We start from the raw sequence: 53,202 nt of genomic DNA on the forward strand, positions 1-53,202 counted from the left end.
TGACCGGATGATGGCATCGAAGGACAAGGTCTCCCAGCGGCTGGCGTCGCTCCCGAAAGTGCAGAAGCCGGGAACCGCGCCGGGGCGGGGCGAGCGGGCGAAAGAGCGGCGCGCTGCCATGTTGAAACGCCTCAAGAGCACCGGCCGGACGGAGGATGCCGCCCGGCTTATCGAAGACATGCTTTAGCGGTTCGATGCCAACGAATGATTCACATTCGTTGGCTGAATCGAACCGCCAATTTCCGATTTAGCGGGCTGATTCACGCACCGCTTGATCCTCAAGCGCTGCGATCAGACCGCGAGGAGAGAGTTATGGGACAACCGACGCACACGTTCGACAGCTACGATTCGATCGGCGATCGCGAGGACCTGAGCGAGGTGATCTACAACCTCAGCCCGACGCAGACGCCGTTCCTTGCCATGGCGCAGAAGCTGAAGGCAAAGAACACGCTGCATGAATGGCAGACCGACAGCCTCGCCAGCCCCGACGAGAGCAACGCGGTGATCGAGGGCGACGATGCGAGCCTCGACGACGTGATGCCGACGGCGCGGGTCGGCAACTACACGCAGATCTCCGACAAGACCGTGGTGGTCAGCGGCACGCAGGAGGCGACCGACAAGGCCGGCCGCAAGTCAGAGCTGAGCTACCAAATCGCCAAGAAGGGGAAGGAGCTGAAGCGGGACATGGAGGCCATTCTGACCCGCAACCAGGCGTCCGTCGGAGGCTCTTCCTCGGTGGCCCGTACCACGGGGTCGGTCGAGGCGTGGCTGACCTCGAACGTCAGCCGCGGAACCGGCGGGCTGTCCGGCGGTTTTTCCGCCGGCACGGTGTCCGTTGCGACCGACGGTACCGAGCGACCCTACACGGAAGACCTGCTGAAGGAGGTCATCCAGTCCTGCTGGAGCAATGGCGGCGATCCGTCGACTATTCTCGTCGGGCCGAAGAACAAGGCCGTCGGCTCCAGCTTCGCCGGCATCGCGACGCAGTACCGCGAGAACAGCGGCATGAAGCAGGCGACGATCATCGCCGGGGCGGACGTCTATGTCTCCGATTTCGGCGAGCACAAGATCGTGGCTAGCCGCTTCAGCCGCGACCGCTCGGCGCTCGTGCTCGACATGGAGTATTGGGGCGTCGCCTATTTGCGGCCGTTCCAGCAGCACACTCTTTCGAAGACCGGCGACAGCGAGAAGCGGCAGCTCCTCGCCGAATACGCGCTGGTCGCCAAGCAGGAAGCGGCCTCGGGCGTGGTCGCCGATTTGACGACGCCGTAGGCGGCAAGGAAGACGGGCACTTGGGGCGGCTCGGACGGGCCGCCCCTGATTTTGTTGACGAGCTGGCTGTGCCGCGCGGTCCTGGCCAAGGCTCTGGCGCACCCGGTGAGCGGCAATTTGAAGGGCTACTGGCAGGGCAACAAGCCGCCGGAGACGCTGGGCTGAAAGCCGATGGCGACGTAGGCGTCTATCATGCGATCTCCCAGTGGACGGTGTGTCCGTCGCCGTTGTGCAACCGACGCACTCGATCCCGCTTCACGAGGGTCGTCAACGTGGCCGCGACGTTCGCCTTGACGCGGCCGAGCGTGTCGTCGGGCAGCGCCTTCGCCCTGACGATCGCCGCGGCGCAGTCGGCCACCGTCAGAGGTTCCTTGGCATCGCGCGGGATGGCCAGCGTGGCGTCCGACAGCTCGCCGCGGCCGAAGTACCGCTCGATCGTCTTCGTCCGCCGCTTCGCTGGCGCGCTGGGCCGATAGCTCGGGTCCAGCAGGACCAGAACACGGTCGAGCGCGATGAGGTTCTCGTCGATCTCGACGATCTCGAGCTTGATTTCCTCCTGGCGCGCGGCCAGGGCGGCGCGCCTTTCCAGCAACTCGGCAATGGCTTTCAACATTGATGACACCCCAGATCGGTTGTCGATCCAGGATGCCTTAGTCACGCCCTAAGCGCTGGTCGCCTTTGCGCCATAATGGCGCGTCTATCTCAAGCCCAGCTTGCCCCATCGCCGCCTTGGTTGGGTTCGCCTCAGGCTTGATCGGGACTGCAATGCTTGAGAACGCCCGCACTGATGGTGTGTTCCTCGCGTCCTGACAGACGACGCAAGGCGAGGAAGGAGCCAATTCCCAGAAGGCCGAAAGCGAGGAGAGAAGCGGCGGATGGCTCTGGAACTGCCGTCGCCTCTCCCAACTCGATGTTCATCGCCTCAAACACGATCTGGGTCGCTAAAGTTGTGTAACGGAACGTAGAAGGACGGATTGTACCATCGGTATTGATGATTATACGCAGCAGAAAGTCATCACTTCCCCGGCCTATGCCGTTTGCATCTAGGTCTAGTCCTCCAAGAACAATGTTATAATAAGGAAGATTGCCGACATAGGTGTAGTTTACGGAGACCTGAGACGACACGTCGTCTAGGCCGTAAGAAACGCCAGCAATTTCCACGTTCACGAAGTTTGGCGTGATGTTCCTTTGGTAGAGTGGCCAAGTGTCATCATAGGTAATCCCGAAGCTCCCACGGACGATTGGGTCCGGGGCCGTGACAGGCTCGCGAGTGTGGTAGTTTCGAAAGTCCGTTGCCGAAAACGAGAACGATTGCGTGATGGGAGCGGCACTGGCCGTCGAAACAGCCATTGCCGCAAGAACACCTGCCATCAAAACCAAACGCCACTTCATGCTCCAGCCTCCCCTGGGTAGTGCGAAAAAACAAGTACGGCCATCGAACGCAAGACCTATGCCAATCTCGCTTTCTGTATCGGTTCAGCGCACTAGGGATGCGCAGGAAACGCCTGTGTAAATTTTCCCGACAGGCCTAGCGAGGCGCTTCAATGGGTTTCCTCGATGCACCGCCTGCTAAGTATATGACGTGCAACACAACGTCGCCGAGATGTTCATCATGTGGGGCTCCGTCATCCTCACCGACCTGGTGACGCCCTTGGCGATCATGGGCCTAATGCGGCTCGCACGATAATGGGTTGGACTGGCGAGGCGGTTGGGGCGGTCTGATCGAGTTGCCCGATCCATCTCTTCGGAAGCATCAAGGCGAGTTGGCAACAGGTCGCCAGCCCAACTCTTTGCCGCATTCCTGGTTGCGGTGGTTCTCACCGGGCCCCTGATTGTCGTGCTGCTTTCCTTCCTTTTTAATTTTCCGTTCTTTTGGCCTTATGGCACAGGGTGGCCCTATATTGCTTCTACGCTAATATCGTTCATCGCCCTTCTTTTTGGCGTCTGCGTCGCTGGCAGATATCTTCTGACATGGCTGTTTCGACGATATGTCCTGAGGCGACAGGCATTGCAGCACTGAATCGATCGCTGCGTCCTTTCCGCTTGACAGGATCAGGAATATAAACCTATAATCTAGATATTCTTGGATGGGGTCGTGCGCCGATGGGCCGCGGTCCCTTTTTCTTTGCCGGCCTTCGCTGCGCCGCCCGGCCGATCCGCCATTTCGGAGACAGTCTCGATGCGCAAACGGGTTCTGGGCTTCGACCCTCTGACAGGTCTGCTCGAGTATCACAGCTACGATCCCCTTACCGGCCGGACGACCATCGAGAGCGTGCAGGACGTGGCGCCGGTTCTGGAGCGTAACAAGGCGCTGCAGACTGCTGACGACCAGGGCTGGTCCCGCACGCGGGAGGTGCGTCGCGCCGCGGCCATTCCGGACATCATCATTCTGAAATGGCGCAGCGAGGACGGCATCGACCTGTTCGATCGCAATCACTGGCCGGCGGTGAGGCGGAAGCTGAACAGCAGCGAATATCGCTATCTGCGCACCGCGCCCGGCCGACTCTAGGAGAAATCGATCATGGCGCTTGCCACCTATGCGGACCTGAAGAGTGCGATCGCGAACTGGCTCGCGCGGCCGGACGACCCGACCCTGACGCCGTTCATTCCCGACTTCATCGCGCTGGCCGAGACGCGGATAAACCGCGACCTGCGGCTGCGCGCGATGGAGACGCGGGCGACCGCGAGCCTGACGGGCGGCTATGTCGCGCTGCCGCCGGGCTTTCTGGAGATGCGGAACTTTCAGCTGAACACGAATCCGGTGACGGCGCTGTCCTATGTGACGCCGCAGCAGCTCGACGCGAGCTGGGCCGGATCGAGCGCCGGCCGCCCGGTCGTCTACACCATCATCGGCGACGCGATCCAGGTCGGGCCGGCGCCGGATGCCGCCTATGACGCCGAGATGGCCTATTACAAGAAGATCGACGCCCTCTCGCCCAGCCGGCCGGCGAACCGGCTGCTGACCGGCGCACCGGACATCTATCTCTATGCCAGTCTCCTCGAGGCGACGCCGTTTCTGATGAACGACGAGCGGCTGCCGGTCTGGAGCGCAGCCTATGAGAATGCCGTGCGCGCCGCAATGACGGCGGAGGATCGGGCCCGCTGGGGCGGCTCCGTGCTCCAGGTCCGCGGGGATCGGCCGGCGCTCTAGAAGCGCGCGATCGCTCGTTCCCGATTGCAAGGAGACAAGACGATGGCCATCACCCAGGCGATGTGTGACAGCTTCAAGCGCGAACTGCTTCAGGGCATCCACCGTTTCAACGCGGCGGACGGGCACGATTTCAAGGTTGCCCTCTATAGCAGCGCGGCAAACCTTGGCGCCGCGACGACCGTCTATACGACCAGCGGCGAGATCTCCGGGGCGGGATATGCGGCCGGCGGCAAGTCGCTGAGTCGCGTCGATCCGACAGCCGCCGGCGGTACCGCCTATACCGACTTCGCGGATATCTCGTGGGACGGCGCCAGCTTCACCGCGCGCGCTGCCCTGATCTACAACGCCAGCGACGGCAACCGGGCCGTGGCGGTGCTGGATTTCGGTGCGGACAAGACCGTCTCGTCGGGCACTTTCACGATCCAGTTCCCGGCGGCGGATCCGGCCAGCGCGATTATCCGGATCGGCTGATATGGATGTCCATATGGCCGCAATCATCTTCATCGGCGGATAACGGGCCATGGCGACGATCCTCGCCTTCGGCGTCTCGCCGGCCGCCAATTACACGGCGGAATCTTCGCGGAACACGGAAACAATCGCCGGCTTCACGATGCCGGCCGGCGCCAATGCGCTGTATTTCGGTGTGTCCTACCGCAGCACTGGCGATGCGGCGATTTCCAGCATCGACTGGAACGGCGACACCAGCGCCGTTGCGGTCAATTCGGTTAAGACGGGCGGCGGCAGTTACTACGCGAAGCTCTGGAAGCTCCCCGGCGCAACGCCGGGCACCGGCGATGTAACCGTTACCGTCGCAGCCAACGTTCAGGCACTGCGGCTGTTCGTCTGGGCCGTCGGTGGCGTCGATACTCTCGACGACATTGGCGTTTCGCCGACCTTCACGGGCGTGGGCTTCAACACTAGCGGCGGCGATAACTTCTACACGCCGGAGGCGGACGGCAGCCTGTTGCTCGCCGTGGTCGCCGGCATCGACGACGACAGCGAGCCCAGCGGCAGCTATGCCAGCGGATGGGAATTGGACGAAGAAGCGGGGGCCTTTCACGGAAACGACGCCGCGTCGGGCTATAGCGGGTTCTTCCATAAGCAAGGCTCCGCGGCGGGCATTCAAGAGAGCTTCACTATTACTTTCTCGGATGGAGGCGCCAAGGCATTGGCGTTGATGGAGATCCGCGCCGCTGAGAACACAGGCGGCTCCGACGTCGTCGTGTTTCCGTCGGGCATCGCCGTCATGGGAGCTGTCGGGAGTGTCGGGGTCGGGATCGACTGCGCCGTGGCGGTCGTGGGCGTTTCGGGGATCGGGGCGGCTGGAAGCGCCACGGTCGACACGGCCGGTGATGCGATGATCGCGGTGTCCGGCATCTCGGGAATCGGAAGCGTCGGAGCGGCGACGATCTTCGGCTGGGCGCAGGCGGCGGATGCGTCAGGCAGCTGGTCCGGCGAGGGCGAGGCGAACGATATCTGGGCAGCAATTCCTGTAGCGCCGGGAGGGTGGTCATGATTCCAGTAGGGGACTATCGTCCGGATCTGCCGGACTTCCAGAATCCGGGAGCGACCCGGGCGCTGAACGTGCTTCCGTCGGCGACGAGCTATCGGCCGCTCAGCGGACTCGTCGCCTATAGCGACGCGCTGGCAGGGCGTTGCCAGGGCGCATTCGCGACGCGCGATTCTTCCGCGAATGTCTTCAACTTCGCCGGCGATGCCGGCCATCTCTATCACCTCGACGGCGCCGCTTGGACGGGCGTCACGCGGGCCAGCGGCGGCCCCTATGGCACGGCATCCGATGGCGGCTGGAGCTTCACCCAGTTCGGCGATCTCGTGATCGCGGTCAACGGCGTCGACGCGCCGCAGAGCTGGGCGCTTGGGAGCGCCACCCGTTTCGCTGCGCTGGCCGGCGATCCGCCATTCGGGCGCTTCGTCTCGACAGTGCGCGATTTCGTGGTGATCGGTCGCATCAGCGGCTTTCCCAACCGGGTCCAATGGAGCGGGATCAACAATCCGGAAACCTGGTCCCCCTCGGCTGCGACGCAGGCCGACTTCCAGACGCTTCCGGACGGCGGATGGGTGCAGGGGCTGGTCGGCGGCGAGTACGGCATCGTCTTCCAAGAGCGGTCGATCAAGCGGATGACCTATATCGGTGCTCCGCTGATCTTCCAGTTCGACGAGATCGCGCGCAATCGCGGCGTTGTCGCCGAAGGATCGATCGCCAACTTCGAGACGACGGCGTTCTTTCTCGACAATGACGGCTTCCATGCCTTGATCGGCGGTCAGCAACTGCAGCCGATCGGCGACCAGAAGGTGGACAAGTCCTTCTGGCGGACGGTCGATCAGAATCACCTGCATCGCATCAGCGCGGCAATCGATCCGATCAACAAGTTGTACATCGTTTCCTATCCGGGGAACGGCAGTGTCAACGGCACGCCGAACCGTCTGCTGATCTACAACTGGACCGCCGGGCGGTGGTCCGAAGCCGAAGTCGAGATGGACCTGGTCTACCCGTCGCTGTCGGAATCCTCCTATACGCTGGACAGTCTCGACAGCGTTTCGAGCAGCCTCGACGCACTCGGCTTCTCCCTCGACTCGCGCAACTGGACCGGCGGCCTGATTCTGCTTTCGGCCTTCGATCCGGCACGCCGGCTCAGCCTGTTCACCGGTCCCACGCTTCCGGCGACCGTGGACACCGGCGAGGCGCAGCTGTTTCCCGGCCGGCGGGCGGTGATCTCGTCGGTGCGGCCGATCGTCGAGGGCGGTCTTTCGACAGGGACGGAGCCGTCCATCCAACTCGGCGTACGGAACCGGACGATGGACGAGGTAGCTTGGGGACCGGCGACCCGCACCAACATTCATGGCGAATGCCCTGCGCGGTCGGCGGGACGGTATCATCGGGCGCGGATCAGCCTGCCGGCCGGCGCGGAGTGGCGGCACATTCAGGGCGTCGATCTCGTCGCCAAACCGGAGGGGCGGCGATGATGAGCTTCCCCGGGACGAGTTTCCCCAGCCTGCCGCCCGGCGGCGGCGACCCGCGACAGGTCGCCACCGTGGTCAATCGGATGAACCAGGGCAAGCTCAACTGTACGGGGGAGCTGACCCTCTCGGCCGCCCAATCCAGCACAACCGTCAGCGACCCGCGCGCAGGAGTCGGAAGCACCATTCTTCTCATCCCGCTGACCCCGAGCGCCGCGGCGGAGCAGGCCGCCGGTGGCTTGTATCTGTCCGCGCGCGCCAACGGCAGCTTCGTCGTCGGTCATGCGGACACGGCGCAAGCCGATCGCCGGTTCGGCTACGCGATCATCGGTTAGGGCTCCACGTCGTCATCGATCGTCGAAACCCTCAGAAGGCGAGGCGTCTCGCCAGGAGTTGCCCATGCTGCTTGGCCAGCTACCCAGTCAGATCACCGCCGGTTCGACCGGCATGTATTCGGGCGCCGGATACGCACCGGCCCTGATGCAGGCCTTCCTCAACCGCTTCGGTCCGTACCGGCTTCAGCCTTACGAGGTGCCGCAGATCCCGGCGCAGTTCATGGCGCCGACCTTCCAGCCCAGGGGATTGCGCGAATCGGGTCTGCTCACCCCGGCAGTTCCGCGGCAGTGGGAGAGTCGGTTCGGCGGCAATGGCCGGACTGGCGGTGGGCCGCGGAGTGCCGACCGCAACGGCGCGAACAGGTCCGGCGGCAAGGCAAGCGGTCCCGGCGGGCCTGCCGGCGGACGGTCCGGTCCCGTCTCGCGGTGACGGTCCGTATCAAGGCCGTGGCTCCGCCGGAATTGCCAGCGGTCTGGCCGTCCGTTGCCCCGCTTCTGGAGCGCGCCATTGCCAGGGAGCCGCTTTGGACCTTACGGGCCTTGAAGCAAATGTTGATCGCCGGACATAGCCGGCTCTGGATCGCCGCTGATGGCGATGGGATCAGGGCCGCTCTGGTAACACGCATCGTGACATATCCGGCGGGACGACTCTGTGACCTGACATGGTGCGCCGGAACGGACCCCGGAGATTGGGCCGATGCGCTGGAGCCCATCGAGGCATGGGCCAGGGAGCAGGGATGCGGCGGCATGGAGATCACGGGAAGGCCAGGATGGGAGCGGCGGCTGCGCGGCTTCCATCGTTCATCAGTGATATTGCGGAAGGATTTTTGAGCGATGGCCAAAGGCGGTAGCAACACCACCACACAGACCTCGGAGCCGTGGTCCGAGCAGATCCCCTATCTCAAGAACATCTTCAGCGAGGCTGAACGGCTCTACACCGCGCCGGGGCCGAACCACTTCCCCGGCACGACGGTTGCGCCCTTCGCGCCCGAGACGGAGCTGGCGCTTAACGCCCAGGCCGCACGGGCGATGGCGGGATCTCCCCTCACCAGGGTGGCCGGCGAGGCGCTGGGCGACACGCTGTCGGGCGGGTATCTCGGGGCGAACCCCTATTTGCAGGGCGCCATCGACAGCGCCGGGCGCGGAGTCGTCCGGAACTATCGGAATGCGGTGACGTCGGGGATCGACAGCAGCTTTGCGCAGGCCGGCCGCTATGGTTCCGGCGCGCATGTCGCGGCGCATTCGAACGCGCAGCAGAATCTGGCCCAGCAGCTCGCCGATATCTCGTCCGGCATGTCCTATCAGAACTATGGTGACGAACGGGCGCGCATGCAGCAAGCGGCGACGGCCGCGCCGGGCCTGGCGCAGCAGGATTATTTGGATATCGCGCAGCTCGCGGCGGTCGGTCGGGCGCGAGAGGGGATGGCCCAGAACCTCATCGACGATCAGGTCGCACGGTTCAACTTCGCCCAGCAGCTTCCCTACAACAAGCTGGCGCAATATGCGGGCCTCATTCAGGGGAACTATGGCGGCACCAGCACAACAACGCAGTCTTCTGGCGGTGCGGGTCCGCTCGGCGGTGCCGCGACCGGATTCACGCTCGGGGGACAAGTGGGTGGACCCTGGGGAGCGGCAATCGGCGCCGGTCTGGGCGGGCTGCTGAGCCTCTGGTGACGGCGGAGGGATTGGCGTCAAGCCGACTTCCGCGCTGTCCATTCAATGCATAACGGGAGCATGCCATGGCAGGCATCAAAGACTACTCGCCGGTCCCGGCGAGCAATACCGCCCTCTTTCCCGAGGGTATGGCGCCCTCGGCCGTCAATGACGGCATGCGCCAGGTGCAGGCGGACATCCGTACCGAGGTTGCAAGCAAGGGGGCGGATATCGCCTCCGCCGAGACCGTGGACCTCGGTGCGGCGACGGGCGATTTCGTGGACATCACCGGGACGACGACGATTGTTTCTCTCGGTACCGTCTCTGCGGGAATCCGGCGAACGGTCCGGTTCCGTGGCGCGCTTACGCTCACCCACAACGCAACCTCGCTCATTCTCCCCGGTGGGGCGAACATTACGACGGCGGACGGGGATATTGCGCGATTCCGGTCGCTGGAGTCGGGGAATTGGGTGTGCGAGGGGTATAGCAGGGCAGATGGAACGGCGGTCAACGACGGGAACTATGCGAAGCTGGATACCGCTAATATCTTCGCGGAAGACCTGACAATCCGGTCGGACGACGCTGGGACATCCCTTGAGCCAACTCTCACGTTTAACCGAAACAACACCTCACCGGCCGCGTCGGATAGTGTCGGGTCGCTCGTACTATCGGGTCGTAACGCGGCCGATGAAGCCATGATCTACGGGCGGCTGCGATCTCAGATCGACGATCCGACGGATGGGAGCGAAGACGGCCGGTTGATCTTCGACACGGCCCAAGCCGGAGACACGTCCGTTCGGATGCAGTTGGCCGCCGGGCTGTTCATGACGGGTGCGACCGGCGATGATCCAGGGGCAGGAAAGATAAACGCGACCGCGTATGAGGCCAACGGTGCGGCACTCCCGTTCCAAAAGGCCTATGAGAGTGGGCAGCAGGGGATTACCTCTGGGGGCACATTAACGCTGGCGCATTCACTAGGGTCCCAGCCGAAACTGTATATGGTCTTCCTCAAGTGCGTGTCGGCAGAACACGGCTACCACGTCGGTGACGAAGTAAATGTCCTGAATCTTCAAGGCACCCACCAAGGCGTGACGATCGTGCCGGATGCGACGAACCTAAACATCCAGTACGGCCAAGCCGCAGCGCCTTTCAACGTCATCAATACGAGCGGCCAAGCCGTCAGTGCTACGAGCAGCCGATGGCGGGCCATCTTTCGGGCATGGGCGTAGACGTGGGCACTTGCCCATTGTAGCGTGTACAGCGCGAAGGGGGCGAGATTGCTTAACACACTCATCAAGGCTGCTCTAAAGAGAGCCGGATACGGGGTTTACAACCTTGCAGTGTACAAGGTGGTTCCACAAGATTCGCTTGTCGTTCCCCAAGGTAAGCTGCTGTACGACCCCAACGCCGAAGGGGTCTATGACCTGAAGACGAAAACGGTTGTGTCGAGGGTTCAGGCCCCGCACGAGCAGTCGCTCAACCTTGAGCGGGAGCATGAAAGGCTTCGGGCCTACGTCTTCAAGAACCCGGACAAGAGACTGTCGAAGGACCGCTACGCCAACGCACTGGCATGGCTTGACCCGGGTTCTGGGCTTCTGCTGGACGCTTGCACCCCAAGACCAAGGGCTGATGTGCGGGAGAGGGTCGAGGGCCTTGGCTACACCTATCAGGCAATCGACCTGAACGACAGCAACCCAGAGGTATGCAAGGAAGACCTAACGAAACTGTCGTTCGAGACGGGTAGCGTCGCGCGGGTGCTGTCCTGTGACACGCTTGAGCATATCGAGGACTTCCCCGCAGCAATGCGAGAGATCTACCGAGTCCTTCAGGAAGACGGAATGGCGCTCATTCACGTGCCGTGCCGCTGGTGGGATCGGCCGGAAGGTGAGCCGATCAAGCCTGGTATCGACCAGTTCGGGCATGTTTACTACCACTCGGCGCGCGAGTTGTTACGCCTTGCCTCGGATACGGGCTTCGTGATTGCCCGGGCTGGTCTCCTGCTCGATCCCGGCGCCGTTCTGATGGCGCTAGTTAAGAGTAAGCCTCTGCCGATCTAGCGTCTCGCTTCATACCCTATCTCACAGCCGCCGTCATGGCGGCTTTTTTCATGGTCCGGTGCGTCGCGATGACCGTCGCCGGCCAAGCCTGATTCGATCTGCAGCAAGACATTGCGAGGAGGTGATGCGCATGACTTCACCGGCGCAGAAATTCGTGCTCGACGTCGTCGGTATCGGCGGGGCGGTGGCGTTCTCGCCGGTTTGGCTTCAATGGCTAGAGTCCGGCGGGAAGGTGATCGCGATCGTCGGCGGATCGCTCATCATCCTCGGCCGGCTGTGGCTGGTATATCGCGAAATCCGGGCGAAGCGGCGGGGCGACTGAAGCGCTGCGCCGGCTTTCTCGACGATGTGACGAACGGGTCGGGATGCCCCGGCCGTGGATCCGGAACTACTGAAAGGACTCGATCATGCCTTCGACGACCGCGCACAAGGCGTGGGTCTCGGGCGCGCTCACGGCGCTCGTGACCCTGTTGCTGATCTATCTCTACGGCGAGTCGCCGGACGGGCCGACCCTGGAGGAGGGGCTGAAGGCGCTCGCCACGTCGCTCGCCACCGGTGCGGCGTCGTGGCTCGCCACCTGGGCCATTCCGAATCGGGCAAAGGACTCCGGCGGCGCTACGTTCCAGGCACCGCCGCTGGCGGTATGCGCGGCCGTCGCGCTGGCCGTTCTCACCATCCTCAGCCTGGCCGGATGCGCCTCCACGGCCCGCGACCCGGCGCTGGTCGCGACCGCGACCTGCCGGGCCTATGCCGCGACCCTCTCCAGCCTTGCCGGCTTCCGCGCGGCCGGAGAGATCGACGACGCTATGGCGGGTCGGATCAACGATGTCCGCGCCGTCGCCACGCCGCTCTGCACCGGCGCGCCGCCGACCGATGCCGCCACCCTGGCACAGCTGGAGGACCGGCTCTTCGATTTGCTCATCATCGAACAGGAGGCCAGCAATGCCGGCTAACCCGATTCTCCAAATCGCCCCGTACCTCCTGGCGGCCTCCCAGATCAGCCGGGCGGTGGCCGATATCGTCGAGGGCCTGCAGCTCGGCAAGATGACGCCGGAACAGGTTCAGGCCCGCTGGCAGGCCGCCGCCGATGCAGTGCTGCTCGCCGATGCCCAGTGGAGCCGAGCGGACGGGAGCCAAGCGGACGCGGCGGCGGGATCGGGCTGACGCTAATGGAGCGGGAGGGGCGGATCATGCAGAGGCATTCCGCCCGACCGCGGTTTCGACGTTTTCTGTATTATCTTGGAATAACAAAGCATTAGATGGTGCCGCCGGACAGGATTGAACTGTCGACCTCACCCTTACCAAGGGTGCGCTCTACCACTGAGCTACGGCGGCCCTGCTGAACGGCGCGAACCATGCCACAGCGCGCCCGGTCGGCGCAAGCGTCGGAAATTCCCTCGCTCACCAGAGCTGTTGGAAGCGCAACGTTCCGTCGGACTCCTGAGGCGCTTGGGTATATGATGTAAGCCTCTCCGATCAACAGCGGAGGAGGGTGGTCTTATGTCCGAGCGTTTGGAATTCGGGTCGATCGAGCCGCTGGATGTCGAGGGCGGCGTCTGGTTCAAAGTGACCTTCCGTTACGTCGCGCATCGGCTGAGCCTGAAGATGCGGGACGGCAGCCGGCGCAATGAGGAGCAGCAGGCCTTGCTGGATGTCTTCGTCAGCGCCAACGAGGTCGTTCCCGAAAACGAGGAGCCGCCAGGGGTCGACGACGAGATTCGACGGATCGCGCTGCGGCGCGCCGAAGCCGTGATGGCGAACGCGCGGCTGGCCATGGAACGGGAGCTTCGCTGACGTTTCGGAAGTCGCGGTGGCGGTCGGCCTCGGGCCGACGTCCGAGCCCCTTAAGCCACGGTGTCGAGCAGCCTCTTGGTCATGTCGTTCGCCGTTTCGACCGTGCGCAGGTTCGCCTCGAAGGCGCGCTGCGCGATGATCTGCTCGACGATCTCCCCCGCCAGGGCGACGTTCGGCCGCTCCGTCACCGCGCCACCTTCACCCCTCGCGCCGTCGAAGTCGAAAAACGGCACCGACGCCGGCTTGACCGGAACGGTGACCGCGCGGGTTCCGCCATCCGCATTTGCGATGTTCTGGACGCGGTGCGGCAGGTAGCCTTCCGACCGGCTGTTCACGACATTGCCGGCCGATACCGAAAACCGCCTTTGGGCGGCCTGCAGGCCGGATAGCGCGTTGAGCACGGACAGATCCATGAGCCTATTATCGTCGAGGAACGCGATGTCCCAAAGCAGTATCGAGTCCGATCTGCCCGAAATTAAGGTAAAGTTCGTGCTGTCTTGAGCGGACGGCGGTTGGCGGCGCGTCCAGCCGGATGCTCGCCTTGACGCTATGCCCGACAGGTCGCACCATGGGCCGCATCGAAGGAAACAGCGCCGACCCACCGAGTTCGGAAGACGCCACCGATGCCAAACGACCGGAAACGACCTCCTACCCGCTCCGAGGCGGGAACGCTGGGGGCACGCGAACGGGAAGCGCGCCTTTCCGGTGCGTTGCGCGACAATCTCTTGAAGCGGAAAATGCAGCAGCGGGCCCGGGCGGATGCGCCGGAACAGGGCGGGGCCCCGGAATGCCCGGAAGCTGCGCAGCCGTCGACCTCAACCGCAAAGCCCGGGAAAGCACCCGCGCGGAAGCCGTAGGCCGCAAGACCCCGACGGTCATTCTCGCCTCCCTGAAGTCCTCATGATTGCCGTGCTTGAGGCGCTCGGCCTGTTACAGTACAAACCGTTGCACTGCAACAGGACATCGACGGCTGCCCGAGGCGCGACGCCGCGGATCATCGTCGTGGAGGACGTTTTCGATGGCAATCCTGCCCGATACCTGGATCCGTGACATGGCGGTCACGCACGGCATGATCGAACCGTTCGTCGAGGCGCAGAGGCGCGACGGCGCGATCTCCTATGGCCTGTCCTCCTACGGTTACGACGCCCGGGTCGCCGAAGATTTCAAGATCTTCACCAATGTCGACAGCGCGATCGTCGATCCCAAGGCGTTCTCGACCGCCAGTTTCGTCGACCGAAAGACCGATGTCTGCATCATTCCGCCGAACAGCTTCGCGCTTGCCCGCACGGTGGAGTATTTCCGGGTGCCGCGCGACGTGCTGGTCATCTGCCTCGGCAAATCGACCTATGCGCGCTGCGGCATTATCGTGAACGTGACGCCGCTCGAGCCGGAGTGGGAGGGGCATGTCACGCTCGAGTTCTCCAACACCACGCCGCTGCCGGCGAAGATCTACGCCAACGAGGGCGCGTGCCAGTTCCTGTTCCTGAAGGGGGAGGGGCCGTGCGAGGTGTCTTATGCCGAGCGGGCGGGAAAATACATGAAGCAGCAGGGCGTCACGCTGCCGCGGCTGTAGCCATGCCGGCCGCCATTCGTCGCGCTGAAGCAGGGGGTTTTTGATGGACAAGATCCGCATTCGCGGCGGACAGCAGCTCACCGGCACGATTCCGATCAGCGGCGCCAAGAACGCCGCGCTTCCATTGATGGCCGCGTCGCTGCTGACCGACGAAACCCTCACGCTGAATAATCTGCCGCATCTCGCCGACATCGTCACGATGGCGAATCTGCTGGCGCAGCTCGGCGTCAAGATGCACCTCAACGGGCATGCGACAGAGGGGGGGCATGCCGGTCGCGTGTTCGAGCTGACTGCGGGTGACGTTGGCGAGACGACGGCGCCCTATGACCTGGTCCGCAAGATGCGCGCGTCGATTCTCGTCCTGGGCCCGCTGGTCGCGCGCCACGGTCGCGCGCAGGTGTCCCTGCCGGGCGGCTGCGCGATCGGGACGCGACCCGTGGATCTTCATCTCAAGGGGCTGGCCCAACTCGGCGCGGAGATCGAGCTTCGCGAAGGCTATGTCCACGCCACGGCGCCGCGCGGACTGACGGGCGCGAAGATCGTGTTCCCAATGGTATCGGTCGGCGCGACCGAGAATCTGATGATGGCTGCCTGCTTGGCCGAAGGCGAGACGCAGCTGGTCAACGCGGCCCGCGAACCCGAGATCGTCGATCTTGCGACATGTCTCGTTGCCATGGGGGCGAACATCGACGGGATCGGCACCGACAGGCTCCGCATCGTCGGTTGCCGGAAGCTGCACGGCACGACGCATATGGTGGTGCCGGACCGTATCGAGATCGGCACCTTCGCCATGGCGGCGGCGATCACCCGCGGCGATCTGGAGCTTGTCGGCGCCCGGCTCGACCTGATCGGCGCCGTTGTGGAGGCGCTGACGCAGGCCGGCGTCAGAGTGCAGGAAACCGAGCGCGGCCTGAGGGTGTCGCGCGCCGCGGACGATCTGGTCGGCGTCGACGTGATGACCGAGCCCTATCCGGGCTTTCCAACCGATATGCAGGCGCAGATGATGGCGCTGATGACAACGGCCAGCGGCGCGGCCATGATTACGGAGACGATCTTCGAGAACAGGTTCATGCATGTGCCGGAGCTGGCCCGCATGGGCGCAAGCATCAATGTCCACGGCGCCTCGGCGATGGTGCGGGGCGTGCCGCGACTGACCGGGGCGCCGGTGATGGCGACGGACCTGCGCGCCTCGGTGTCGCTGGTTCTGGCGGGTCTCGCCGCGGAAGGCGACACCATCCTCAACCGCGTCTACCACCTGGATCGCGGCTATGAGCAGCTGGTGGAGAAGCTCGCGGCCTGCGGCGCCGAGATCGAGCGGTTGAAAGCCTGAGATGTCTGACGTCCTAAAGCTGCGCGCTCGCGACAAGGAGGATTTCGGCGTCATAGCCGCGCTGCTTCAGGACGCCCTCCTGCCGATCTCGGAAATGGCTTACCTGCCGGACGAGAAGCGGTTCGTCATGGTCCTCAACCGCTATCGCTGGGAGGCGGAGAATCCGGCGGCTCGCGGTGCGGTGCCCAGCGAGCCGGCCGAGTCGCCGTCCGCTGAGGACGCATCATTCGAGGACGAGGCGGCGCCAAGCCCTTACTTCGAGCGCGTTCATTGCGGCGTGTGTTTCGATCGCGTGCTGGCCGTGCGGACCCGGGGGATCGAACAGCGGGCACGGGATCAGATCCTCGAGCTTCTGACGGCTCAGGCGGAGGACCGGTCGGTCCTTCTGGTCTTCGCTGGCAATGCGGCGGTCCGGCTCGAGGTCGAGGCGTTGCATTGCCATCTCGAGGATCTCGGCGAGGCCTGGCCGACACGGTGGCGGCCGCAGCATTCCTTGGAAGACGGCGGCGAGGATCGATGAGCAGCGTCCGCGAGCGGGACGACCGGTCGACTCCGTCGTCCCAGACATCCGAATCATTGGTTCTGGCCCTGCCGAAGGGCCGCATCCTGTCCGAGGTCATGCCGCTGCTGCGGCGTGCCGGAATCGAGCCGGAAGATGCCTTCTCCGACCCGGAGTCGCGCGCGCTGTCCTTCGCCACGAACCATCCGAACATCCGGATCATCCGCGTGCGGAGCTTCGACGTCGCTACCTTCGTCGCATTCGGTGCCGCGCAGCTCGGCATCGTCGGGAACGACGTTCTGCTGGAGTTCGATTATCCGGAGGTCTATGCGCCCGTCGATCTTGGGGTCGGCCGCTGCCGCCTTGCTGTCGCCGAGCCGGCGGAGATGGTTGCGTCCGACGATCCGGCGCGCTGGAGCCATGTCCGGATCGCGACGAAATATCCCGAGATCACCCGGCGCCATTTTGCCGCGCGCGGCGTCCAGGCCGAATGCATCAAGTTGAGCGGCGCGATGGAACTGGCGCCGCAGCTCGGGCTGTGTAGACGGATCGTTGACCTCGTTTCCAGCGGTGCGACGCTGCGGGCCAACGCCCTGGTTGAAGTCGAGCATATCGCGGACATCACGTCGCGACTGGCGGTCAATCGGGCCGCCTTGAAAACGTTCCCCGACGAGATCGGTTGGTGGATCGAACGGATCCGGGAGGCTGCCGATGCCGCTTAGACTGAACAGCCGGGATCCCGGCTTCGACTCAGCTTTCACCGCCTTTCTGTCGGCCAATCGCGAGGCGCAGCAGGATGTCGAGGCGGCGGTCGCCGCGATTCTTGCCGACGTCCGTGCCCGCGGCGACGATGCGGTCATCGAGTACACGCGGCGGTTTGATCGGATCGATCCGGCGCCCGCCGATCTGCCGATCTCGGTGGCCGAGCGCAAGGCGGCCGAGGCGCGCTGCTCGGCGGATGATCTGGCGGCGCTGCGCTTGGCGGCCGGGCGGATCGAGGATTACCACCGCCGTCAGCTGCCGACCGATTTCGACTATGAGGATGCCGCCGGTGTCCGCCTGGGGTCCCGCTGGCGGTCGATCGCGGCGGCCGGGCTCTATGTCCCGGGCGGCACCGCGGCCTATCCCAGCTCGGTGCTGATGAATGCGATTCCCGCCCGCGTCGCCGGTGTCGAACGGTTGGTGATGGTCGTGCCGGCGCCGGGCGGCGTGCTGAATCCGCTGGTTCTGGCCGCGGCCGAGATCGCGGGTATCGACGAGATCTATCGGATCGGCGGGGCGCAGGCGGTCGGTGCGCTGGCTTTCGGCACGGCGACGATCGCGCCGGTCGACAAGATCTGCGGTCCAGGCAATGCCTACGTCGCCGCGGCGAAGCGGCAGGTGTTCGGAACCGTCGGCATCGACATGATCGCCGGGCCTTCGGAGATCCTTGTCGTCGCCGACCGGGACAATGATCCCGACTGGATCGCCGCCGACCTTCTCTCGCAGGCGGAGCACGACACGGCCGCCCAGGCCGTGCTGATTACCGACGATGCGGAATTCGCCGATGCCGTCGCCCAGGCGGTGGAACGGCATTTGGGTCGGCTGCCACGGCAGGCGATCGCCAGCCAGAGCTGGACCGATCACGGCGCGATCATCCTCGTGGATGATCTTGAAACAGCCCCGTCCTTGATCGACCGGATCGCGCCCGAGCATCTGGAGTTGGCCGTCGGGGCGCCTGACCGTCTTGCTGCGGGCGTGCGTAATGCGGGTTCCATTTTTCTCGGCCGCTACACGCCCGAGGCGGTGGGTGATTACGTCGCCGGACCGAATCACGTGCTGCCGACGGCGCGCAGCGCGCGGTTCTCCTCCGGGCTCGGCGTTCTCGATTTCATGAAGCGTAGCTCGTTGATCGCCTGCAGTCCGCAGGGCCTCGCCGCTATCGGCCCGGCCGCCGTCACGCTGGCCGAGGCCGAAGGCCTCCATGCCCACGCGCTGTCGGTGGCGTTGCGGCTGCGCTCACCGCACCGCGGTTGAGTGGCTGCTTTGACGTCGAGCTGCGACAGGTCGAAATCGATCATCAAGATCACGCTCGATGAACATTCGGTCGTTCGGCGCAGCCCCGAGGTGGAACATGAGCGGGCGGTCGCGATCTTCGACTTGATCGAGGAGAACGTCTTCGCGCCGGTCGGCGACTTCAGCGGCCCTTTCTGTCTGCATCTCGCGATCGAAGAGAACAGGCTGATCATCGACATCCGCGGTACGGACGAGCAGCCGCTGGTCAAGGTCGGCTTGGCGCTGACGCCGTTCCGCCGGGTCATCAAGGACTACTTCACCGTCTGCGAAAGCTATTACGCGGCGATCCGGCGCGCATCGCCGTCGCAGATCGAAGCCATCGACATGGGACGGCGCGGCCTTCACAACGAGGGGTCGGAGCTCCTGCGGGAAAGGCTGAACGGAAAGATCGAGCTCGACACCAACACGGCGCGTCGCCTGTTCACGCTGATCTGCGTCCTGCATATTCGCGGCTAGCGGATTTTCGCCTATCGCCATGGCCGATCTACCGGGAAGCGTCTTGTTTTGCTGCACGAGGAATTCCATCCGCTCGCCGATGGCGGAAGGCCTCCTCAAGCATCTGCATGGCCGTCGCGTCTATGTCGATTCGGTGGGCGTGCATGGCGATAGGGAGATCGATGCCTTCGCCGTCGCCGTGATGGACGAGCTCGGGATCGACCTCCGACGGCATCGGTCCAAAACGTTCGACGACCTCGAGGACGGCCTGTTCGATCTGGTGATCTCCCTCTCGCCGGAGGCACAGCACCGTGCCGTGGAAATGACGCGGACGGCCGCCTGCGAGGTGGAATTCTGGCATACGATGGACCCCAGCATCATCGAAGGAAACCGGGAAGCGCGGCTCAACGCCTATCGCGAGGTCCGCGATACTCTGATGCGCCGTATCAAGGACCGTTTCCCGGGTCCGCTGACCCCGGTGCTTTAGGCTTCTTGCCGTAGGTCCGGATCCGCCTATTTGCGGTATTGGCGCGAATTTCACCCATATGTACTGGACGTTTGTCCGGGAAAGAAGATGGCGCTATCATCCCGCGCCGATTCGCGATGCCCGGAACTTGGCCTTGGCAGGGAGCCGCCTGCCGTCGAGTGCCCTTTTCCGAAAGCAGCCAGTGGAGAGTTGATGGCCAAAGAGGATCTGATCGAGTTTTCCGGAACGGTGACGGAACTGCTTCCGAACGCCATGTTCCGGGTAAAGCTGGATAATAACCACGAAGTGCTCGCACACACCTCTGGCAAGATGCGCAAGAACCGCATTCGGGTCCTGGCGGGGGACCGGGTGAACGTGGAGATGACGCCGTACGACCTCACCAAGGGTCGAATTACGTTCCGCTTCAAGTAATCGTCCATCAGGCGCTTGGTGGCATGATCGCGCGATCGCCGGAACGGCCATCCCTCGTCCTGGCATCGGCATCGCCGCGGCGGCTGGACCTGCTACAGCAGATCGGCATTCAGCCGGATCTCATCGACCCACCTGAAATCGACGAAACACCTTTGCGGCGCGAACTTCCCGCGGCCTATGCGCGGCGCATCGCCGCCTGCAAGGCCGAGGTGGTCGCCAGTCGCCATCCCCAATCCTTCGTCCTCGCGGCCGACACGGTGGTTGCCTGCGGTCGCCGCATTCTCCCCAAGCCGGAAGACGCCGCGACGGCGCGCGACTGTCTGGTGCAATTGTCCGGCCGACGGCATCGGGTGCTGGGCGGAATATTCCTCAGGGCGCCCGGTGGAAAGCAGGTTGGCCGCCTCGTGACCACGATCGTCGTCTTCAAGCGCCTGAGCGCCGACGAGATCGACACCTACCTCGCCGGCGGCGAGTGGCATGGCAAGGCCGGTGGCTATGCGATCCAGGGTCGCGCTGCCGCCTTCATATCCTGGATCAGCGGCTCCTACTCGAATGTGGTGGGACTGCCGCTGTTCGAGACGAACGGGCTCCTGACCGGCTTGGGCTATCACGGATCGGTACAGGGCCGGAAGCGGCGATGACGAGTCGCCTGCTGGTTTCCGTCCGGCCCCGGGAGACGCAGATCGCGCTCTGGTCCGATGATCGGCTGACCGAGTTTCGGATCGAGCGCGAGGGCGCGGAGAGCCTAATCGGCAATATTTATCTCGGGCGTGTGACGCAGGTCGAAAGGGGGCTCGACGCGGCTTTCGTCGACATTGGCGAGTCGCGGCCGGGTTTCCTGCCGCTCGGCGAGTTCGAGCGGGCACCGACGGAGGGGGCTGCCGTCCTGGTCCAGGTCGTCCGCGAGGCGCGGGAGGGGAAGGGGGCCAAGCTGACGGCCCGGCCGCTGCTCCCGGGCCGGCTGCTTCTGTTCGACCCTCATGGTGGCGGGCCGCAGGGCTCGGGGTTGTCGTTCTCCGCTCGGCTCCAAGATAAGGGGGAGCGGAAGAGGCTGACCGGGCTGATGGCAGAGATCCAACCCGACGGAGATGGCTTCGTTTTGCGTCGCGCGGCGGCCAGCGCCGCGGCGGCGGCGCTCAGGGCCGAGGCAGTCGGGCTGCGCACGATCTGGCAGCAGGTTCTGCAAGCCCAAGCCACGGCGCGCCCACCGCAGCGGCTCCACCGCGACGATCCCGTGATCGGGATGTTGCGGGATCATGGCACCGATCTGCAGGCGGTGATCGTCGATGGCCGCCGTGCGGCCGAGCTGCTGCAACAGCGCTGCGCCGGGACGATGCCGGATCTGGCCGACCGCATCATTTTTGAGCCGCAGCGCGACTGGGTGCCCGAGCCTGATGAGATCTGGGAGCAGGTGGAGGCAGCGTTGGAGCCCGCCGTGCCGCTTCCCTCCGGCGGCTCGTTGCTTTTCGAGTCGGGGACGACCTTGACGGCGGTCGATGTCAACAGCGGGCGCCAAGTCGGCGATCCCTACGGGCAATCCGGCGCGGAGCGAGCCCTGCTGCGGACCAACCTCGAGGCCGTGGCAGAAATCGCCCGCCAACTGCGCCTGCGCAATCTGGGCGGGGTGATCATCGTCGATTTTATCGATCTTAAGTCGCGGGATCATCGTCGTCAGGTGGTTGAGGCGCTGCGTCGGGCGCTGTCGACGGACCCGGCACCCTGCCGGGTGGAGGCAATGTCCCCGCTGGGCTTGGTCGAGATGACGCGCCGCCGTCGCGGGCCATCGCTCGAGGAGCTGCTGTCCCGCCCCTGTGCTGCCTGCGCCGGCAGCGGTCGCGTTCGACACCGCGGCCCGACGGGAGAGGCGAAGGAAGGAGAGGATGACTGATGGCGAAGATCGAGGATCTTGCGGCGCGGCGGGCGGCCGTTCGCGGAAATGCCGGCACGACTGGTCGAGCGCGTAAGGCGCGGGGCTGCCCCATCTGCGGTGAGCCGATGATGGAGAAATACCGACCGTTCTGCTCCCGCCGCTGTGCCGATATCGACCTCGGCCGATGGCTGAAGGAGGGCTATCACATTCCGGCGGAGGAGACGCCCGATTCTGATGGCGACGCGACGGAACGGGATGACTGATTCTCGACCGCCAAAAGGGTCACATCCGCTGGACAGGCCGGGCGATTTTCTCTATAAGCCGGGTCTCCCGGGTCCGTGGCCCGCGGATGCCCAGGTAGCTCAGTTGGTAGAGCACGTGACTGAAAATCACGGTGTCGGTGGTTCGATTCCGCCCCTGGGCACCATATTTCAAAGACTTAGCTGACATTCTGGGGCAACAAATTAACTGGTTCTGCTTCGGGGCAACGCCGGGGCAACAGCAAGAAAAAGCCCCGCCTACATGGCAGGGCTAGGTTCGTCAGGCCGCTTCCGGCTCGCCGTCGTCGTCATCCTCCAACGGCTCTTCCTCGCCGTCGCTGTCCGGTTCGTCGTCCTCGCCTTCCGACAGGAACGCTAAGAGGTCGTCCATCATCAGGGGCGAGATTTCCACTAGGAGCTGCATCGTCTCGGTCTTGCGGTTGAACGCGACGATTTCCGACCGCTCCATCATGGCGCGTAGCATCTCGGGCGCGCTCATGCCACGCCCCGGCACTTTGCCCGCCGCTCAATACCGAGAACGCGGGTCGCATGAGACGCCGCGTACAGGGCGAACAGGTCGCTCTTGTAGAGGTCGCCAACGTCCTTCGGTGAGCCTTCGCACCAGTCGGGCGCGTAGTCCTGCCACGTCTCTTCCCATGCCATCCGGACGAACACCCAAACGCCAGCCATCGTCTTCGGCTGCATCGCGAGGATAGCGTCCTCTATCTGCTTCATGCGGTCATAGCGCGCGCCGGCCTCATCGCTGTCATAGTCCACGCCCTCGCGGGCAAAGCGACGTTGCAGGTCATCGCTCTCTTGCTTCAGCGCCGTCCACTCGAAGAACAGCAGCGATATTTCCCGGTCGTCATCGGACGGCGGAATGAGAAACTTCAGCCACTCAAACGGTGAGGTCATGATTTGGCTTCCCCTCGGTTTGGCTTTCCACAGCCATTGCCGGAAGCGGCCCGGCAGCCGGGGGGTGGAAACCTGCCGAGAGACAGGTCAGCGGCTTTTAAGCTTTCGCTCTGGACATGGCGCACCGCCCCCGGCCATAATGGTCGGGTCGGGCGCCACCGCTAAGCGGCGCTCCTAGCGCCAAACCCCGGCAAGGGTTCGCGCTAATCAGCAGTCACCGGCGGCAACCGGCTGTCTGCCTATCTCGGTCAGGGTTTCCACACCCATATTCACGCTAACGCCCCGCTTGGTTAACTTCAAGCGGCAAGGCGTTTGCGTGTGTGCATCGTGCCCGGCATTCGTCAATGAAGCGTGAAGCCCGCCAGAAGCCCCAGGACGCGCGTTGACGGGTGCGGGGATCACCGGGCCTACCTCGGAACGGCCTAAGCGACTCAGCGGCCTTCCTATGGCTATGCGGGGCGCTCCAGGCGACGGCGGGAGGGGTGTCGGATCGCTCCAGGGCGATTACCCGCAGGACCGCGCCGGGCCGCTCTGTTCATAATCGTTCCGAAAAAAAGTTTCATGCAGGGAAATCCTCCCGGATTAGCGACGGAAGGAACCGGCGTGGTCCCGTCTGTAGCTGCCGCCGGGATCGCCCATGCCCCTCCCCAACTTTCGCTTTTTAATTCGCGACGTTGCGTGCAAACGCCCGGCGCGGTCGCGGGAAGTGATCGCGGCCAGGATCGCCTAGGCCCTCCCGGTCACCGCTTCCGCCACGCATGGTTAGGATCGAGCGGCCAGCCGTCGACGGTGCAGCCGGGCACGCGCAACGCCCCGTTGCCGCTCGCGGTGCGCCGGTTATGGCAGCTCTGGCATAGCCCGCGAAGATTGCCCAGGTGATCGGGTCCGCCCTTCGATCTCGGAATGATGTGATCGGCATGGCTGGACGGCCGGTCGCATCCGGGCGCGCGGCAGAACGGATCGCGGGCTATGCAGTCCGCCCGAAGCTGCTTCCATTCCGGAGTGCGGTAAAAGGGATCGCTCATGAGGCCATGACGGCGGCTGTAGGATGCGGTATGAAGCGAGCGGGCCTCAAGGGGGAACAGGGGGAGCTATGGCAATCGACTACATCACCGACAGGCGCCAGGAAGCGCTGTATCAATGCTTCCTGCGCTACCGGCCGACGAAGCAGGGGCACAACTACCTGCCGATCTATGACCGCTATTTCTCGCCCATCAGACAAGATGTGCGGAAGGTTCTCGAAATCGGCGTGCAGAGCGGAAAGTCCCTGCGGATGTGGCGCGACTACTTCCCCAACGCGGAAATCTACGGCCTTGACCTGGACCCCGCGTGCAAGGCCGTCGAGGAAGATCGAATCCGTATCGCGATCGGCGACCAGTCCAATCCGTCCGATCTCGCCAAGCTCCCGACCGACTTCGACATCATCATTGACGACGGCAGCCATATCCCGGCTCATCAGATCAACACGTTCCGGTATCTGTTCCGGCACAACATGAACGAGCGGGGCGTCTATGCGGTCGAGGACTGCGTCAGCCGGCCGACGACGATCAAATGGTTCAAGAAGCTGGCCGACCATGTGAACTATTGGCCGCGCGGGCTGTCGACGAGGGAATGGCCCAAGTTCAACAGTTTTGACCGGATATGGGCGACGGCCGAGCGTGAGCATCTGATACGAAATGTCCTCGGCGTGTCGTTCTACCGCTTCCTCGTGATGATCGACAAAGGCCGCAATCCAGAGGACGGGACAGCAGCCCATCGGCTTCACGGACGCTCCGGCCAGACGACCAAAGCGGCATCGTCATAGGTCTGCGGAACGTCGCGAAGGGCCTGCCGATAGGTGGCCCACGCTTCCTTATCGACAGGCGCATCCGGCACTTGCGTCCAGTCGGATTGACGGAGCAGATGGTCACGCTTGGCCCGGATCTGTTCCCAGGTCGGCACATGGACGGGCGGGTCGCAGACCTCCAGCCGGCCCGCATTCCAGCGGCGGGTTTCCTGGTTCTGCACCCACTCGCTATGGGTTGCCTTGTCCACCTCGATAGCGCCGTCGGGGATCGACTTGTTGGCGTCGGAATAGGCCCCGGTCAGCCGGCCGTCCGCATCGACGGTCATGAAGTATTTCGGCATTAGATTTTCCCCCACGACCAAAAGTAGATGACCTGAGACGAGCCCACGCTGTTAATGAGCCGGACCTGTGTCGTGCCAAGCGGCGTCGCGAACGCGCCTCCCGCCTCTGCCGTGGATTGGTTCGCCCCGGAGGCGATGGCGCCATATTCCGTCGTGTACGATTGCGACAGGGTTGCGTTGTGAATCGAGTTCGCGCTTACCGTCGGCCGGCCCCAGTTAATGACAAAGCCGTTGCTGAACCGAACGAACCCGGTCGAAGCAAACAGGCCATCGACGATCGACCACGCATCATCGCCGTCGATCTGAAACCCAAGCGCGTTGATGATGTCCGGGCCGGGATCGCCGCCGGTCGCGTTCGGCGTCCAGATGCCTTGCGCGAGGTGCAGAACCGCCGCCAGCGTGCCGGCCGTCATTGCATCGATGGAAAGCCGGCCGTCCTCCGCGCCGTCAGTCGCATCGGCCAGCACGGCGCGAAGCCGCGCGTAGATCGTCTCCTCGGCCGCGTCGTTGTTGCCCTTGAAGGGGATCAAGCCGACCGTATCGTCCGCTGCGGGCGAATCGCTGTCATGGTAGAGGCTGAGGGTCGGCCCGGTCGTACCGGCGTCGGTGGATTTGACGGTCGTGTCTCCAGGAAAGGAGATAGCCCCGGTCGACATATCGATCGCGTAAATCAGGGTATCGTCCGTCCCGTCGAAGAGATAGACCTCCCAAGGCGTTCCTGAGTTGTCGATCCACTGCCCGCCCGCTTCAAGCCATGCCGGGCGGGATGTTCCGATGTTCCCCTTCAGCAGCGCGGAGAGAATGACGGCATTCGGGATCGAGGAGAGGTACTTGGTCCCGGCGCCCCAATTGATCTTCGCCCCGCTGTTGCTGGATGCGAGGATGGTATCGCGCGTCAGCGTGTCCGGTGTCGCATCGGTTACGGTGCCAATCCCGGCTTCCCAGATCGAGCCGTCCGCAACCTGAGCATAGTACGCACATAGCGCTCCGGTCCCGAAGCCGGTAACGAACGTACGCCATCCGCTCGGCGCTCCGTCCAAGCCATAAGTCCCCGTCCCGGTCGTGGTCGTGGATTCAAGGGTCTTGTCTGCGAACATCGTCATCGTGTTTCCCCCTCGATCGCGCGGCGAATCCGTCCCTCAAGATCCGCCGATCGGAGCGTCGCGGGCGTCGTCGCCAGCAAGCCCCAGAACCGGCGCTCGGCGTCCTCGTCGCCGCTGTCCGCGACCTGTGCCGCTGCGGCCTGCAGCGCGCCGTCGAGTCCGATACCGCCCTTCAGCATCTCGGCAACCGCAGCGAACTTCACGCGGCGCTGTGTCGTCAGATCAATTTGCATCGTCTCATCCACCGTTCGGGTTTGAGAGACGGGACCGGCCCCATAAAGCCGGCCCCGCCGTTATCAAAGTCCCTGCCGCGCCGGCCATAGGAACAATCCGGCCGCAGGGTGTCGGGGTTGTCGCGGACACTCGCCGACTTGTCCGGGCGCTTCGGCCAATGAGCGAACCAGGGCGCGCCAGCCCCTGTCAGGCTTAGTGCGTGACGCCCGTGATCTGTACGAAGGCGTTCTCGTGCTCCGCCGCCACGTCGGCCCGCAGATGCGCGAGGAAGCCGTATTGCAGCGTGTCGGCGTACCGCTCCCGAAGAACCTCGATGCGGATTTCCTGCCGCATGCCGATCATCAGGGACGGCCACCAACCGGCCAGGATCTCGGTATCGGGCGGCGGGCTTGACGACGCGAAGTCGGCATCAACGGATGTCGATGTCAGGATCGGCACGTCACGAATGGCGGGCGGAACCATAAGCGGCTGATTGTCGGTCGCCGTCAGGCCCGCAAGCGTGCCCTCATCCTCCGGGTGCATGACATAGGCCGTGACGCCCGGCATATTCGCCGTCATCAGCTTTGTCCGCGCCTGGAGCAACGGGGCGTAGGACGTGAGCGCCGCCGAATGCGCCACCGTCTGAATGCCGGTGAAGGTGGTAACGCCGCCCGGCTCGGAGCCGGTGCCGCTGCCGAACAGGGCGACGCGATCGAGTTCCACCGCCATTGCACTGGCAATGATGCGCGGAAGCATCTGCTCCATGTTGAGCGAGTCCGCGAGAAGCTCGCGCGATGCCTTCACCAGCACCGCCAGCGAGCGGGGGTTGAACGTCACGCGGGTGAAGGTCGGATCAGACTCCGCAACCGCGCCCGCCTCGGCACGCCAGCCCGGAACCGGGTCGGTCAGCACCTTGGCGATATGGTTCACGTCGCTGGTCAACGGCACCGTCCGTGCGCCCGCCCGGATCGCAACCGACGCGGCCCGCATCAGGTCGATAAGCCGGCTCGACAGAACATCGGGAACCGAGTAGCCGCCGGCGCTGTCGGTGCCCTCGGAAAGCGCCCGCTTCTCAACGTCGTCTTTCGCCCCCACAACCATGGCGCGGAGATACCGGCCGAGAGACAGGCCGTCGTGACGCTCCCCGCCGCGCGCGCTCTGCCAGTCGGCGAAACGCTGCTCGGGCGCCAGGGCATAGGTGATCTCGCCGTCATCGGCCCCGCCGTTGATAACGCGGTCCTCGCCGATCGGCCGGCGGTTGTCGCCGCCATGCTTGCGCGGCTCACGGCTGCCGAGTTCCTTCCGGGCGTCCATCTCGCCATCGATGCCGTCGAGAAGAATCATCAGGGCGTCATTTGCCGCTTCCGCCTCTGCAAGCCGGTCCTGCGGCGCGTCGTCGCCGATGCCGTCGAGAACGTTGCGTGCCTCGCGGATTACCGCCTTGCGGGTGTCGTGCAGGGCGTTCCAGTCGAGGGAATGGACGGTGGAAAGAAGCTCGTCCGGATTGCCGATGCCGGCCTTGCGGAGTCGCGGGCCGCACAGCTTCCGAACGGCCAACTTTTGCGTGTCAGTGAGAAACATTTTTCGTCTCCATAGCGACGGCCAAACGCAAACACGCGCCGGCTCGCCGCGATCAATCGTTATCGCGGTTTGCCCGGCGCGCGGTCGTCATCGACAATCGCCGCTCGGAGAGGCTGAAGTTCTGCGGCGCCATCAGCAGCCGGCAGAACAATCAACGATCTGAGTTTAGTTGAATCGGGCATTGGTTTCAAGAACTTCCGCCTCGGCTTCCAAGATATCGGCCAGATGCCGAAGCGTTTTCACCGCCTCCACTTTGCCGATGCCCATGTAGAGAAGCCCCGCGCCTTCATGCACAAGGCCAAGGCCGACTTGCTCGGGCGCCGTGCCCTTCTGCATCAGGTCGGCTGCAAGATTGCGGATCGCCTGTCGCTCCATCGTGTAATCAGTCGTCATGTCATGCTCCTTTGCGGTTCTCTGCCGCCGTGTAACCTGTAACTTTTGTAACCTGTAACTTCGGCAGTTTTCCTAGGGTTACAGAAGTTACAAAGGTTACAGAGGTTTCGGGGTTACAGAAGTTACGGGGTTTAGCGTCAATCAAGGGCAAGGTAAGACCCTCCTAAGTTCTTCAACTTCCCTTCCTTCGTCATTCGGTAGACGGTGCCTTTGACGGTTCCGAGTTTCAGGTTTGTGGCCTCGGCAATCTCTTTGACCGACGGGGCGTTGTCGGCGTCCCGCACCGCTCGCCAAATCTTCTGTTGCGCTTCGGACTGGCGGTATTCGTCGGCGGGGCCTAGGCGGGTCCAGCGGCCCGTATCGCTATCGAAGGCGAGGGCGGTTTCCGATTCCTCGATATCGCGCCCCGTCGCCCATAGCGCCGCGTCATGCGCGCCCCGGTCCCGCTTGAGCAGCAGCAGCGTATCGGCGGAACCGGTCAGCCCGGTTGAACCGCTGATCTCTTCAAACGGATCATCGGAATCGCCCTTGCGGACGTGATGGACAAGGAGGACGCAAAGCGAGCGCGCGTCCGCCAACTCCTTCAGCGGAGAGAGGGCGGCATAGTCCTCATCGTAGATGTTGGCGTTGCGCCCGCCCTTCTGGCGCGGCTTCACCTTCGCCCAAGTGTCGATGATGATAAGTCGGGCATCGGGTCGGCCATCCAGCCAATAATTCAGGGCATCGATCCCGCCGTCATCCAGCCTCGGCCAGGACGTGACAAGCTCCAGGCGGGGCGTTGGCGGCAACTCTTGTCGAACCGCCCTCAGGCGGCCTTGCAAGCGCCGCTCGGTGTCCTCTAGCGCCAGATAGAGAACGTCGCCCGCTGCAACGTCGATCCCGCCTAGAGCCTGCCCGCCGCGCCCCACGGCATCGCCGACGCCAAGCGCCAGCCAGGACTTGCCCTGCTTCGGCTTGCCCGCCAGGAATGCCAGCCCTTCGGTGAGAATGCCGGGAATGACGAATCTCGGTTCCGGAAACTCTTTCGTGTCGAGTGTCGCCGCGTCAATGATCCCCGTTCCCTCACTCGGCCGGAAGCTCTGCGCGGGATTATGCGGCGGCGGGGTGCCTTCGTTCCGGTCGCGCGGTTTCATGCCGCCCTCGCAATCCGGAACGCTGGCGCAACATGGCGCGCGATCTCGTCTTTAAGCTTCTGTTGAAGTGCGGTCGAAGTGCAGACAACTTCCGAGGCAAGCCCCAATGTGGCGCGCGGGTCGGCGCTCCAATCGAGAACGCAAACCCATAGCTTGTTAGGCCATAGATAGCGTTGCTCTAGCCATTCGGCGGGCGTTGCGGCGAGCATCACCGGCCGCTCTTCCCACCAAGCGCCGTTCAAGTCGTCTTCGCCGAGAACGGTAGCCAGGCCGTGCCGAAGCCACCAGCGCGACGGGTCGGCGGAAGCCCACGCCACAAGGTCAACCGGCTCGCCGAGGCGATCATAAACCGGCATCGTCTTGGCGTAGATCGCGCCCGGCATCGGTTCGCAGGGATCGAAGGTGCCGTCGCGATAGGTGGCGATATGGGCCATTCCCAGGGCGCTAAGGTCGATCATGGGCGCACCCCCAGGCCAGCCAAGCCGGCGACAACCGAAGCAAGATGAATCGGAAGGTCGGCGCGGCGCGACACGTAACGCGCGGCCATCTTCGCAACGATTCGCGCCGCTATATCGTCAAGTCGGCGGAACTGTTGCGGAGTGTCGGGCGCGGGGTTATCTTCGGATCGTCCCGCTAGGACATTGCTTTCCAAAGCCCGGTTGCCCGCCAGCGGCGCCGGGCTTCTCTTTGCGGTGTCCATTGTTCAAGCGGCCTTCCCACGGGAAGCCGCAACGCGGGCCGCGATCCAGTCGTCTACCTCTGACTCGATCCACGCGCTAAACCCGTCCGTCACTTTCACGCGCTTGGGGAATTTGCCGCTCTCTTCCAAGCGGCCAAGATGAACCCGGCTGTAGTGAATGCCCTTCAGCGGGCCGAGGTCTTTATAGCGAATGAGTTTCATCGTCTGCTCCGGTTGTTGGTGAACGCCCGTGTGCGTTCCCGGAGCAAAGATGAAGCGCGGCCTTATACTCGGTCAGTTACAATCGAAATTGTAACCGTGAGAATCGTTTCTAAGCGCGCTTGTAATCGTCAGGTACAACGCCTTGTCGCCATTTCAGCGTGACTTCAGGCAAGGGAATGCTCGGCGGCACGGCCAAGGCCACACCGGGCGGTAGTAGCGCGCCGCCGCTTTTCACAGACTGTCTATGGGGTGCGGTTCCCTCTGCCTTGACGCGGATCGCCTCGGCGAGCGCGAGAAAGTCCGGCAGATCGGGAAGCGGGCAGGGGAAGATGTATTCCGTTGTTGATGGGTCGAGGCGTGCGACATGGGCCGCCCAAAGATGCTGAACGGGCCGGTATCTCGGGAGTATCGTGGTATTGATCGTGAAAACCGATATGCCCCGCTGCATGTTTAGGCGCTGCTTTAGATAACCAACGATTTCATCCTTTAGGTCCTCCAGCTTGACATAGCTGCCTTCGACTTCCGAACGGATCAAATATTGGACGGGAATCCAGCCGGCGATCATTCCGTGCAGGTGGGGCGTTTCCGCATCCTCCCGCACTTGCGCTAATGGCGGCTTCGCCAACGCCTCTTGGAAAAGGTCGGCTACAATTGGAAGCTTCAGGGCGTCGGCTTGGGCGGGCCACGCCTTGATATTGTCGAGCATGAATTGCCCCTTCCCCGCCTCGATTGCCCGCGCCCGCTTCTGCTCATCGTCGGGCCACAACATCAGGTTTTCGAGGTAGCTCAGCACAAGCGGCGTTCTCTGCGGTCCAACCATTTCCGGTGTTAGATCGAGATATGGCATAGCGCGCCCTCCGTTGACGCTCCGCAGAATGGCGGCATGGAAGGCCGGGCGGAAACCGGCTTTTCGGGAGCTACCCTATCCATGCCGAAGGGCATCATAGCACGTCAGCGGGCAAGTCGGACGACGTTGCTCGGGGCCGGAATCGCCTTCTCGGCCGCAGCAAGGATTTCCCGCAACCGCGTCTCCCATGCCTCGAATGCCCGCCGCTTCTCTTCGCGGTAAGCGTGCCTGTCGTAGACGCGACGAACGCCGCCGTCGATATGGTTCACGCACCGCTCGGCAATGTGCGGGTCAACGCCACACTCGGAAAGCCGGGTCCGGAACGTCCGCCGCAGATCGTGAACGATCCAGTCCTCCGACCACTCCGATGCACGGCAGAACTTATCCAGCCGCTCTTTCGCCTTGCCGAATCCGGAAACCGGACGGTCGCCCGCATAGCCTGACGTGAACGCGCTATCCACGTCGGCGAAGGAGGGCAGGGCGGCAAGCTCGGCTTGCGCCAGCGGGGCAAGCGGAACCTCATGGGCCAACTTGTTCTTTGTGCGCGCTCCGGGGATCGTCCAGAGGGTCGGCGTCTCCCCGTCATCCCATTCCGGCCGCTGCATTCCGGAAACCTCGCTTCGCCGTTGCCCGGTCAAGAGCAGGGTCCGGAACATCGGGCCGAACGGATAACCCATGAGGAACGTCGCGCGCCAGAAGTCGCGAATCTCCGAATCCGTCAGAACGCGCTCCCGCGACTCTTCGGGCGAAGGGGCCTCGATGCCCGCGACGGGCGATGCCTCGATGATGTCTTGTGCAACCGCCCAATTGAACAGCTTGCGCGTATGGGCGAGGGCGCGGTTTGCCAGAATCGGATGCTTGCGGGCGATCCCGTTCAGGGCGATCACGACTTCGCGCTTCCGGATCTCGGCAATCGGCCGATCGCCGATCGCGGGAAGAACGTGCTGCTTCAAGACGCGCTCGGTCTGGTCCCAACTCCGTTGATGCTTCTTCGCGTAAGTCTCGATGAACTCCGCCGCCACCTTCCGGACGGTGCAAACGTCTACCGTGGCAACCTCCGCCTGCTGCCGTGCCTGCTGCCGCTCCGCCGCCGGATCGCCGCCAAGGGAAACCTCCCGCTTGAGCCTGTTCGCTTCCTTCCGCGCGTCCTTCAGCCCCAGGGACTTGCTGTAATCGCCTATCCTGTGTCGGCACCATTTCCCGCTGCTGCGATAGACGAAGTTCCACACCTTGCGCGTGCGGTCCTTGCTGTCGCGCCAGACGCGAAGCGATAGCCCCTTCGGGTCGTCATCCCAATGGTCCTTCCGCCCTTTCTCGGGCGGTTGAACCGTCTCCACGAACCGCGCTGTCAGTCCTGCCATTTTCTCCTCCGGGGCAACAAATCCGCTCTAAGCCCATCTGGGGCAACGCTGGGGCAACAAATCGACACGGCATCAGTTGTTGCCCCAAGTAACGCCATGTTACAGGAACAACGCTGGATAGCAAGCAATACTGCGGATTTCAGAGGATCAATGTATCACGGTGTATCTCGGTGTAGAGTGTCCGGGCGTGACTGAAAATCACGGTGTCGGTGGTTCGATTCCGCCCCTGGGCACCATCTCAACTTCTCGAACTTGGTTTCTAACGATTTTTGTCCCTTTTTGGCCTACCGGGCGGCGCCGGGGCTAAAAGTAGGTCACTTTTGTCCGCCGTTCGGAAGCTGGCGGCCGTGAACGGTTTCCTGAATTTGGTGACCAGATAGGCCAGATGCCCACTGGGGCAGGCGTCGAGCGCCTCGCGGAGCTCGGGCGGAATCGGGATCTCGCGCTGCTTCACCTTCCGGCCCTGGCCCTCCGTCTCCAGAAATGCAGCCGGCCGTCCCGCTCCATCTGCGGGCCGAGCCGGATCGCATCGGAGCGTTGGACGCCGGTGAACAGCTCGATCGCGAGCGCCAAGCGGGTCCGGCTGCCGAGCGGATGCTGCCTGCCATTCAGCCGGGCGTGCTTAGTCCAATGGAGGATTGTTTAAGGAACTCAGTGAACCGGACGAGGCCTGGCGACGCTTCCGTTGCGTTCCAAGCGGCGAATACCGGGATTGTCTCTCGCACGTCTTCGAGGGGGCGGATGACGAGCCCGCGCCGCTGAATGTTGCGCGCACAGCTGGCATAAACCGTGACGCCGGTTCCGGCCGCGACGAGACCGAAGATGCCCTCGCTGCTGGACGCCTCCTGCACGATCTCGGGAAAAAATCCGGCTTGGTGGCAGAGGACGAAGAGCCGATCGCGGTAAGCGCTCCAGTTTTCACCATTGCCGAGCACGAAGGGCTCCTTCGCAAGATCGGCGAGCCGCAAGTCCTTGACGTTGGCCAGCCGATGCGTGGCCGGCAGGAGAGCCACATATCCCTCCTGGTCGAACGGATAGTTGCAGATCCGCGGATTGTCGAGCGTGCCGATCAGGAAGCCGAGGTCGATCTTGTGTTCCATTAATGCGACCTTTTGATGCGACGTCGCCAAGAAGCTGAGATTGAGACGGATGCCCGGGTGCGTCTCGCGGAACGCGCGCAGCAGCTCGGGCACACGCCCGTTGATGGCGAAGTCCATATAGGCGATTCGCAACTCGCCGGTTTCCCCATCCGCCGTTCGGCGCGCAACCGTGACGGCATGCTCAAGGTGTCCCAATCCCAGTCGGCATTGAACGAGGAAAGCGCGGCCCGCCGCGGTCAGCTCGACGCTGCGCGTGCTCCGCTTCAGCAGCACGACGCCGACGCTCTCTTCGAGCGCCTGGATCGTTCGGCTCAGCGCCGGTTGGGCGATGTGCAGACGCTCCGCCGCCCGGTTGAAATGCAGTTCCTCCGACAGTGCGCAGAAAGCCCGAAGATGCCGCAGGTCGAATCGCATGTGCGTTCCACTTATGCCGAGAGCGCATCAATCTTGGCCGATTTAATATTTCTTGGCAATTCCAGAATGCCGCAGAGTGTCGTGACGGACCAATGATCCCGCCACTCGATCGACATTCTTCTGTGGAGAAGACGACGTCATGCAAACAGACCTGAACAGCGTCCTCAACCAAGCCTTTGAGGCGGCTGCCGAGCTTTACCGTGAGCGCGGCTTCCAGCGCCGGATCGGATTCGGCGCGAGGCCGGCACTCATCAATGTCGACCTCGCCAACGCCTGGACGCGGCCTGGAAATCCTTTCACCTGCGAGGAGATCGACGACCGCATCATTCCGGGCGTACAGCAACTGCTGACGGCATGCCGCCGCAACGGTCATCCGATTATCCATGTCACCACCTGCTATCAGGTCGCCGACCGCGCCAACCCGAACACCGACATGGGGCTGTGGCACCACAAGATCCCGATCGAGGCGGTGCCGGAGGATCGTCCGGATCTGTGGGCGATCGATTCCCGGATCGAGCCGATGCCGGGCGAACAGGTCCTGATCAAGAAACGGGCGAGCGCCTTCCATGGCACCTATCTCGCCGGTTACCTCCGGGCGGCAGGTGTCGACACGATCCTGGTGACCGGCGTCACGGCATCGGCTTGCGTCCGCGAAACGCTCTGCGACGGCCTGGCCGACGGCTTTCGCACGATTGCAGTGAAGGAATGCATTGGCGACCGCGTCGCGGGAGCCGTTGCGTGGAATTTGTTCGATATCGATGCGAAGTTCGCCGACGTCGAGTCTGTGAGCCGCTGCGTCGCGTATCTGGATGAGGTGGGAACGGTCCGGAAAGCCTCTGCCGCGCAATAACAAGGCGTCGGCAAAGGACGCCGACGATGCTTGGCGGCAGCCACACTGCCGCCAAGCGAGCCGGGAGCAACACGACAAGAGGAGGAGACGACAAATGCGCGTGATATCGAGAAAGACGTTCCTGGCCGCCATGGGTGGCGGTCTGCTGCTCGCGAGCGCGGCCGCGACGACACCCGCCTGGGCGCAGGACGTGATTGAGCTCAAGATGCACAGCCAGATCGTCGAGTCGCGGCCCGAAGCCGAGTGGCTCAACGCGTTCGCTGATCTGGTCGCGGAGAAGTCTGGCGGCAAGCTGAAGATCAATGTCTATCACGCCGGCTCGCTCGGTCTGAAGGATGCCGATCTGCTGCGCATTCTGCAGAGCGGCGCGGTCGACATGGCGATGATGTATGGCGAGTACTACACGCGCGATGCGCCGGAGCTGGCAGCGGTCTACGTCCAGGGCGCGATCCGCGAGCCGGAGGAGCATCTCGCTCTCCTGCCCACCATGCGCGCCATCTATGAGGAGGCCTACGCCGAGTGGGGCATTAGGACCGTAGGCGGCGTCGTCAGTCCCGTGTTTGACGTCGGCATCCACTGCAAGCAGCCGGTGAACACGCTGGAACAGCTTCAGAGCAAGAAGCTGCGCGTCTGGGCGGCTCACCTCGTCGACACCTTCAACGGCCTCGACGTGGCTGCCCAGGTGATCCCGCAGAATGACATGTATCTTGCGCTGCAGACCGGCGTGGTGGACTGCGCCTACTACCTCTCCACCGTAGCCCCGACGGTGTCGCTGCAGGAGGTGACTAAATACGAGTCCTACCTCCATCCCTGGGCCGCGGTGCCCTGGATCTTCGGCATCAGCGAGCAGGGCTGGGCCAAGCTGACGCCGGAGCTTCAGGCTGTCCTGGTCGAGGCAGGGGAGGAGATCTGGAGCAAGACCCGAGAGGCGGCCGTCGATCCCGAGCGCGAAGCTGCGGCCCGCGCCGAACGGGAAAAGCTTGGGGTTACGATACTGGAGCCGTTCTCCGAGGCGGACGTGAACATGTTCATGCAGGCTGCCGACGAGGCCTGGGCAGCCATGGCCAAGGCCGCAGGTCCCGAAGGTCAGGAATATTACGAGCGGATGCAGGCGGAGATCTCGAAGTTGCGTTAAGACCGCCCTTTGACAGGCCTCCCCGTTGCCTCCCGGCGGCGGAAGGAGCGGGGAGGCCGAGATCCCGCGTTCGATAGCCGAGGAAATGGAGGCTTATGGAACTCCTTGCGCGCAACCTGCACCGTCTGGTGTCCGCCATGAACGTACTGGGCGCGATCGCCGCCATTCTCATGACGACACTCGTCTTCTCCGGCGCCGTAATGCGCTACATGTTTGGTGCGCCGCTCCGATTCTCCGATGAGCTGGTCGGTCTGCTCTTCGTCTCGATGGCCTTCCTCGCGCTTCCGCTTGGCCTGCTTCAACGGCAGCACATTACCATAAACATCGTCACTCGGACCCTGAGCGGCCCTTGGCGTCGGCTTGCCGATCTGGTGGCCGTCCTGATCCTGATAACCTTCTCCACGGCCTTCATCGTCGTATCCTACAAGTTCGCGTCCTTCTCCTTCCTCATTGATTCCCGCTCGGAGATCGGCGCGCTTCTGCTGTGGCCGTGGATGGCGGTCATGCCTCTCTGCATGACGATCGCCCTGCTCGTCGCCCTCGTTCAGCTCTATGACATCGTGCGTCAGATCCTGGGGAAACCACCCCTGCTCGAAACGCACGCGGCGGATCCCGTGCCATGACCTGGGGCATACTCGCGGCCAGTCTTCTGACGCTGCTTGCGACTGGTGCCGTGCTGGGAGCCGGCCTTGGTCTGACGGGCCTTATCCTGCTGCATTTCCAGGCGGGCGGAGCGACGGGGCTCGCCGTCATGTCGGTCTGGAACGTCTTTACCGATTTTACCCTGAGCGCGGTGCCGATCTTCATCTTCCTCGGCGACATCCTGCTCGCGAGCGGCATCAGCGACCGCATCTACAGCGGCCTAACGCCGCTCTTCCACCGGATTCCGGGAAAGCTCCTGCACACCAACATCGCTGTCTGTACGGTCTTCGGCGCGGTGAGCGGCTCGAGCAGTTCCACGGCCGCCGCGGTCGGATCCGTCGGCTATCCGGAGTTGGCCAAGCGCGGCTATCATGGGCCAACCATCGTCGGCAGCTTGGCGGCCGGCGGCACGCTGGGGCTTCTTGTGCCGCCCAGCTTGGCGCTGTTGATCTATGGCGCGACCCAGAACGTCTCCATCGGCAAGCTGTTTCTTGCCGGGATTCTGCCGGGCTTAATGCTCGCCTGCTTTTTCAGCCTCTTCATCGCCGCACTCTGCACGCTGCGCCCCGGCCTCGTGCCGGAGGAGACGACACGGCCGGGGCTCAGGCAAATTCTCCTCGGACTGCGCAGCATCTGGCCGCTGCCGATTCTGATCTTTTTCGTGCTAGGGACCATCTATCTCGGTTTCGCGACGGCGACCGAGGCCGCCGCCCTGGGTGTCGCGGCCGCCATCGTGCTGGGCTTCGTCTGGGGCAACCTGACGCTCGCCAAGCTCTGGCAGTCATTCCTCGGCTCGACCCTGGTCTTCGGCGCGATCGCGCTGATCATGGTGGGCACCCTTATCCTTGCTCAGGCGATCAGCATCCTCGGTCTGCCACAGGCCCTCGTCGACTGGGCCGCCGGTCTCGGGCTGTCGCCGCATGCCGTGTTGCTAGTGATCATCCTCGTCTATCTCGTTCTCGGCTGCTTCTTCGACGGCATCTCGCTCCTGCTGATGACGCTGCCGATCACGTTCCCGGTCGTTACCGCCGTCGGGTTCGACCCTGTCTGGTTCGGTGTGATCGTGACCATCCTGATGGAGGTCGGCATGATCACGCCGCCGGTCGGCCTCAATCTCTTCGTGCTCGTCACCATGACAGGCCAGAAGGTCAGCCTGATGGAGGCCGCCCTGGCGACCGTGCCCTACTGGTTCATCATGATGGGCGCGATCGGCCTCTTCACCGCCTGGCCCCAGATCGTCCTCTTTCTGCCGAGCTTCTACTGATTTCACCTTTCGCGGAGTGTGGCATGACTGCTGATTTGCATAGCAGGCTCACCGTTATCGACGGGCTTATCGTCTCCCATTGGGCCAGACCGGTCTTCGAAGCGATGCATCGCGGCGGCCTGGCGGCGGCCAACTGCACCTGCTCGGTCTGGGAAGACTTCCCGACGACGATGAAGGCAGTCGCCGACTGGAAGCGGTGGATCCGGGAGAACGACGACATCCTGACCCAGGTCTACAGCACGGCCGATATCCGCCGGGCCAAAGAGGAGGGAAGGGTCGGCATCATCCTGGGCTGGCAGAATTCGACCGGCTTCGGCGACTATCTCCCTCTGGTAGCCGTCTACAAGGAGCTGGGGCTTGGCATCGTGCAGCTCACCTACAACACCGCCAACACGGTGGGTTGCGGCTGTTATGAAGGCAAGGACGGCGGTCTGACGGATTTCGGGCGCGAGCTGGTGGAGGAACTCAACCGCGTCGGCATCCTCATCGATTTGAGCCATGTCGGTTCCAGTACCTCGCGCGACGCGATCGTCCATTCTCGCCAGCCTGTCGCCTATTCCCACTGTCTGCCGGCGGCCCTGAAAGCGCATCCCCGAAACAAGAGCGACGAGGATCTTCGCTTCATTGCCGAGCGTGGTGGCTTCGCCGGCATCACGATGTTCCCGCCCTTCCTGGCCCGGGGCGTGGATTCGACGGTGGACGACTACGTCGATGCGATCGCGCATGTTCTCAACATCGTCGGGGAGGATCAGGTCGGGATCGGCACCGACTTCACGCAGGATCACGGCGAGGATTTCTTCCGGTACATCACCGAAGACAAGGGCTATGCCCGCTCGCTGACCAAGTTCGGCGAGATCGTCATGCCCGAGGGCTTCCGCCGCATCGAGGACTTCCCGAATCTGACGCGCGCGATGGAGCGCCGCGGCTGGTCAGAGGGCCGGATCGCCAAGATCATGGGCGAGAACTGGATCGCGCTGCTCAAGTCGGTATGGGGCGCGTGAAGGCTCGGACGGCTCGGCCAATTTACCGTCGACCAGCAAGAGTATTGCCATGCCTGCTGCTGATGAACTCACACGATTGACGGCCACGGAGGCCGTGACGCTGCTCAAGAGGCGCGAGATTTCGCCGGTGGAGCTCGTCGATGCAGCCGCGGCGCGGATCGAAGCGGTTGATGGGCAGGTGAACGCCCTGCCGATCCGCTTTTTCGAGCAGGCGCGAACGGCGGCGAAGCGCTTGTCAGCAACAACAGCTAAGGACAGTGCGCGACCGGGCTGGCTGGCCGGTCTGCCGATCGCGGTCAAGGATTACAATGATGTTGCCGGCCAGATCACGACCTATGGGTCGCCGATCTTCGCGAACAGCGTTGCGGAGACATCAGATTTGACCGTGCAAACGCTTGTGGCCCATGGGGCGATCCCGATCGCGAAATCCAATGTGCCCGAGTTTGCAGGCTCCAACACCTTCAACAAGGTGTTCGGGGCGACCAGAACGCCTTGGGACACGCGACTGACATCCGGCGGCTCTTCAGGAGGATCCGCGGCGGCATTGGCGTCCGGGCAGGTTTGGCTGGCCACCGGGAATGATCTCGGCGGAAGCCTGAGAATACCCGCCAGCTATTGCGGGATTGTCGGAATGCGGCCGAGCGTCGGCAGGGTGCCCCGCCCGATATCGAGCCTGCCTTTCGATCCGCTGTGGGTCGAAGGCCCCATGGGCCGCACCGTCGCCGATGTGGCACTGATGCTCGATGCGCAGGCTTGGCCGAGCCGTCACGATCCACTATCCCTGCCAAGGCCGGAGACGCCTTTCGCGGCAGCCATAACAGAGCCGAAATTTCCACGACGGGTTGGCTTCACTCCGGATCTCGGGCTGTCGAGGGCTGTCGATCCCGAGGTGGTCGAGATCTGCCGGGCGGGAGCCCGCAAGCTCGAAGAGGTGGGTGTTCAGGTCGAGGAAGGCGGCCCCGATTTGTCTGGCGGGATCGAAACCTTCCAGACTCTCCGTGCCCTGCTTTTCTCCGCCCTCCGGGGCGACCTCCTGGAAACGCACCGCGATCAGATCGCTCCAGAAATCGTCTGGAATCTTGAGAAAGGCCTGGCCCTCGAAACCGACGAGATCCTGCGCGCAGAACGACAGCGAGCCATCCTGTGCCGCAAGGTCTCGGCGTACTTCGACGGTTTCGACATGTTGGCCTGCCCGACCGTTGCGCTGCCGCCTTTTCCGGTAGAGCAGCGTTATCCGACCGAGATCGACGGTGAAAAGCTCACGACCTACATCGACTGGATGTTTCTGACGTTCGTGATCACGCTCACCGGCTGCCCCGCCATATCGGTTCCGTGCGGAGTTACGCGGACTGGGCTTCCCGTCGGATTGCAGCTGATCGGTCGGCCGCGCGGTGATTTCGAACTGATTTCCGCCGCGCGGCTGCTGGAACAGGGTTGCGGGATCGCCCGGCAAGTCCCTTTGACTCCACGAGCGCCGTAGCGCGTGTTCCGGACAATCAGGCCATGATCGGCTCGGCCAGCGCGGGCTTGGCCCTCTGGCTGTCCCGCCAAGTCTCGGGCGTCATGCCTTCGCTGGCCTTGAAGAGCCGTACGAAGTGGGAGGCGTCGCAGAAACCCGCTTCGGCGGCCACCGTTGTCACCGTCTTTCCCGTCCGCAGCATCAGATGCTTGGCGTGGGACAGCCGGATATGCCGGAAGGCGCGCATCGGCGTCATGCCGAGGCTTGCGGTAAAGCGGCGCTCGATCCGGCGCGTGCTCGTTCCCAGGCGGCGCGCGAGATCAGCCGTGGTGAAAGGCACGTCGATATTCTGCAGCATGATATGCAGGCTCTGAAGCACCAGCGGGTCGTCGCACTCCAGGTCCAGTGAGGAGGCCGGCTGCGGTGCATCGGCGAACTGCGGCCGGTCGATGATCATGATGTGCAGGCTCTTCGTCGCCTCGGCGCGGCCGACATGGCGGTCGACGAGGAAGGCTGCGAGATGCGCGGCGCTCGCGCCGCCTGAACAGGTGAGGCGATCGCGATCGACCACGAAGATCTGGCCGGACACCGGGTGGAGCCCGTCGAACTGCTCAAGAAAATCGTTGTGGTGGAACCAGCTCACGCAACAGCGATAGCCCTGCATCAGGCCGGCCCGGTGAAGCAGGAAGGCGCCGGTGCACAGGCCGACGAGCGGCACCTTCTTGTCTGCGGCCTCCCTCAGATAGCCGAGATAGGCCGCATCCATATGCTCCAGCTCTTCCAGCAAGCCGCCGACCACGACGATGTAGTCGAAGGCCTCCGGGTTGATCAGCCGGGCCTGCGGCTGTACCGCAACGCCGCAACTCGACGTCACCGGTTTCATGGAGGTCGATAGCACCGTCCATTCGCAGAGGATTGGCCGGCTTCGGTCTCCTTCGTCGGCGGCCAGCCGCAGCACGTCGACGAAATTGGCGAAGGCCGACAAGGTGAAGCGCCGGGCGAGGATGAAACCGATCGACAGGCGCGGCGCCACGGCGCCGGCCGCCGCCTTCCGAAGATCGCCTTTAGCCATGATCGTCACCTTTCCGCTATCTGTTGCGGCCGTTCCATGCCGTCGGAATCCTACCATATGATTGCCGGTTTCATTCTATATGGATTATGGGAATTTCGGAAACATACAGGCTGGAAATTCTCATGGCGGCGAAATTGACGAAATTCTCCTTTGCGACGCTCGCAAGAAAGGCTCTCGAAGGCCATAAGTCATGGCCGCAGCAATGGCCGCAGGCTGAACCGAAGGCCCAGTACGACGTCGTCATCGTCGGGGCCGGCGGCCACGGTCTGGGTGCGGCTCATTATCTGGCGAAAGAGCATGGAATCACCAATGTCGCGGTGATCGAAAAGGGCTGGCTCGGCGGCGGCAACACCGGCCGTAACACCACGATCATCCGCTCGAATTATCTCTATGACGAGAGTGCCCGGCTCTATGACCACGCGCTCGATCTGTGGGAGGGGCTGAGTCAGGATCTCGACTACAACGTCATGTTCTCGCAGCGCGGCGTGATGATGCTGGCGCACAGTGTCCATGACGTGCAGAGCTTCAAGCGCCATATCCACGCCAACCGGCTGAACGGCGTGATGAACGAGTGGCTGACGCCGCAGGAGGCCAAGGCCTTCTGTCCGCCGCTCGACATTTCGTCGACCGCCCGCTACCCGGTGATGGGGGCGGCGCTGCAGCGGCGCGGGGGCGTGGCGCGGCACGACGCAGTCGCCTGGGGCTATGCCCGCTCGGCTGCGGCACGCGGCGTCGATATCATCCAGAACTGCCCGGTGCTCGCTATCCGTCGGGACACTGCCGGTGGGGTCACCGGCGTGGAAACCGCCAAGGGCTTCATCGCGGCCAAGAAGGTGGCGGTGTCAGCCGCCGGCTATACCTCGGTCGTGATGGATACCGCAGGCGTTCGTCTGCCGCTGGAAAGTTTCCCGCTGCAGGCGCTCGTCTCCGAGCCGGTCAAGCCGGTCTTTCCTTGCGTCGTCATGTCGAACACGGTGCACGCCTATATCAGCCAGTCCGACAAAGGCGAGCTGGTCATTGGCTCGGGCACCGACCAGTATGTGTCCTATAGCCAGCGCGGCGGGCTGCACCTGATCGAGCATACGCTGGCCGCGATCTGCGAAATCTTCCCGCTCTTCTCGCGCATGCGGATGCTGCGGAAATGGGGCGGCGTTGTTGATGTGACGCCGGATCGCTCGCCGATTCTCGGCAAGACGCCGGTTTCCGGTCTCTACGTCAATTGCGGCTGGGGTACCGGCGGCTTCAAGGCGACGCCGGGGGCTGCGCATGTCTTCGCGCACACTATCGCACGTGACGAGCCGCACCCGATCAACGCGCCCTATACCCTCGACCGTTTCCGCACCGGCCGGCTGATCGATGAAGCCGCCGCGGCTGCCGTTGCGCACTAAGGAAGACGTCATGCTCCTGATCCATTGCCCCTATTGCCGGGAAGCGCGGCCCGAGATCGAATTCAGCTATGCGGGCGAGGCACATATCGCGCGGCCGGCCGACCCGTCGGTGCTCAGCGACGAGGCGTGGCGGGATTTTCTCTTCATCCGCTCCAACCCGCGCGGCACCCACTACGAGCGCTGGCGCCACACTCATGGCTGCGCGCGCTTCTTCAACGCCGTCCGGGACACCGTATCCGACAAGTTCCTGATGACCTATGAGGCCGGTCGGCCCCGTCCGAGCGAGGCCGAAATCGAAGAGCACCGGTCATGACCGGCTATCGCGTTGCCGGGCGCGGCCGGGTCGATCCCGATGCGCGCCTCCGTTTCATCTTCGACGGACGGTCCTATGAGGGGCTGCATGGTGACACGCTCGCCTCCGCGCTGCTCGCCAACGGCGTCCATTTCGTCGGCCGCTCCTTCAAGTACCACCGGCCGCGCGGCATCATGTCGGCCGGTGTGGAAGAGGCGAACGCGCTGGTCGGCGTCGATCGGGGCAGGGGGCGCTACACCCCGAACACCCGCGCCACCGTTCTCGAACTCTATGACGGCCTCACGGCGGAAAGCCAGAATTACTGGCCCTCGCTGCGGTACGACATCGGTGCGGTCAACGACATCGCCGCGCCCCTGATTCCGGCTGGCTTCTACTACAAGACCTTCAAGTGGCCTGCCTCGTTCTGGAACAAGGTTTACGAGCCGGTCATCCGCCGCTCCGCGGGCCTTGGCCGCGCGCCGACGGCACCGGATGCGGACCGCTATGCCAGCCGCTTCGCACATTGCGACGTGCTGATCGTCGGTGCCGGGCCCGCCGGCCTTGCCGCGGCGCTCACCGCCTCGGAAAGCGGGGCGCGGGTGATCCTGGCCGATGAGAACCCGGAAATCGGCGGTTCGCTGCTGTCCGACCCGGCGGTGCAGATCGACGGGAAGGACGCGTGGAACTGGCTGGAGGAGGCGCGGGCCACGCTGGCGGGGCGCGCCAATGTCACCCTGCTGACCCGGACGACGGCGATCGGCTATTATCACCAGAATTTCCTCGGCCTCGTGCAGCGGCTGACCGATCACCTGCCGGCCGCCGCATCATCGTTGCCGCGCGAGCGGATGTGGAAGGTGCGCGCGGCGCAGGTCGTCCTGGCGCAGGGGGCGATCGAGCGGCCGCTGGTCTTCGACGGCAATGATCGGCCGGGCGTCATGCTGGCGGGGGCGGGACGGAGCTTTCTCAACCGTTACGGTGTCAAGGTCGGCAACCGCGTGGCCGTCGTGACGGTCCATGATTCGGCCTATCTCGCCGCCTTCGATCTGGCGCGCGCCGGTGCCGGTGTCGCGACGATCGTCGATCTGCGGCGCAACCCGCGGGCGGCGCTGCTGGCGGAGGCTCGGTCGCTGGGCATCGAGGTGCTGAGCGGCTGGACGGTGACCGCGACCAAGGGTCGGGCACGGATTGCGGAGATCCGCGTCAACCCGGTCGACCAGAACGGGAAGGTCGGGGCCGCGCGGATGATCGGCTGCGATGCCCTGCTGATGAGCGGCGGGTGGACACCGAGCGTCCATCTCTTCTCGCATAGCAAGGGCGCGCTGGACTGGCGCGAGGATCTACAGGCTTTCGTGCCGGGAGCACCGAATGAAGCCGTCCGCTGCGCTGGCGCCGGCAACGGGACCTTCGGCCTTGCCGCGGCGCTCGCCGAAGGCGCTGCGGCCGGTGCGGCGACTGCGGGCAGCGCCGGCACCCCGACCGTCTTCAGCGTGGACGGCGAAGCGCCGTTCAGCGGCGTCTATTTCCGCGAACTGCCGACGGATCGCGACCCGACACGCGCCAAGGCCTTCATCGATTTCCAGAACGATGTGACCGCCAAGGACATCCGGCTTGCCGTGCGCGAGGGGTTCCGCTCCATCGAGCATGTGAAGCGCTATACGACGAACGGCATGGCGACCGACCAGGGCAAGACCTCGAACATCAACGGCCTGATGATCGCTGCCGATGCGGTCGGCAAGCCGGCGCCGGAAGTCGGCCTGACGACGTTCCGGCCGCCCTATACGCCGACGACCTTCGGGGCGTTCGTCGGCTACAGCCGCGATGCCCATTTCGAGGTGGAGCGCAAGACGTCGATCGATTCTTGGGCCGAAGCCAATGGCGCGGTCTTCGAGCCGGTCAGCCTGTGGCGGCGCGCTTGGTATTTCCCGCGGTCGGGCGAATCCATGCACGAGGCGGTGGCGCGGGAATGCCGCGCGACGCGCCGGTCGCTCGGCATCTTCGATGCCTCCACCCTTGGCAAGATCGAGGTGGTTGGGCCGGATGCCGCGGAGTTCATGAACCGCATGTACACCAATGCCTGGACGAAGCTCGCGCCGGGGCGCTGCCGCTATGGCCTGCTGCTGGGCGAGGACGGCTTCATCCGCGACGACGGCGTGATCGGCCGGCTGTCGGATGAGCGCTTCCATGTCACGACGACGACCGGCGGCGCCGCGCGTGTGCTCGCGACGATGGAGGACTATCTCCAGACCGAGTGGCCGGACCTCAAGGTTTGGCTGACCTCGACGAGCGAGCAGTGGGCCGTCATCGCCCTCAACGGTCCCAATGCGCGCAAGGTCCTAGAGCCGCTCGTGCAGGGCATCGATCTCAATGGCGAGGCCTTTCCGCACATGGCGGTGCGCGAGGGCAAGATCTGTGGCGTTCCCACCCGCCTTTTCCGGGTGAGTTTCACTGGCGAGCTCGGCTTCGAGGTCAATGTCCCTGCGCGCTTTGGCCTGTCGGTTTGGAAGGCGCTGATCGAGCAGGGACGACCATACGATATCACGCCCTATGGCACGGAAACCATGCATGCGCTGCGCGCCGAGAAGGGTTTCATCATCGTCGGCCAGGATACCGACGGCACCGTGACGCCGCATGACGCCGGGATGAGCTGGGCGATCGGCAAGACGAAGCCGGATTTCGTCGGCAAGCGCTCGCTGGCGCGGCCGGACATGCAGGATCCGAAGCGTAAGCAGCTGGTCGGCCTCCTGACGGAAAAGCCGGAAACGGTGCTGGAGGAGGGGGCGCAGATCGTCGACGGCCCGTACGCAGCCGTGCCGATGCCGATGATCGGCCACGTCACCTCCAGCTACCACAGTGAAACGCTCGGCCGCTCGATCGCCTTGGCCCTGATTCAGGGCGGGCATGGCCGGAAGGGCGAGACCGTCTACGTGCCGATGCCGGGTGCCATGCATAAGGCGACGATCACCGACACCGTCTTCGTCGATAAGGAGGGAGCGAAGCTCAATGTCTGATCCTGGACTGATGGTAGCGAGCCAATACCGCCCGCTACCTGAGCGACCTTCTGAGATCGACGGAGGAGGGGTGCTGCGGCTCGCGATGCTTCCCGACTGCGCCCGTTTCGTCCTGCGGATCGCACCGGCCGATATGGCGGCGGCCGGCCAGGTCTTCGGCCTCGCGTTGCCGGAAGCAATCGGTGCGGTGGCTGAGGCCGATGGCCGGCTGGCCTTGAAGCTCGGCCCCGATGAATGGCGGCTCCATGCCGCCGAGAGCGACGGCGCGGAAATCGCCGCCCGGTTCGCGGCAGAGCTCGGCACCACGCCGCATAGCCTCGTCGATATCAGTCACCGCGAGATCGGCATCGAGGTGAGCGGGACGGCGGCGCTCGACGTGCTTACGGCGCTCTGTCCGCTCGATCTCGCCGCGCGGCCCGTCGGTTCGGGGACACGCACCGTCTTTGATCGCGTGGAAGCCGTGGTCCTGCGGCAGGCCGAGAACCAGTTCCGGCTGGAGGTCTGGCAGTCCTTCGCACCATTCCTATACTCGCTTCTCGAGATCGTCGGGCAGGAGGTCGAGGCCGGTCTCTGAGTGCCGCAAGGGCGCTCACGGCTTTGCCGCTTGCATCCGATCGACGCCGACCGTTCCATAGCAGGCGGCGCAGCTTGATAGGGCCAACCCATGTTCCTGAGCGTTCTCGACATCTTCAAGATCGGCATCGGGCCGTCCAGTTCCCATACGATGGGGCCGATGGTCGCCGCGGAGCGCTTCCTGACCGATCTGGCCACGCTTGACGGGCCGCCGGCGCGTATCCGCGTCAGTCTGCACGGCTCATTGGCATTCACCGGCAAGGGGCATGCCTCCGACCAAGCCGTGATGCTCGGGCTCTGCGGCGAGACGCCGGACCGGATCGACCCCGATGCCGCGCCGGCGATCTTGGCCGAACTGGCAGAGAAGAAGCGGCTTCTCGCGCCCGGGCACGAGGAGGTTGCCTTCGACCCGGAAGCCGACCTGGTCTTCGACTACGGCCCGCCCTTGCCGGGGCACGCCAACGGCATGATCTTCCAGGCGCTTGACGAGAACGGAGCCTGCCTGCTGCGGCGCGTCTACTATTCCATCGGCGGCGGTTTCGTGGCGGACGAGGGGGAGCTTTCAAACCTGACTGCTGGGCCGGCGCGCAGCGATCCGGTTCCCTATCCCTTCGCCAGCGCACGGGAAATGCTCGAGATGGGCCGGCAGTCCGGCCTTTCGATCGCCGAGATGAAGCGGGCGAACGAGCAGGCGCGCCATCCCGGCCTCGATCTGGATGCTGCGCTCGATCACATCTGGGATGCGATGAGTCGCTGCATGGAACGGGGCCTCGGCCAAGCCGGGACCCTGCCGGGCGGGCTATCTGTCAAGCGGCGGGCCAGCAGCATCTATGAAAAGCTGCGGTCCGAGCAGGGGCAGAATGCGCTGCAACCGCATCGCCTGATGGACTGGCTCAGCGTCTATGCCATGGCGGTTAATGAGGAGAATGCCGCCGGCGGGCGAATCGTTACGGCCCCGACCAATGGTGCGGCCGGTGTGGTGCCGGCGGTGATCCGCTACTATCTCGATCACTGCATCGGCGCGGGTCCGGCGGGTCTCCGGACCTTCCTGCTGGTCGCGGCGGCGATCGGTGGAATCATCAAGTGCAACGCCTCCATCTCCGGCGCCGAAGTCGGCTGTCAGGGCGAGGTGGGCTCGGCCTCCGCGATGGCGGCGGCCGGCCTCGCGGCAGCGCTTGGCGCCACGAACGAGCAGGTGGAGAATGCGGCCGAAATTGCCCTGGAGCACCATCTCGGCATGACCTGCGACCCGATCGGCGGGCTGGTTCAGGTCCCCTGCATCGAGCGCAACGCCCTCGGCGCGATCAAGGCGGTGACGGCCTCATCCCTGGCGCTGCGCGGTGACGGCAAGCACTTCGTTGCGCTCGACCACTGCATCGAAACGATGCGTCAGACCGGCCTCGACATGAACGAGAAATACAAGGAAACCTCGACCGGCGGTCTGGCCGTCAACGCCCCTGCCTGCTGAGCAGCCGGGTGCTGCCTGTATTCTCCCTCGACGAGGGCGGCTGATTCGCCTCAAGCCGCCTCCGAGACGAGGAGCCGCACCCGGCCGGGCGACGGGCGGCGATCGTCGTTTCGGATCATATTACTGTCGAAAGCCGTCATGCGCGTCAGTCGGGCGCGGTCGAGACTTCCGGATAGATCCGCCGGGACACTCGCCATGTAGGAGGAATCATGCAGCTTGGCCTGACAACGGAACAGCAAATGCTCGTCGACAGCGTCCGCCGCTTCGTCGAAGCCGAGCTCGTTCCCTATGAGGAGGAGGTCGAGCGGACGGATCACGTGCGGCCGGAATTGATCCGGCAGATCCGGGAGCGGGCGCTCGCCAGCGGCTTCTACGCGGCGAATATGCCGGAGGAACTGGGCGGCGGCGGGCTCGATCACGTCAGCCTCGCACTCGTGGAACGGGAACTCGGCCGCACCGCCTTTGCGCTCCAGTACGCCGTCGCGCGGCCGAGTAACATCCTGCGTGCCTGCAAGGGCGATCAGGTGGAGCGCTATTTGCTGCCGACGATCCGTGGCGAGCGGGTCGAATGCCTGGCGATGACCGAGCCGAACGCCGGCTCTGACCTCCGGTCCATGCAGACCCGGGCCGTCCGCGAGGGCGAGGACTATGTCATCAACGGGACGAAGCATTTCATCAGCTATGCCGACGTTGCGGATTACATCATTCTGTTCGCGGCCAGCGGCGTCGAGGACACGCCGAAAGGCCAGAGGAAGCTGATCACCTCGTTCCTGGTGGATAAGGATACGCCCGGCCTCGAAGTGCGGATGGGCTCGCGATCCGTATCGCATCGCGGTTTCCATCATTGCGAGCTCGTCTTCAGCAATTGTCGCGTGGGCGTCGGCCAGATTCTGGGCGAGGAACATCGCGGCTTCGACGTCGCCAACGAATGGCTCGGCGGCACGCGCCTGACGGTCGCGGCGCAGTGCATCGGCCGCGCCCGGCGGGCGCTCGAGATGGCAACCGAATGGTCAGCCACGCGGCGGCAGTTCGGCCAGCCGATCGGCAAATTTCAGGGCACGAGCTTCAAGCTTGCAGACATGTTGACCGAAGTGACGGCGGCCGAGCTTCTGGTCCTGCGGGCCGCGTGGAAGGCCGACCAGGGCACCGCCGCCGACGAGGACTTCGCCATGGCGAAGCTCTATGCCACCGAGATGCTTGCCCGCGTCACGGACCATGCCGTGCAGATCTTCGGCGGGATGGGTCTGATGGAGGAGCTGCCGATCGAGCGCTTCTGGCGCGACGCACGGGTCGAGCGGATCTGGGACGGCACCTCGGAGATCCAGCGCCACATCATCTCGCGGGCGCTGCTGCGGCCGCACGGCGCCTAGAGCCTTGTCGGTGGTCAGCGCCCTTTGAAGTCGGCCTTGCGTTTCTCGGCAAAGGCCTTGACGCCCTCCTTCGAATCTTCGGATGCCAGTGCCCGCTCATAGGCCGGCAGGTTGCCGCCGCGGATGAGCTGGAAGGCCTCGCGCAGGCTGAGCGCCTCAATCTCGCGCAGCGCCTCCTTCAGCGCCTGGATCGTCAGCGGCGCACCCGATGCGATCAGCTCCGCCCACTCACGCGCCTTCGGCATGAGCTGATCCTTCGGCACGACGGCGTTGACCATTCCGTAACGATGCGCCTCCGCTGCGGTCATGCGGCGGCCGAGGAGAAGCAGCTCGAGTGCGATGTTGTAGGGCAGGCGCCGTGGGATACGCTGGATACCGCCTGAGTCCGGCAGGATGCCGATCGGCAGCTCGGGCATGGCGAATTCGGCATGATCGGCGGCGATGAGCAGGTCGCAGGCGATGGCGAGCTCAAACCCGCCGCCGAGGGCGTGACCGTTGATCGCGGCGATGACCGGTTTGTTCAGGTCCCACAACTCGGTCAGGCCGGCGAACTTGCCCGGACCGTAGTCGAGCTCCCACCACTTGCCCACCTCCTCATTGGCGGCGGCCGCCTTAAGATCCCACCCGGCCGAGAAGATCCGGTCGCCGGCGGCGGTCACGATGCCGACGCGCAGCTCGGGATCGTCGCGCAGCATGACGAATGCGTCGCCGAGCCGGCGGCTCGCTTCGATGTCGATGGCGTTGACCTTCGGCCGATCCAGCGTCACCTCAAGAACATGGCCCCGCCGTTCGACCCGCACCCCGTTTGTCATGTCTTGTTTCTTCGCTCCCTGTCCTGGCTCTTTTGGCAGTCCGAAAGGCAATCTCTCGCCAGCATCGTCAATGAAGGTCCGTCGCGCCACTTGCAGGAAACCGACGCACGCCTGATGCTAAGCGACGAAATCTTCGGTTCGGAGCGGGGGTGATGCTCGCCCTCCTCGTTGATCCATCGAGCATCGGCTTCGAATGCCGGAGATAGAGCCCGAGCGACAGCTGGACCTCGGGCTCACCCGTCGCGGCCTGGGTCGTCAGCCCTTCAAGCGAGTGACCGGGTTTGCCCCATGACCTTCCTTGGAATAACATCGCCGCCGGATCACTTCGCAAAGCTCGACGAGGATGGCCGTGGTGGTGGCGCCGAGGCCGCAGCCCCGCGATCGGTAGAAACGCGCTCGGCGCTGACGGGCGCAGGGATGGAGACAATATTGGACGAATCTTATGCGGTATGAAGCGCCGGAAAGGGTCGAAACAGCGGTGAGTCTGCTGTCGGGCGAGCGCGGGTTGGCGCGAATCCTGGCGGGCGGGACCGACCTGTTGGTCCAGCTCAAGTCGGGCATGGTCGAGCCCGACCTGATCGTTGACATCAAGAAGATCCCCGAAATGCGTCGGATCGGTGCAGAGAACGGTGGCTTTCGCATCGGCGCGGCCGTGCCGAGCGCCGAACTCAGCGAGCATCCGGGGATCAGGGCCCTATGGCCTGGTGTGGTTGAGGCGGCCGGGCTCATCGGCTCGACGCAGATCCAGGGACGCGCGACCATCGTCGGCAACCTATGTAACGCCTCGCCGGCCGCGGACAGCGTTCCCGCCATGATCGTCGCGGGCGCGATCGCAACAGTTGCGGGGCCGCAGGGGCGTCGCGAGCTTCCTGTCGAAGCGATCGCCGCGGGACCCGGCCAAACGTCGCTTGCCAAGGGAGAACTCGTTATCTCCATCTTCCTGCCGGGGCGTCCGCCGCGGTCCGGTGACGCCTATCTGCGGTTCATCCCGCGTACCGAGATGGATATTGCCGTTGTCGGTGTCGGCGTCAGCTTGACGCTGGGCGAGGACGGGCTGTGCACGGCTGCGCGCGTGGCGCTGGGTGCCGTCGCCGTACGGGCGCTGCTCGTTGACGAGGCGGCAGATGCCCTGATCGGCACGGCCGTCGACGAGGCGGCGCTCGAGCGTCTGGCTGCGGCCGCATCCGCCGCCTGCCGGCCGATCGACGACAAGCGCGGCACGAAAGAATTTCGAATCAAGGTCGCCGGCGTCCTTGCGCGCCGTGCCGCCGAGACGGCGTTAGAACGGGCGAGGAGAAACTGATGGCTGGACATCACGTCAGCACGACGATCAACGGCGATGCCTTCGAGTTCGTATGCGAACCGGACGAGACGCTGCTCGACGTCCTGCGCGACCGGCTCTCGCTGACCGGCAGCAAGGAAGGATGTGGTACGGGCGATTGTGGCGCCTGCTCCGTCATCCTCGATGGCCGTCTCGTCTGCTCCTGCCTCGTTCTCGGCGCCGAAGCCGAGGGACGCACCATCGCAACCATCGAAGGCATGGCCGATGGCGACCGGCTGCATCCCCTGCAAAGGAAATTCCTGGAGCATGCGGCGTTGCAATGCGGAATCTGCACGCCGGGGATCCTGGTCGCGGCCAAGGCGCTGCTGGAGAAGCACCCGGACCCGTCCGAGACGGAGATCCGCTATTGGCTCGCCGGCAACCTGTGCCGGTGCACGGGCTATGACAAGATCGTGAGAGCCGTGCTCGACGCGGCTGCAGAGATCAGGGAGGGACGTGATGCCGCGTGACGATGTGACGGCCGAGACACGTCAGTCATTTACCAAGGTTGGAACGCGGCCGCTGCGGCCCGATGGCGTCGACAAGGTCACGGGCCGTGCGCGGTTCGGCGCCGACATGGCGGCGCCCGGCATGCTGATCGGCAAGGTGCTGCGCAGCCCGCATGCGCATGCGCGGATCCGTTCCATCGATACGTCGAAGGCCGAGGCGCTCCCGGGCGTCAAGGCCGTCGTAACGCGCGACGATTTCGCGAACCGGACCGACGAGCTGCGGGATATCCTGGTCAACGTCATGGCGCGCGAGAAGGCGCTCTATGAGGGCCATGCCGTCGCTGCCGTCGCGGCGGTCAGCGCAGCGGTGGCGCGCAAGGCGCTGCGCCTGATCGAGGTCGACTACGAGCTATTGCCTCATGTCATCGACGTCGAAGAGGCGATGCGTCCCGATTCAGTTCTCCTGCATGACGACATGTTCACCGCCGGCGTCGATCCCGTACCGGACCAGCCGTCCAACGTCGCGAAGCGCTGTGAGTTCGGTCACGGCGAAGTCGAGAAGGGCTTTGCGGAAGCAGACATCGTCATCGAGCGCAGCTTCCGGACCGAGGCCTCGCATCAGGGCTATATCGAGCCGCATGCCTGCTTGGCCAGCGTCGGAGCCGACGGACAGGGCGAGCTGTGGTGCTGCACGCAGGGCCATTTCATGGTGCGCGACACCTGCGCGGCGCTCCTCGGCATGGACGTCTCCAGGCTGCGCGTGATCGCTTCCGAGATTGGCGGCGGCTTCGGCGGCAAGACCACGGTGTTCATCGAGCCAGTGGCGCTCACCCTGTCGCGCAAGGCCGG

62 protein-coding genes and 3 tRNA genes (2 of these 65 only partly in view) are annotated in these 53,202 nt (G+C 64.2%); 45 read left to right on the plus strand and 20 right to left on the minus strand.

All coding sequences use genetic code 11. The annotated features are described in order from the left end of the window. Both DT069_RS18645 and DT069_RS18650 read left to right on the plus strand, forming a co-directional pair. Positions 1-187, plus strand: the end of a protein-coding gene (locus DT069_RS18645) for a hypothetical protein (RefSeq protein ID WP_119461843.1). It extends 863 nt beyond the left edge of the window; only the last 187 of its 1,050 coding nucleotides appear in the window; the start codon falls outside the window, past its left edge; its stop codon occupies positions 185-187. Positions 188-312: 125 nt separating this feature from the next. Continuing rightward, complete coding sequence (locus DT069_RS18650) at positions 313-1,272, plus strand: DUF5309 domain-containing protein (protein ID WP_119461844.1); 960 nt, start codon at positions 313-315, stop codon at positions 1,270-1,272. 190 nt (positions 1,273-1,462) lie between these two features. Here DT069_RS18650 and DT069_RS18655 read toward each other — a convergent pair whose 3' ends face one another. Together DT069_RS18655 and DT069_RS18660 are read right to left on the minus strand one after the other, a co-directional pair. After that, a complete protein-coding gene (locus DT069_RS18655; protein WP_119461845.1) occupies positions 1,463-1,885 on the minus strand; it encodes a hypothetical protein in 423 nt (140 codons plus the stop codon). 131 nt (positions 1,886-2,016) lie between these two features. Next, positions 2,017-2,664, minus strand: coding sequence for a hypothetical protein (locus DT069_RS18660; protein ID WP_119461846.1), 648 nt, complete (start codon positions 2,662-2,664; stop codon positions 2,017-2,019). Positions 2,665-3,451: 787 nt separating this feature from the next. Here DT069_RS18660 and DT069_RS18665 point away from each other — a divergent pair. The 13 genes from DT069_RS18665 (at position 3,452) to DT069_RS18730 (ending at position 12,611) form a co-directional block, all read left to right on the plus strand. After that, positions 3,452-3,781: a hypothetical protein gene (locus DT069_RS18665; RefSeq protein ID WP_119461847.1), complete on the plus strand. Its 330-nt coding sequence runs from the start codon at positions 3,452-3,454 to the stop codon at positions 3,779-3,781. 12 nt (positions 3,782-3,793) lie between these two features. Beyond that, positions 3,794-4,423 carry a phage adaptor protein gene (locus tag DT069_RS18670; protein WP_119461848.1) on the plus strand — a complete coding sequence of 210 codons (630 nt, stop codon included), beginning with the start codon at positions 3,794-3,796 and terminating at the stop codon, positions 4,421-4,423. A gap of 42 nt (positions 4,424-4,465) precedes the next feature. Beyond that, a complete protein-coding gene (locus tag DT069_RS18675; RefSeq protein ID WP_119461849.1) occupies positions 4,466-4,894 on the plus strand; it encodes a hypothetical protein in 429 nt (142 codons plus the stop codon). A 49-nt stretch (positions 4,895-4,943) separates the two neighbouring features. Continuing rightward, entirely contained in the window at positions 4,944-5,939 is a 996-nt protein-coding gene (locus tag DT069_RS18680) for a hypothetical protein (RefSeq protein WP_119461850.1), read from the plus strand. After that, positions 5,936-7,408, plus strand: a complete 1,473-nt coding sequence (locus tag DT069_RS18685) for a hypothetical protein (protein WP_119461851.1) — start codon at positions 5,936-5,938, stop codon at positions 7,406-7,408. The genes DT069_RS18680 and DT069_RS18685 overlap by 4 nt, the downstream gene beginning before the upstream one ends. Continuing rightward, positions 7,405-7,737, plus strand: coding sequence for a hypothetical protein (locus DT069_RS18690; RefSeq protein ID WP_119461852.1), 333 nt, complete (start codon positions 7,405-7,407; stop codon positions 7,735-7,737). The genes DT069_RS18685 and DT069_RS18690 overlap by 4 nt, the downstream gene beginning before the upstream one ends. Before the next feature lie 64 nt (positions 7,738-7,801). Beyond that, complete coding sequence (locus DT069_RS18695; RefSeq protein ID WP_119461853.1) at positions 7,802-8,167, plus strand: hypothetical protein; 366 nt, start codon at positions 7,802-7,804, stop codon at positions 8,165-8,167. 404 nt (positions 8,168-8,571) lie between these two features. After that, positions 8,572-9,411 (plus strand): hypothetical protein, encoded by an 840-nt coding sequence (locus tag DT069_RS18705; protein WP_119461855.1) that lies wholly within the window; start codon positions 8,572-8,574, stop codon positions 9,409-9,411. A gap of 65 nt (positions 9,412-9,476) precedes the next feature. Then, positions 9,477-10,619, plus strand: a complete 1,143-nt coding sequence (locus tag DT069_RS18710; protein ID WP_119461856.1) for a hypothetical protein — start codon at positions 9,477-9,479, stop codon at positions 10,617-10,619. Between the two features lie 48 nt (positions 10,620-10,667). After that, complete coding sequence (locus DT069_RS18715) at positions 10,668-11,447, plus strand: class I SAM-dependent methyltransferase (RefSeq protein ID WP_162913289.1); 780 nt, start codon at positions 10,668-10,670, stop codon at positions 11,445-11,447. A 130-nt stretch (positions 11,448-11,577) separates the two neighbouring features. Beyond that, entirely contained in the window at positions 11,578-11,769 is a 192-nt protein-coding gene (locus DT069_RS18720; protein WP_162913290.1) for a hypothetical protein, read from the plus strand. Between the two features lie 85 nt (positions 11,770-11,854). Beyond that, a complete protein-coding gene (locus DT069_RS18725) occupies positions 11,855-12,400 on the plus strand; it encodes a hypothetical protein (RefSeq protein WP_119461859.1) in 546 nt (181 codons plus the stop codon). Further along, entirely contained in the window at positions 12,390-12,611 is a 222-nt protein-coding gene (locus DT069_RS18730; RefSeq protein WP_119461860.1) for a hypothetical protein, read from the plus strand. The genes DT069_RS18725 and DT069_RS18730 overlap by 11 nt, the downstream gene beginning before the upstream one ends. Before the next feature lie 96 nt (positions 12,612-12,707). Here the strand turns inward: DT069_RS18730 and DT069_RS18735 are convergent. Then, a tRNA-Thr gene (locus tag DT069_RS18735) sits at positions 12,708-12,782 on the minus strand. 165 nt (positions 12,783-12,947) lie between these two features. Here DT069_RS18735 and DT069_RS18740 point away from each other — a divergent pair. Beyond that, entirely contained in the window at positions 12,948-13,241 is a 294-nt protein-coding gene (locus tag DT069_RS18740; RefSeq protein WP_119461861.1) for a hypothetical protein, read from the plus strand. Between the two features lie 50 nt (positions 13,242-13,291). Here the strand turns inward: DT069_RS18740 and DT069_RS18745 are convergent, their stop codons facing one another. Next, positions 13,292-13,654 carry a flagellar basal body rod C-terminal domain-containing protein gene (locus tag DT069_RS18745; protein ID WP_119461862.1) on the minus strand — a complete coding sequence of 121 codons (363 nt, stop codon included), beginning with the start codon at positions 13,652-13,654 and terminating at the stop codon, positions 13,292-13,294. A 605-nt stretch (positions 13,655-14,259) separates the two neighbouring features. Between DT069_RS18745 and dcd the strand changes: the two genes are divergently transcribed. The 12 genes from dcd to DT069_RS18810 all read left to right on the plus strand — a co-directional run bounded on the left by dcd (position 14,260) and on the right by DT069_RS18810 (position 22,328). Then, on the plus strand, positions 14,260-14,814 hold the full coding sequence (gene dcd, locus DT069_RS18755; RefSeq protein ID WP_119461864.1) for a dCTP deaminase: 555 nt from the start codon (positions 14,260-14,262) through the stop codon (positions 14,812-14,814). A 43-nt stretch (positions 14,815-14,857) separates the two neighbouring features. Continuing rightward, complete coding sequence (gene murA / locus DT069_RS18760; RefSeq protein WP_119461865.1) at positions 14,858-16,144, plus strand: UDP-N-acetylglucosamine 1-carboxyvinyltransferase; 1,287 nt, start codon at positions 14,858-14,860, stop codon at positions 16,142-16,144. Position 16,145: 1 nt separating this feature from the next. Beyond that, positions 16,146-16,664: a DUF2948 family protein gene (locus DT069_RS18765; RefSeq protein WP_119461866.1), complete on the plus strand. Its 519-nt coding sequence runs from the start codon at positions 16,146-16,148 to the stop codon at positions 16,662-16,664. Then, positions 16,661-17,365 carry an ATP phosphoribosyltransferase gene (gene hisG / locus DT069_RS18770; RefSeq protein WP_119461867.1) on the plus strand — a complete coding sequence of 235 codons (705 nt, stop codon included), beginning with the start codon at positions 16,661-16,663 and terminating at the stop codon, positions 17,363-17,365. The genes DT069_RS18765 and hisG overlap by 4 nt, the downstream gene beginning before the upstream one ends. After that, entirely contained in the window at positions 17,355-18,659 is a 1,305-nt protein-coding gene (hisD, locus tag DT069_RS18775; protein WP_119461868.1) for a histidinol dehydrogenase, read from the plus strand. Before hisG ends, hisD begins: the two co-directional genes overlap by 11 nt. Positions 18,660-18,668: 9 nt before the next feature. Next, positions 18,669-19,154: a UPF0262 family protein gene (locus DT069_RS18780; protein WP_425450367.1), complete on the plus strand. Its 486-nt coding sequence runs from the start codon at positions 18,669-18,671 to the stop codon at positions 19,152-19,154. A gap of 19 nt (positions 19,155-19,173) precedes the next feature. Then, positions 19,174-19,620: an arsenate-mycothiol transferase ArsC gene (locus DT069_RS18785; protein ID WP_119461870.1), complete on the plus strand. Its 447-nt coding sequence runs from the start codon at positions 19,174-19,176 to the stop codon at positions 19,618-19,620. Positions 19,621-19,812: 192 nt separating this feature from the next. Next, positions 19,813-20,031: a translation initiation factor IF-1 gene (infA, locus tag DT069_RS18790; RefSeq protein ID WP_012566833.1), complete on the plus strand. Its 219-nt coding sequence runs from the start codon at positions 19,813-19,815 to the stop codon at positions 20,029-20,031. A 23-nt stretch (positions 20,032-20,054) separates the two neighbouring features. After that, entirely contained in the window at positions 20,055-20,672 is a 618-nt protein-coding gene (locus DT069_RS18795) for a Maf family protein (RefSeq protein WP_119461871.1), read from the plus strand. Beyond that, positions 20,669-21,919, plus strand: coding sequence for a ribonuclease E/G (locus tag DT069_RS18800; protein ID WP_119461872.1), 1,251 nt, complete (start codon positions 20,669-20,671; stop codon positions 21,917-21,919). Before DT069_RS18795 ends, DT069_RS18800 begins: the two co-directional genes overlap by 4 nt. Continuing rightward, positions 21,919-22,164: a DNA gyrase inhibitor YacG gene (locus DT069_RS18805; RefSeq protein WP_119461873.1), complete on the plus strand. Its 246-nt coding sequence runs from the start codon at positions 21,919-21,921 to the stop codon at positions 22,162-22,164. The genes DT069_RS18800 and DT069_RS18805 overlap by 1 nt, the downstream gene beginning before the upstream one ends. Positions 22,165-22,252: 88 nt before the next feature. Next, positions 22,253-22,328 (plus strand) — tRNA-Phe (locus DT069_RS18810). A 113-nt stretch (positions 22,329-22,441) separates the two neighbouring features. On the opposite strand, the gene DT069_RS18815 is transcribed toward DT069_RS18810, so the two are convergent. The 3 genes from DT069_RS18815 to DT069_RS18825 all read right to left on the minus strand — a co-directional run bounded on the left by DT069_RS18815 (position 22,442) and on the right by DT069_RS18825 (position 24,101). After that, positions 22,442-22,660, minus strand: a complete 219-nt coding sequence (locus DT069_RS18815; protein ID WP_119461874.1) for a hypothetical protein — start codon at positions 22,658-22,660, stop codon at positions 22,442-22,444. Further along, positions 22,657-23,076 carry a hypothetical protein gene (locus tag DT069_RS18820; RefSeq protein ID WP_119461875.1) on the minus strand — a complete coding sequence of 140 codons (420 nt, stop codon included), beginning with the start codon at positions 23,074-23,076 and terminating at the stop codon, positions 22,657-22,659. Before DT069_RS18820 ends, DT069_RS18815 begins: the two co-directional genes overlap by 4 nt. A 740-nt stretch (positions 23,077-23,816) precedes the next feature. Further along, positions 23,817-24,101 (minus strand): HNH endonuclease, encoded by a 285-nt coding sequence (locus DT069_RS18825; RefSeq protein ID WP_119461876.1) that lies wholly within the window; start codon positions 24,099-24,101, stop codon positions 23,817-23,819. A gap of 68 nt (positions 24,102-24,169) precedes the next feature. Between DT069_RS18825 and DT069_RS18830 the strand changes: the two genes are divergently transcribed. Further along, positions 24,170-24,880, plus strand: a complete 711-nt coding sequence (locus DT069_RS18830) for a class I SAM-dependent methyltransferase (RefSeq protein ID WP_119461877.1) — start codon at positions 24,170-24,172, stop codon at positions 24,878-24,880. Here the strand turns inward: DT069_RS18830 and DT069_RS18835 are convergent. The 10 genes from DT069_RS18835 to DT069_RS18880 all read right to left on the minus strand — a co-directional run bounded on the left by DT069_RS18835 (position 24,838) and on the right by DT069_RS18880 (position 32,735). Then, on the minus strand, positions 24,838-25,203 hold the full coding sequence (locus DT069_RS18835) for a tail fiber assembly protein (RefSeq protein WP_119461878.1): 366 nt from the start codon (positions 25,201-25,203) through the stop codon (positions 24,838-24,840). The genes DT069_RS18830 and DT069_RS18835 overlap by 43 nt on opposite strands. After that, a complete protein-coding gene (locus DT069_RS18840; RefSeq protein ID WP_119461879.1) occupies positions 25,203-26,306 on the minus strand; it encodes a hypothetical protein in 1,104 nt (367 codons plus the stop codon). The genes DT069_RS18835 and DT069_RS18840 overlap by 1 nt, the downstream gene beginning before the upstream one ends. Beyond that, on the minus strand, positions 26,303-26,539 hold the full coding sequence (locus DT069_RS18845) for a hypothetical protein (RefSeq protein ID WP_119461880.1): 237 nt from the start codon (positions 26,537-26,539) through the stop codon (positions 26,303-26,305). Before DT069_RS18845 ends, DT069_RS18840 begins: the two co-directional genes overlap by 4 nt. 193 nt (positions 26,540-26,732) lie before the next feature. Further along, positions 26,733-28,100 carry a phage major capsid protein gene (locus tag DT069_RS18850; protein WP_119461881.1) on the minus strand — a complete coding sequence of 456 codons (1,368 nt, stop codon included), beginning with the start codon at positions 28,098-28,100 and terminating at the stop codon, positions 26,733-26,735. Between the two features lie 165 nt (positions 28,101-28,265). Further along, on the minus strand, positions 28,266-28,493 hold the full coding sequence (locus DT069_RS18855) for a hypothetical protein (protein WP_119461882.1): 228 nt from the start codon (positions 28,491-28,493) through the stop codon (positions 28,266-28,268). 137 nt (positions 28,494-28,630) lie between these two features. Further along, on the minus strand, positions 28,631-29,626 hold the full coding sequence (locus DT069_RS18860; RefSeq protein ID WP_119461883.1) for an AAA family ATPase: 996 nt from the start codon (positions 29,624-29,626) through the stop codon (positions 28,631-28,633). Further along, the gene (locus tag DT069_RS18865; RefSeq protein ID WP_119461884.1) at positions 29,623-30,084 is read right to left on the minus strand and encodes a hypothetical protein; all 462 of its coding nucleotides are present in this window, start codon (positions 30,082-30,084) and stop codon (positions 29,623-29,625) included. The genes DT069_RS18860 and DT069_RS18865 overlap by 4 nt, the downstream gene beginning before the upstream one ends. A 245-nt stretch (positions 30,085-30,329) precedes the next feature. Beyond that, complete coding sequence (locus DT069_RS18870) at positions 30,330-30,527, minus strand: helix-turn-helix transcriptional regulator (protein ID WP_119461885.1); 198 nt, start codon at positions 30,525-30,527, stop codon at positions 30,330-30,332. Positions 30,528-30,636: 109 nt separating this feature from the next. After that, positions 30,637-31,374 (minus strand): lysophospholipid acyltransferase family protein, encoded by a 738-nt coding sequence (locus tag DT069_RS18875; protein WP_119461886.1) that lies wholly within the window; start codon positions 31,372-31,374, stop codon positions 30,637-30,639. A 104-nt stretch (positions 31,375-31,478) separates the two neighbouring features. Continuing rightward, positions 31,479-32,735: a tyrosine-type recombinase/integrase gene (locus DT069_RS18880; protein WP_119461887.1), complete on the minus strand. Its 1,257-nt coding sequence runs from the start codon at positions 32,733-32,735 to the stop codon at positions 31,479-31,481. 162 nt (positions 32,736-32,897) lie between these two features. Between DT069_RS18880 and DT069_RS18885 the strand changes: the two genes are divergently transcribed. Further along, a tRNA-OTHER gene (locus DT069_RS18885) sits at positions 32,898-32,971 on the plus strand. A gap of 372 nt (positions 32,972-33,343) precedes the next feature. Here DT069_RS18885 and DT069_RS18890 read toward each other — a convergent pair. Beyond that, a complete protein-coding gene (locus DT069_RS18890; protein WP_119461888.1) occupies positions 33,344-34,249 on the minus strand; it encodes a LysR family transcriptional regulator in 906 nt (301 codons plus the stop codon). A 139-nt stretch (positions 34,250-34,388) separates the two neighbouring features. Here DT069_RS18890 and DT069_RS18895 point away from each other — a divergent pair, with 139 nt between their 5' ends. From DT069_RS18895 to DT069_RS18920, 6 genes are all read left to right on the plus strand, one after another. Further along, on the plus strand, positions 34,389-35,099 hold the full coding sequence (locus DT069_RS18895; RefSeq protein ID WP_119461889.1) for an isochorismatase family protein: 711 nt from the start codon (positions 34,389-34,391) through the stop codon (positions 35,097-35,099). A gap of 94 nt (positions 35,100-35,193) precedes the next feature. After that, complete coding sequence (dctP, locus tag DT069_RS18900) at positions 35,194-36,234, plus strand: TRAP transporter substrate-binding protein DctP (RefSeq protein WP_425450368.1); 1,041 nt, start codon at positions 35,194-35,196, stop codon at positions 36,232-36,234. Positions 36,235-36,329: 95 nt separating this feature from the next. Next, on the plus strand, positions 36,330-36,857 hold the full coding sequence (locus DT069_RS18905; protein WP_119461890.1) for a TRAP transporter small permease: 528 nt from the start codon (positions 36,330-36,332) through the stop codon (positions 36,855-36,857). Further along, positions 36,854-38,140 carry a TRAP transporter large permease gene (locus tag DT069_RS18910; protein WP_119461891.1) on the plus strand — a complete coding sequence of 429 codons (1,287 nt, stop codon included), beginning with the start codon at positions 36,854-36,856 and terminating at the stop codon, positions 38,138-38,140. The genes DT069_RS18905 and DT069_RS18910 overlap by 4 nt, the downstream gene beginning before the upstream one ends. A 23-nt stretch (positions 38,141-38,163) precedes the next feature. Beyond that, positions 38,164-39,141, plus strand: a complete 978-nt coding sequence (locus tag DT069_RS18915; protein ID WP_119461892.1) for a dipeptidase — start codon at positions 38,164-38,166, stop codon at positions 39,139-39,141. A gap of 49 nt (positions 39,142-39,190) precedes the next feature. Further along, positions 39,191-40,621: an amidase gene (locus tag DT069_RS18920; RefSeq protein ID WP_119461893.1), complete on the plus strand. Its 1,431-nt coding sequence runs from the start codon at positions 39,191-39,193 to the stop codon at positions 40,619-40,621. A gap of 16 nt (positions 40,622-40,637) precedes the next feature. On the opposite strand, the gene DT069_RS18925 is transcribed toward DT069_RS18920, so the two are convergent. Further along, positions 40,638-41,672 (minus strand): GlxA family transcriptional regulator, encoded by a 1,035-nt coding sequence (locus tag DT069_RS18925; RefSeq protein WP_119461894.1) that lies wholly within the window; start codon positions 41,670-41,672, stop codon positions 40,638-40,640. A gap of 122 nt (positions 41,673-41,794) precedes the next feature. Here DT069_RS18925 and DT069_RS18930 point away from each other — a divergent pair, with 122 nt between their 5' ends. From DT069_RS18930 to DT069_RS18955, 6 genes are all read left to right on the plus strand, one after another. Then, entirely contained in the window at positions 41,795-43,060 is a 1,266-nt protein-coding gene (locus tag DT069_RS18930; protein WP_425450369.1) for a sarcosine oxidase subunit beta family protein, read from the plus strand. 10 nt (positions 43,061-43,070) lie between these two features. After that, on the plus strand, positions 43,071-43,373 hold the full coding sequence (locus DT069_RS18935) for a sarcosine oxidase subunit delta (RefSeq protein WP_119461895.1): 303 nt from the start codon (positions 43,071-43,073) through the stop codon (positions 43,371-43,373). Next, positions 43,370-46,360 carry a sarcosine oxidase subunit alpha gene (locus DT069_RS18940; RefSeq protein ID WP_119461896.1) on the plus strand — a complete coding sequence of 997 codons (2,991 nt, stop codon included), beginning with the start codon at positions 43,370-43,372 and terminating at the stop codon, positions 46,358-46,360. Before DT069_RS18935 ends, DT069_RS18940 begins: the two co-directional genes overlap by 4 nt. Next, positions 46,353-46,934, plus strand: a complete 582-nt coding sequence (locus DT069_RS18945; protein ID WP_425450370.1) for a sarcosine oxidase subunit gamma — start codon at positions 46,353-46,355, stop codon at positions 46,932-46,934. The genes DT069_RS18940 and DT069_RS18945 overlap by 8 nt, the downstream gene beginning before the upstream one ends. 90 nt (positions 46,935-47,024) lie before the next feature. Beyond that, positions 47,025-48,401 (plus strand): L-serine ammonia-lyase, encoded by a 1,377-nt coding sequence (locus DT069_RS18950; protein ID WP_119461898.1) that lies wholly within the window; start codon positions 47,025-47,027, stop codon positions 48,399-48,401. 209 nt (positions 48,402-48,610) lie between these two features. Then, the gene (locus DT069_RS18955; protein ID WP_119461899.1) at positions 48,611-49,771 is read left to right on the plus strand and encodes an acyl-CoA dehydrogenase family protein; all 1,161 of its coding nucleotides are present in this window, start codon (positions 48,611-48,613) and stop codon (positions 49,769-49,771) included. A 14-nt stretch (positions 49,772-49,785) separates the two neighbouring features. Here DT069_RS18955 and DT069_RS18960 read toward each other — a convergent pair whose 3' ends face one another. After that, positions 49,786-50,583, minus strand: coding sequence for an enoyl-CoA hydratase-related protein (locus DT069_RS18960; protein ID WP_119461900.1), 798 nt, complete (start codon positions 50,581-50,583; stop codon positions 49,786-49,788). A 442-nt stretch (positions 50,584-51,025) separates the two neighbouring features. Between DT069_RS18960 and DT069_RS18965 the strand changes: the two genes are divergently transcribed. The 3 genes in view from DT069_RS18965 to DT069_RS18975 are tightly spaced (each overlapping or abutting the next) and all read left to right on the plus strand, a layout consistent with a single transcriptional unit that may run on beyond the window. Next, complete coding sequence (locus tag DT069_RS18965; RefSeq protein ID WP_119461901.1) at positions 51,026-51,886, plus strand: FAD binding domain-containing protein; 861 nt, start codon at positions 51,026-51,028, stop codon at positions 51,884-51,886. Continuing rightward, positions 51,886-52,374 carry a (2Fe-2S)-binding protein gene (locus DT069_RS18970; RefSeq protein ID WP_119461902.1) on the plus strand — a complete coding sequence of 163 codons (489 nt, stop codon included), beginning with the start codon at positions 51,886-51,888 and terminating at the stop codon, positions 52,372-52,374. The genes DT069_RS18965 and DT069_RS18970 overlap by 1 nt, the downstream gene beginning before the upstream one ends. Further along, a protein-coding gene (locus DT069_RS18975; protein ID WP_119461903.1) for a xanthine dehydrogenase family protein molybdopterin-binding subunit crosses the window boundary here: on the plus strand, positions 52,364-53,202 show its 5' end (the start). Its footprint extends 1,435 nt past the window's final position; only the first 839 of its 2,274 coding nucleotides appear in the window; it begins with the start codon at positions 52,364-52,366; its stop codon lies off the right edge, out of view. Before DT069_RS18970 ends, DT069_RS18975 begins: the two co-directional genes overlap by 11 nt.

It is taken from the genome of Virgifigura deserti (assembly GCA_003576685.1).
In the GTDB taxonomy this organism is placed as follows: Bacteria; Pseudomonadota; Alphaproteobacteria; order Dongiales; family Dongiaceae; genus Virgifigura; species Virgifigura deserti.

What these genes read in the sequence shown, in the direction of transcription:
- DT069_RS18880 (WP_119461887.1), bottom strand. Translation starts at nt 32,735, where the DNA reads ATGGCAGGACTGACAGCGCGGTTCGTGGAGACGGTTCAACCGCCCGAG.
- DT069_RS18800 (WP_119461872.1), top strand. Translation starts at nt 20,669, where the DNA reads ATGACGAGTCGCCTGCTGGTTTCCGTCCGGCCCCGGGAGACGCAGATC.
- DT069_RS18850 (WP_119461881.1), bottom strand. Translation starts at nt 28,100, where the DNA reads ATGTTTCTCACTGACACGCAAAAGTTGGCCGTTCGGAAGCTGTGCGGC.
- DT069_RS18730 (WP_119461860.1), top strand. Translation starts at nt 12,390, where the DNA reads ATGCCGGCTAACCCGATTCTCCAAATCGCCCCGTACCTCCTGGCGGCC.
- dcd (WP_119461864.1), top strand. Translation starts at nt 14,260, where the DNA reads ATGGCAATCCTGCCCGATACCTGGATCCGTGACATGGCGGTCACGCAC.
- DT069_RS18835 (WP_119461878.1), bottom strand. Translation starts at nt 25,203, where the DNA reads ATGCCGAAATACTTCATGACCGTCGATGCGGACGGCCGGCTGACCGGG.
- DT069_RS18785 (WP_119461870.1), top strand. Translation starts at nt 19,174, where the DNA reads ATGGCCGATCTACCGGGAAGCGTCTTGTTTTGCTGCACGAGGAATTCC.
- DT069_RS18875 (WP_119461886.1), bottom strand. Translation starts at nt 31,374, where the DNA reads ATGCCATATCTCGATCTAACACCGGAAATGGTTGGACCGCAGAGAACG.
- DT069_RS18830 (WP_119461877.1), top strand. Translation starts at nt 24,170, where the DNA reads ATGGCAATCGACTACATCACCGACAGGCGCCAGGAAGCGCTGTATCAA.
- DT069_RS18725 (WP_119461859.1), top strand. Translation starts at nt 11,855, where the DNA reads ATGCCTTCGACGACCGCGCACAAGGCGTGGGTCTCGGGCGCGCTCACG.
- DT069_RS18685 (WP_119461851.1), top strand. Translation starts at nt 5,936, where the DNA reads ATGATTCCAGTAGGGGACTATCGTCCGGATCTGCCGGACTTCCAGAAT.
- DT069_RS18820 (WP_119461875.1), bottom strand. Translation starts at nt 23,076, where the DNA reads ATGACCTCACCGTTTGAGTGGCTGAAGTTTCTCATTCCGCCGTCCGAT.
- DT069_RS18970 (WP_119461902.1), top strand. Translation starts at nt 51,886, where the DNA reads ATGGCTGGACATCACGTCAGCACGACGATCAACGGCGATGCCTTCGAG.
- DT069_RS18740 (WP_119461861.1), top strand. Translation starts at nt 12,948, where the DNA reads ATGTCCGAGCGTTTGGAATTCGGGTCGATCGAGCCGCTGGATGTCGAG.
- DT069_RS18860 (WP_119461883.1), bottom strand. Translation starts at nt 29,626, where the DNA reads ATGAAACCGCGCGACCGGAACGAAGGCACCCCGCCGCCGCATAATCCC.
- DT069_RS18915 (WP_119461892.1), top strand. Translation starts at nt 38,164, where the DNA reads ATGACTGCTGATTTGCATAGCAGGCTCACCGTTATCGACGGGCTTATC.
- DT069_RS18955 (WP_119461899.1), top strand. Translation starts at nt 48,611, where the DNA reads ATGCAGCTTGGCCTGACAACGGAACAGCAAATGCTCGTCGACAGCGTC.
- DT069_RS18690 (WP_119461852.1), top strand. Translation starts at nt 7,405, where the DNA reads ATGATGAGCTTCCCCGGGACGAGTTTCCCCAGCCTGCCGCCCGGCGGC.
- DT069_RS18910 (WP_119461891.1), top strand. Translation starts at nt 36,854, where the DNA reads ATGACCTGGGGCATACTCGCGGCCAGTCTTCTGACGCTGCTTGCGACT.
- DT069_RS18680 (WP_119461850.1), top strand. Translation starts at nt 4,944, where the DNA reads ATGGCGACGATCCTCGCCTTCGGCGTCTCGCCGGCCGCCAATTACACG.
- infA (WP_012566833.1), top strand. Translation starts at nt 19,813, where the DNA reads ATGGCCAAAGAGGATCTGATCGAGTTTTCCGGAACGGTGACGGAACTG.
- DT069_RS18660 (WP_119461846.1), bottom strand. Translation starts at nt 2,664, where the DNA reads ATGAAGTGGCGTTTGGTTTTGATGGCAGGTGTTCTTGCGGCAATGGCT.
- murA (WP_119461865.1), top strand. Translation starts at nt 14,858, where the DNA reads ATGGACAAGATCCGCATTCGCGGCGGACAGCAGCTCACCGGCACGATT.
- hisD (WP_119461868.1), top strand. Translation starts at nt 17,355, where the DNA reads ATGCCGCTTAGACTGAACAGCCGGGATCCCGGCTTCGACTCAGCTTTC.
- DT069_RS18720 (WP_162913290.1), top strand. Translation starts at nt 11,578, where the DNA reads ATGACTTCACCGGCGCAGAAATTCGTGCTCGACGTCGTCGGTATCGGC.
- DT069_RS18905 (WP_119461890.1), top strand. Translation starts at nt 36,330, where the DNA reads ATGGAACTCCTTGCGCGCAACCTGCACCGTCTGGTGTCCGCCATGAAC.
- DT069_RS18655 (WP_119461845.1), bottom strand. Translation starts at nt 1,885, where the DNA reads ATGTTGAAAGCCATTGCCGAGTTGCTGGAAAGGCGCGCCGCCCTGGCC.
- DT069_RS18845 (WP_119461880.1), bottom strand. Translation starts at nt 26,539, where the DNA reads ATGCAAATTGATCTGACGACACAGCGCCGCGTGAAGTTCGCTGCGGTT.
- DT069_RS18945 (WP_425450370.1), top strand. Translation starts at nt 46,353, where the DNA reads ATGTCTGATCCTGGACTGATGGTAGCGAGCCAATACCGCCCGCTACCT.
- DT069_RS18960 (WP_119461900.1), bottom strand. Translation starts at nt 50,583, where the DNA reads ATGACAAACGGGGTGCGGGTCGAACGGCGGGGCCATGTTCTTGAGGTG.
- DT069_RS18825 (WP_119461876.1), bottom strand. Translation starts at nt 24,101, where the DNA reads ATGAGCGATCCCTTTTACCGCACTCCGGAATGGAAGCAGCTTCGGGCG.
- DT069_RS18895 (WP_119461889.1), top strand. Translation starts at nt 34,389, where the DNA reads ATGCAAACAGACCTGAACAGCGTCCTCAACCAAGCCTTTGAGGCGGCT.
- DT069_RS18765 (WP_119461866.1), top strand. Translation starts at nt 16,146, where the DNA reads ATGTCTGACGTCCTAAAGCTGCGCGCTCGCGACAAGGAGGATTTCGGC.
- DT069_RS18705 (WP_119461855.1), top strand. Translation starts at nt 8,572, where the DNA reads ATGGCCAAAGGCGGTAGCAACACCACCACACAGACCTCGGAGCCGTGG.
- DT069_RS18935 (WP_119461895.1), top strand. Translation starts at nt 43,071, where the DNA reads ATGCTCCTGATCCATTGCCCCTATTGCCGGGAAGCGCGGCCCGAGATC.
- DT069_RS18940 (WP_119461896.1), top strand. Translation starts at nt 43,370, where the DNA reads ATGACCGGCTATCGCGTTGCCGGGCGCGGCCGGGTCGATCCCGATGCG.
- DT069_RS18745 (WP_119461862.1), bottom strand. Translation starts at nt 13,654, where the DNA reads ATGGATCTGTCCGTGCTCAACGCGCTATCCGGCCTGCAGGCCGCCCAA.
- DT069_RS18930 (WP_425450369.1), top strand. Translation starts at nt 41,795, where the DNA reads ATGGCGGCGAAATTGACGAAATTCTCCTTTGCGACGCTCGCAAGAAAG.
- DT069_RS18950 (WP_119461898.1), top strand. Translation starts at nt 47,025, where the DNA reads ATGTTCCTGAGCGTTCTCGACATCTTCAAGATCGGCATCGGGCCGTCC.
- DT069_RS18870 (WP_119461885.1), bottom strand. Translation starts at nt 30,527, where the DNA reads ATGAAACTCATTCGCTATAAAGACCTCGGCCCGCTGAAGGGCATTCAC.
- hisG (WP_119461867.1), top strand. Translation starts at nt 16,661, where the DNA reads ATGAGCAGCGTCCGCGAGCGGGACGACCGGTCGACTCCGTCGTCCCAG.
- DT069_RS18650 (WP_119461844.1), top strand. Translation starts at nt 313, where the DNA reads ATGGGACAACCGACGCACACGTTCGACAGCTACGATTCGATCGGCGAT.
- DT069_RS18670 (WP_119461848.1), top strand. Translation starts at nt 3,794, where the DNA reads ATGGCGCTTGCCACCTATGCGGACCTGAAGAGTGCGATCGCGAACTGG.
- DT069_RS18965 (WP_119461901.1), top strand. Translation starts at nt 51,026, where the DNA reads ATGCGGTATGAAGCGCCGGAAAGGGTCGAAACAGCGGTGAGTCTGCTG.
- DT069_RS18840 (WP_119461879.1), bottom strand. Translation starts at nt 26,306, where the DNA reads ATGACGATGTTCGCAGACAAGACCCTTGAATCCACGACCACGACCGGG.
- DT069_RS18815 (WP_119461874.1), bottom strand. Translation starts at nt 22,660, where the DNA reads ATGAGCGCGCCCGAGATGCTACGCGCCATGATGGAGCGGTCGGAAATC.
- dctP (WP_425450368.1), top strand. Translation starts at nt 35,194, where the DNA reads ATGCGCGTGATATCGAGAAAGACGTTCCTGGCCGCCATGGGTGGCGGT.
- DT069_RS18920 (WP_119461893.1), top strand. Translation starts at nt 39,191, where the DNA reads ATGCCTGCTGCTGATGAACTCACACGATTGACGGCCACGGAGGCCGTG.
- DT069_RS18695 (WP_119461853.1), top strand. Translation starts at nt 7,802, where the DNA reads ATGCTGCTTGGCCAGCTACCCAGTCAGATCACCGCCGGTTCGACCGGC.
- DT069_RS18865 (WP_119461884.1), bottom strand. Translation starts at nt 30,084, where the DNA reads ATGATCGACCTTAGCGCCCTGGGAATGGCCCATATCGCCACCTATCGC.
- DT069_RS18805 (WP_119461873.1), top strand. Translation starts at nt 21,919, where the DNA reads ATGGCGAAGATCGAGGATCTTGCGGCGCGGCGGGCGGCCGTTCGCGGA.
- DT069_RS18665 (WP_119461847.1), top strand. Translation starts at nt 3,452, where the DNA reads ATGCGCAAACGGGTTCTGGGCTTCGACCCTCTGACAGGTCTGCTCGAG.
- DT069_RS18925 (WP_119461894.1), bottom strand. Translation starts at nt 41,672, where the DNA reads ATGGCTAAAGGCGATCTTCGGAAGGCGGCGGCCGGCGCCGTGGCGCCG.
- DT069_RS18675 (WP_119461849.1), top strand. Translation starts at nt 4,466, where the DNA reads ATGGCCATCACCCAGGCGATGTGTGACAGCTTCAAGCGCGAACTGCTT.
- DT069_RS18890 (WP_119461888.1), bottom strand. Translation starts at nt 34,249, where the DNA reads ATGCGATTCGACCTGCGGCATCTTCGGGCTTTCTGCGCACTGTCGGAG.
- DT069_RS18710 (WP_119461856.1), top strand. Translation starts at nt 9,477, where the DNA reads ATGGCAGGCATCAAAGACTACTCGCCGGTCCCGGCGAGCAATACCGCC.
- DT069_RS18795 (WP_119461871.1), top strand. Translation starts at nt 20,055, where the DNA reads ATGATCGCGCGATCGCCGGAACGGCCATCCCTCGTCCTGGCATCGGCA.
- DT069_RS18855 (WP_119461882.1), bottom strand. Translation starts at nt 28,493, where the DNA reads ATGACGACTGATTACACGATGGAGCGACAGGCGATCCGCAATCTTGCA.